48 protein-coding genes and 1 pseudogene (1 of these 49 only partly in view) are annotated in these 57,671 nt (G+C 72.4%); 28 read left to right on the top strand and 21 right to left on the bottom strand.

Annotated elements, in window-relative coordinates:
* The first annotated feature begins 57 nt into the window (after positions 1–57).
* From ACFYZF_RS20340 to ACFYZF_RS20330, 3 genes are all read left to right on the top strand, one after another.
* The gene (locus tag ACFYZF_RS20340; RefSeq protein WP_387022961.1) at positions 58–840 is read left to right on the top strand and encodes a HipA family kinase; all 783 of its coding nucleotides are present in this window, start codon (positions 58–60) and stop codon (positions 838–840) included.
* On the top strand, positions 837–1,280 hold the full coding sequence (locus ACFYZF_RS20335) for a DUF3037 domain-containing protein (RefSeq protein ID WP_387022959.1): 444 nt from the start codon (positions 837–839) through the stop codon (positions 1,278–1,280). Before ACFYZF_RS20340 ends, ACFYZF_RS20335 begins: the two co-directional genes overlap by 4 nt.
* A gap of 205 nt (positions 1,281–1,485) precedes the next feature.
* Entirely contained in the window at positions 1,486–2,226 is a 741-nt protein-coding gene (locus tag ACFYZF_RS20330) for a DUF1275 family protein (protein WP_387022957.1), read from the top strand.
* Positions 2,227–2,283: 57 nt separating this feature from the next.
* Here ACFYZF_RS20330 and ACFYZF_RS20325 read toward each other — a convergent pair whose 3' ends face one another.
* From ACFYZF_RS20325 to ACFYZF_RS20285, 9 genes and pseudogenes are all read right to left on the bottom strand, one after another.
* A complete protein-coding gene (locus ACFYZF_RS20325) occupies positions 2,284–3,948 on the bottom strand; it encodes an ammonium transporter (protein ID WP_387022956.1) in 1,665 nt (554 codons plus the stop codon).
* A gap of 5 nt (positions 3,949–3,953) precedes the next feature.
* Positions 3,954–5,003: an urea transporter gene (gene yut, locus ACFYZF_RS20320; protein ID WP_387022954.1), complete on the bottom strand. Its 1,050-nt coding sequence runs from the start codon at positions 5,001–5,003 to the stop codon at positions 3,954–3,956.
* Between the two features lie 19 nt (positions 5,004–5,022).
* Positions 5,023–5,940, bottom strand: a complete 918-nt coding sequence (locus ACFYZF_RS20315) for an urease accessory protein UreD (RefSeq protein WP_387022952.1) — start codon at positions 5,938–5,940, stop codon at positions 5,023–5,025.
* A complete protein-coding gene (gene ureG / locus ACFYZF_RS20310; RefSeq protein ID WP_387022951.1) occupies positions 5,937–6,566 on the bottom strand; it encodes an urease accessory protein UreG in 630 nt (209 codons plus the stop codon). The genes ACFYZF_RS20315 and ureG overlap by 4 nt, the downstream gene beginning before the upstream one ends.
* Positions 6,567–6,669: 103 nt before the next feature.
* Positions 6,670–7,347 carry an urease accessory protein UreF gene (locus ACFYZF_RS20305; RefSeq protein ID WP_387022949.1) on the bottom strand — a complete coding sequence of 226 codons (678 nt, stop codon included), beginning with the start codon at positions 7,345–7,347 and terminating at the stop codon, positions 6,670–6,672.
* A gap of 21 nt (positions 7,348–7,368) precedes the next feature.
* Entirely contained in the window at positions 7,369–7,932 is a 564-nt protein-coding gene (ureE, locus tag ACFYZF_RS20300; RefSeq protein ID WP_387022947.1) for an urease accessory protein UreE, read from the bottom strand.
* A 62-nt stretch (positions 7,933–7,994) separates the two neighbouring features.
* Positions 7,995–9,713, bottom strand: coding sequence for an urease subunit alpha (locus ACFYZF_RS20295; RefSeq protein ID WP_387022945.1), 1,719 nt, complete (start codon positions 9,711–9,713; stop codon positions 7,995–7,997).
* Positions 9,714–9,887: 174 nt separating this feature from the next.
* A pseudogene (locus tag ACFYZF_RS20290) lies at positions 9,888–10,223 on the bottom strand (urease subunit beta); the annotation flags it as partial.
* Between the two features lie 42 nt (positions 10,224–10,265).
* A complete protein-coding gene (locus ACFYZF_RS20285) occupies positions 10,266–10,568 on the bottom strand; it encodes an urease subunit gamma (RefSeq protein WP_387022943.1) in 303 nt (100 codons plus the stop codon).
* A 347-nt stretch (positions 10,569–10,915) separates the two neighbouring features.
* Here ACFYZF_RS20285 and ACFYZF_RS20280 point away from each other — a divergent pair, with 347 nt between their 5' ends.
* Positions 10,916–11,461, top strand: coding sequence for a hypothetical protein (locus tag ACFYZF_RS20280; protein WP_387022941.1), 546 nt, complete (start codon positions 10,916–10,918; stop codon positions 11,459–11,461).
* A gap of 16 nt (positions 11,462–11,477) precedes the next feature.
* Positions 11,478–12,488, top strand: a complete 1,011-nt coding sequence (locus ACFYZF_RS20275; RefSeq protein WP_387022940.1) for a hypothetical protein — start codon at positions 11,478–11,480, stop codon at positions 12,486–12,488.
* Positions 12,489–12,552: 64 nt separating this feature from the next.
* On the opposite strand, the gene ACFYZF_RS20270 is transcribed toward ACFYZF_RS20275, so the two are convergent.
* A complete protein-coding gene (locus ACFYZF_RS20270; RefSeq protein WP_387022938.1) occupies positions 12,553–13,782 on the bottom strand; it encodes a S8 family serine peptidase in 1,230 nt (409 codons plus the stop codon).
* Between the two features lie 748 nt (positions 13,783–14,530).
* Here ACFYZF_RS20270 and ACFYZF_RS20265 point away from each other — a divergent pair.
* The 5 genes from ACFYZF_RS20265 (at position 14,531) to ACFYZF_RS20245 (ending at position 19,605) form a co-directional block, all read left to right on the top strand.
* Complete coding sequence (locus ACFYZF_RS20265) at positions 14,531–14,704, top strand: hypothetical protein (RefSeq protein ID WP_387022936.1); 174 nt, start codon at positions 14,531–14,533, stop codon at positions 14,702–14,704.
* Positions 14,701–15,714, top strand: a complete 1,014-nt coding sequence (locus ACFYZF_RS20260; protein WP_387022934.1) for a glycosyltransferase family 4 protein — start codon at positions 14,701–14,703, stop codon at positions 15,712–15,714. Before ACFYZF_RS20265 ends, ACFYZF_RS20260 begins: the two co-directional genes overlap by 4 nt.
* Positions 15,715–15,878: 164 nt before the next feature.
* Positions 15,879–17,015 carry a glycosyltransferase gene (locus ACFYZF_RS20255; RefSeq protein WP_387022932.1) on the top strand — a complete coding sequence of 379 codons (1,137 nt, stop codon included), beginning with the start codon at positions 15,879–15,881 and terminating at the stop codon, positions 17,013–17,015.
* Positions 17,012–18,076 (top strand): glycosyltransferase, encoded by a 1,065-nt coding sequence (locus tag ACFYZF_RS20250; protein ID WP_387022930.1) that lies wholly within the window; start codon positions 17,012–17,014, stop codon positions 18,074–18,076. The genes ACFYZF_RS20255 and ACFYZF_RS20250 overlap by 4 nt, the downstream gene beginning before the upstream one ends.
* Positions 18,073–19,605 carry a glycoside hydrolase family 130 protein gene (locus ACFYZF_RS20245; RefSeq protein WP_387022928.1) on the top strand — a complete coding sequence of 511 codons (1,533 nt, stop codon included), beginning with the start codon at positions 18,073–18,075 and terminating at the stop codon, positions 19,603–19,605. Before ACFYZF_RS20250 ends, ACFYZF_RS20245 begins: the two co-directional genes overlap by 4 nt.
* A gap of 25 nt (positions 19,606–19,630) precedes the next feature.
* Here the strand turns inward: ACFYZF_RS20245 and ACFYZF_RS20240 are convergent, their stop codons facing one another.
* The 8 genes from ACFYZF_RS20240 to ACFYZF_RS20205 all read right to left on the bottom strand — a co-directional run bounded on the left by ACFYZF_RS20240 (position 19,631) and on the right by ACFYZF_RS20205 (position 28,590).
* Positions 19,631–20,653, bottom strand: coding sequence for a fatty acid desaturase family protein (locus tag ACFYZF_RS20240; RefSeq protein WP_387022926.1), 1,023 nt, complete (start codon positions 20,651–20,653; stop codon positions 19,631–19,633).
* Positions 20,654–20,971: 318 nt separating this feature from the next.
* Positions 20,972–21,595 (bottom strand): bifunctional 4-hydroxy-2-oxoglutarate aldolase/2-dehydro-3-deoxy-phosphogluconate aldolase, encoded by a 624-nt coding sequence (gene eda, locus ACFYZF_RS20235; RefSeq protein WP_387022924.1) that lies wholly within the window; start codon positions 21,593–21,595, stop codon positions 20,972–20,974.
* The gene (locus ACFYZF_RS20230; protein ID WP_387022923.1) at positions 21,582–22,925 is read right to left on the bottom strand and encodes an L-fuculokinase; all 1,344 of its coding nucleotides are present in this window, start codon (positions 22,923–22,925) and stop codon (positions 21,582–21,584) included. Before ACFYZF_RS20230 ends, eda begins: the two co-directional genes overlap by 14 nt.
* Positions 22,922–23,905 carry a 1-phosphofructokinase family hexose kinase gene (locus tag ACFYZF_RS20225; protein ID WP_387022921.1) on the bottom strand — a complete coding sequence of 328 codons (984 nt, stop codon included), beginning with the start codon at positions 23,903–23,905 and terminating at the stop codon, positions 22,922–22,924. Before ACFYZF_RS20225 ends, ACFYZF_RS20230 begins: the two co-directional genes overlap by 4 nt.
* A 4-nt stretch (positions 23,906–23,909) precedes the next feature.
* Complete coding sequence (locus tag ACFYZF_RS20220) at positions 23,910–24,896, bottom strand: sugar phosphate isomerase/epimerase family protein (RefSeq protein WP_387022919.1); 987 nt, start codon at positions 24,894–24,896, stop codon at positions 23,910–23,912.
* A gap of 28 nt (positions 24,897–24,924) precedes the next feature.
* Positions 24,925–25,959: an ABC transporter permease gene (locus ACFYZF_RS20215; RefSeq protein WP_387022917.1), complete on the bottom strand. Its 1,035-nt coding sequence runs from the start codon at positions 25,957–25,959 to the stop codon at positions 24,925–24,927.
* Entirely contained in the window at positions 25,956–27,509 is a 1,554-nt protein-coding gene (locus ACFYZF_RS20210; protein ID WP_387022915.1) for a sugar ABC transporter ATP-binding protein, read from the bottom strand. The genes ACFYZF_RS20215 and ACFYZF_RS20210 overlap by 4 nt, the downstream gene beginning before the upstream one ends.
* Positions 27,510–27,528: 19 nt before the next feature.
* Entirely contained in the window at positions 27,529–28,590 is a 1,062-nt protein-coding gene (locus ACFYZF_RS20205; RefSeq protein WP_387022913.1) for a sugar ABC transporter substrate-binding protein, read from the bottom strand.
* Between the two features lie 441 nt (positions 28,591–29,031).
* On the opposite strand from ACFYZF_RS20205, the gene ACFYZF_RS20200 reads away from it, so the two are divergent.
* Genes ACFYZF_RS20200 through ACFYZF_RS20165 form a run of 8 tightly spaced genes read left to right on the top strand, consistent with a single transcriptional unit; the run spans position 29,032 to position 36,220 of the window.
* Positions 29,032–29,613 (top strand): glucose-6-phosphate isomerase family protein, encoded by a 582-nt coding sequence (locus ACFYZF_RS20200; protein WP_387022911.1) that lies wholly within the window; start codon positions 29,032–29,034, stop codon positions 29,611–29,613.
* A complete protein-coding gene (gene deoC / locus ACFYZF_RS20195; protein WP_387022908.1) occupies positions 29,600–30,292 on the top strand; it encodes a deoxyribose-phosphate aldolase in 693 nt (230 codons plus the stop codon). The genes ACFYZF_RS20200 and deoC overlap by 14 nt, the downstream gene beginning before the upstream one ends.
* The gene (locus ACFYZF_RS20190; RefSeq protein WP_387022906.1) at positions 30,289–31,227 is read left to right on the top strand and encodes a hypothetical protein; all 939 of its coding nucleotides are present in this window, start codon (positions 30,289–30,291) and stop codon (positions 31,225–31,227) included. Before deoC ends, ACFYZF_RS20190 begins: the two co-directional genes overlap by 4 nt.
* Positions 31,224–32,030, top strand: coding sequence for an MBL fold metallo-hydrolase (locus ACFYZF_RS20185; protein WP_387022904.1), 807 nt, complete (start codon positions 31,224–31,226; stop codon positions 32,028–32,030). The genes ACFYZF_RS20190 and ACFYZF_RS20185 overlap by 4 nt, the downstream gene beginning before the upstream one ends.
* Positions 32,027–32,914 carry a MurR/RpiR family transcriptional regulator gene (locus tag ACFYZF_RS20180; protein WP_387022902.1) on the top strand — a complete coding sequence of 296 codons (888 nt, stop codon included), beginning with the start codon at positions 32,027–32,029 and terminating at the stop codon, positions 32,912–32,914. Before ACFYZF_RS20185 ends, ACFYZF_RS20180 begins: the two co-directional genes overlap by 4 nt.
* Positions 32,911–34,425 carry an FGGY-family carbohydrate kinase gene (locus ACFYZF_RS20175; protein WP_387022900.1) on the top strand — a complete coding sequence of 505 codons (1,515 nt, stop codon included), beginning with the start codon at positions 32,911–32,913 and terminating at the stop codon, positions 34,423–34,425. The genes ACFYZF_RS20180 and ACFYZF_RS20175 overlap by 4 nt, the downstream gene beginning before the upstream one ends.
* 11 nt (positions 34,426–34,436) lie before the next feature.
* A complete protein-coding gene (locus tag ACFYZF_RS20170; RefSeq protein WP_387022898.1) occupies positions 34,437–35,291 on the top strand; it encodes a ketose-bisphosphate aldolase in 855 nt (284 codons plus the stop codon).
* Positions 35,288–36,220, top strand: coding sequence for an NAD(P)-dependent oxidoreductase (locus tag ACFYZF_RS20165; RefSeq protein ID WP_387022896.1), 933 nt, complete (start codon positions 35,288–35,290; stop codon positions 36,218–36,220). The genes ACFYZF_RS20170 and ACFYZF_RS20165 overlap by 4 nt, the downstream gene beginning before the upstream one ends.
* Before the next feature lie 21 nt (positions 36,221–36,241).
* Here the strand turns inward: ACFYZF_RS20165 and ACFYZF_RS20160 are convergent, their stop codons facing one another.
* Positions 36,242–37,054 carry an RNA polymerase sigma factor SigF gene (locus ACFYZF_RS20160; RefSeq protein WP_387022894.1) on the bottom strand — a complete coding sequence of 271 codons (813 nt, stop codon included), beginning with the start codon at positions 37,052–37,054 and terminating at the stop codon, positions 36,242–36,244.
* Positions 37,055–37,399: 345 nt separating this feature from the next.
* On the opposite strand from ACFYZF_RS20160, the gene ACFYZF_RS20155 reads away from it, so the two are divergent.
* Both ACFYZF_RS20155 and ACFYZF_RS20150 read left to right on the top strand, forming a co-directional pair.
* Positions 37,400–37,885, top strand: coding sequence for a hypothetical protein (locus ACFYZF_RS20155; RefSeq protein ID WP_387022893.1), 486 nt, complete (start codon positions 37,400–37,402; stop codon positions 37,883–37,885).
* A 243-nt stretch (positions 37,886–38,128) separates the two neighbouring features.
* Positions 38,129–39,487, top strand: a complete 1,359-nt coding sequence (locus tag ACFYZF_RS20150) for an FAD-dependent oxidoreductase (RefSeq protein ID WP_387022891.1) — start codon at positions 38,129–38,131, stop codon at positions 39,485–39,487.
* 71 nt (positions 39,488–39,558) lie between these two features.
* On the opposite strand, the gene ACFYZF_RS20145 is transcribed toward ACFYZF_RS20150, so the two are convergent.
* Complete coding sequence (locus ACFYZF_RS20145; RefSeq protein WP_387022889.1) at positions 39,559–40,770, bottom strand: MFS transporter; 1,212 nt, start codon at positions 40,768–40,770, stop codon at positions 39,559–39,561.
* A gap of 590 nt (positions 40,771–41,360) precedes the next feature.
* On the opposite strand from ACFYZF_RS20145, the gene ACFYZF_RS20140 reads away from it, so the two are divergent.
* The 8 genes from ACFYZF_RS20140 to ACFYZF_RS20105 all read left to right on the top strand — a co-directional run bounded on the left by ACFYZF_RS20140 (position 41,361) and on the right by ACFYZF_RS20105 (position 57,345).
* Positions 41,361–42,107, top strand: coding sequence for a LuxR C-terminal-related transcriptional regulator (locus ACFYZF_RS20140; RefSeq protein WP_387022888.1), 747 nt, complete (start codon positions 41,361–41,363; stop codon positions 42,105–42,107).
* Between the two features lie 5 nt (positions 42,108–42,112).
* Positions 42,113–42,952: an aminoglycoside phosphotransferase family protein gene (locus tag ACFYZF_RS20135; RefSeq protein WP_387022886.1), complete on the top strand. Its 840-nt coding sequence runs from the start codon at positions 42,113–42,115 to the stop codon at positions 42,950–42,952.
* Positions 42,953–43,170: 218 nt separating this feature from the next.
* Positions 43,171–46,398 carry an amino acid adenylation domain-containing protein gene (locus tag ACFYZF_RS20130; RefSeq protein WP_387022884.1) on the top strand — a complete coding sequence of 1,076 codons (3,228 nt, stop codon included), beginning with the start codon at positions 43,171–43,173 and terminating at the stop codon, positions 46,396–46,398.
* Positions 46,391–48,661: a beta-ketoacyl synthase N-terminal-like domain-containing protein gene (locus ACFYZF_RS20125; RefSeq protein ID WP_387022882.1), complete on the top strand. Its 2,271-nt coding sequence runs from the start codon at positions 46,391–46,393 to the stop codon at positions 48,659–48,661. The genes ACFYZF_RS20130 and ACFYZF_RS20125 overlap by 8 nt, the downstream gene beginning before the upstream one ends.
* Complete coding sequence (locus tag ACFYZF_RS20120; RefSeq protein WP_387022880.1) at positions 48,661–48,927, top strand: phosphopantetheine-binding protein; 267 nt, start codon at positions 48,661–48,663, stop codon at positions 48,925–48,927. Before ACFYZF_RS20125 ends, ACFYZF_RS20120 begins: the two co-directional genes overlap by 1 nt.
* Positions 48,927–52,409, top strand: coding sequence for an amino acid adenylation domain-containing protein (locus tag ACFYZF_RS20115; RefSeq protein ID WP_387022878.1), 3,483 nt, complete (start codon positions 48,927–48,929; stop codon positions 52,407–52,409). The genes ACFYZF_RS20120 and ACFYZF_RS20115 overlap by 1 nt, the downstream gene beginning before the upstream one ends.
* Positions 52,406–55,294, top strand: a complete 2,889-nt coding sequence (locus ACFYZF_RS20110) for a beta-ketoacyl synthase N-terminal-like domain-containing protein (RefSeq protein WP_387022876.1) — start codon at positions 52,406–52,408, stop codon at positions 55,292–55,294. Before ACFYZF_RS20115 ends, ACFYZF_RS20110 begins: the two co-directional genes overlap by 4 nt.
* Complete coding sequence (locus tag ACFYZF_RS20105) at positions 55,291–57,345, top strand: amino acid adenylation domain-containing protein (protein WP_387022874.1); 2,055 nt, start codon at positions 55,291–55,293, stop codon at positions 57,343–57,345. Before ACFYZF_RS20110 ends, ACFYZF_RS20105 begins: the two co-directional genes overlap by 4 nt.
* Positions 57,346–57,425: 80 nt before the next feature.
* On the opposite strand, the gene ACFYZF_RS20100 is transcribed toward ACFYZF_RS20105, so the two are convergent.
* Positions 57,426–57,671: the end of a GlxA family transcriptional regulator gene (locus tag ACFYZF_RS20100; protein WP_387022872.1), read on the bottom strand. It continues 738 nt past the right edge of the window; 246 of the gene's 984 nt are visible here — the last part of the coding sequence; its start codon lies off the right edge, out of view; its stop codon occupies positions 57,426–57,428.

Here is a 57,671-nt window from a genome sequence, read left to right as displayed (position 1 = left end):
GCATGTGAGTGCGGTAGGCCAGTAATCGACCGTCAGTGATCAGTAGGGTGGACTCTGTTGCAGAGAGTATTGGGGACGCAGTACCTGACTCCCTTACGGGAGGGCGGTTCCCTACCCGGGGTGGTGGAGGCGGACAACGACGGGACCTACGTCGTGAAGTTCCGCGGAGCGGGGCAGGGCAGCGCGGCCCTGGTGGCGGAGGTCGTCGTCGGTGAGCTCGGCCGCCGGCTCGGCATCCGGGTGCCCGAGCTCGCCGTCGTCGGCGTCGACCCGGAGGTGGCGCGCCGCGAGCCGGACCAGGAGGTTCAGGAGTTGTTGCGGGCCAGCGCCGGGGAGAACCTCGGCATGGACTTCCTGCCGGGATCGGTGGGCTACGACGGTGTCGGGTGGGAGCCGCCGCCCGAGGAGGCCGCCCGGATCTACTGGCTGGACGCGCTGACCGCCAACGTGGACCGCACCTGGTCGAACCCCAACCTGCTCATCTGGCATCGCCAGTTGTGGGCGATCGACCACGGTGCCGCGCTGCTGTTCCAGCATTCCTGGCCATCGGTCGCGGCCTGGGCCGACCGCCGGTACGACCTGTCCCAGCACGTGCTCGCGGATCTCGTGGCGAAGCTGGACCCTGCGGCCCTCGCGAAGCTGGACGCCGAGCTGGCGGCGCTCGTGACCGCCGAACTCCTGACGGAGGTCGTCGCACTGGTGCCCGACAGTTTCCTGGTGAGCCTGAGCTCCGTGAGGGAGGACGCCGACCCGGCGGAGCTGCGGCAGCGGTACGTCGAGTACCTGCTGGCCCGGCGGATGGGCGAGCGTGGCTGGTGGCCGACGGAGGCGATCGCGTGACCGCCGGCCCGATCCCCGCCCTGGGCTTCGACTACGCGTTGCTGCGGGCTGTCCCCCGGGTCGACCGTGGCGAGCAGGTGAATGTCGGGGCGCTGCTCTACTGCCCGGGCGCGGATTTCCTCGGCGCCGCCGTGCACGTGGATGTCGAGCGGCTGCGCATGCTGGATCCCGACGTCGACGTCGACATGGTCGCTGCGGCGCTCGACGCGATCCGCGTCGTCTGCGCGGGTGGGCCCGGTGCGGGCCGCATCGCCGCCGGTACCCGGCGGGCGCGGTTCGGCTGGCTCACCGCGCCGCGCAGCACGGTGATCCAGACCAGTCCGGTGCACGGTGGCCTCACCACGGATCCGGCCGCCGAGCTCGAGCGGCTGATGGTCCGGTCGGGCATCCGCCGGTACGCGCCCACCGCCGCGAACTCCGCCGCCAGTTCCCGGAAGTGACGAGCCGACCGGCGACGCCAGGGCCTGGGCGGCTGCCGCGACGAGGTCGCGTCCACAACCACCTGAGGGTTCCCCGGTTCGGCGTGGATCGGCCCGCAGCCACGCCCTTTGGGCGATTTATGTCCGAAATGCAGTAACATGGGGGAGGTTTGCGGTCCGGTCGAGGCGACGTCCCCGACGTGCGCGCCCGGAGGGGCCGAAGACGATGAGCAGCTCGCAACCCGCGCCGTCGCCACCGGACCACCCGGCCCGGCCGGGGCCGGAGGAGTCGTACCGCGAGTTCCGTCGCCCCATCGCGGTGCTGGCGCTCTGCACCGGCACCGCGGGCTTCCTGGACGCCTTCGCGTTCCTGCGCTACGGCACGTTCGTCGCCAACCAGTCCGGCAACCTCATCTTCCTCGGTATCGGTCCGGCCGGATGGCACCCGGCCTGGCCGGCCGCGGGCGCTTCGCTGGTCGCGTTCGCCGCTGCGGCCGGCGTGGTCTCCTGGATCCGTTCCCTGCCGGGCCGCTGGTCGCCAGCCCTGCGGGGCCTGGGCGCCACGACGCTCGGCCTGTTGCTCTGGACGTTCCTCAACGTCCTGCTCCACCACGGCCAGGACGGCCCGGTGTCGCGGGTCGTCCTGGCCGCTGCCGGCGGACTCGCCACGGGCGCCTTCACGACGCTGTTCGTCCGCACGGCGGGGGTGACGACCACCATCACGTACCAGTCGGGCACGGTCGTCAAGACCGGTGGACACATCGTCCGGTGGATCGCCGACCCTGGCACCGACCGAAACCGGGCCAGGCAGGCGTCGCTGCTCGGACTGCTCACGCTCGCCTGCTACTCCATCGGTGGCGGCATCGGGGCCGTGGCTCAGCAGCGACCCCACTGGGTGCCGGCCTGGGGGCTGCTCGCGCTGGTGCCGGTGGCGTTGCTGGTCCGCCGGGTCCGGGCCGGGACGTGAGAGCGGTGGACGCCGGCCCCACGGTGCCCCGGGTGCCGCCCTGTCGACCCGAACCGGTCAGTGCAGGTCCGTCGCGGGCCGGACGTCCTGCACGTAGCTCTCCGACCGGTCGGCGCCGTACCGACCGAGCACGTCCAGCACCGAGGCCGCGGCTTCCTGCCCCACCAGCACCTCGACCCGTACCCGGTCGAGGAGATCCTGCTCCTGCCAGTAACCCCGGGGCAGCGCGCGGGCGGCCGGCCTGGCGGTGGAGACCGTGGCGTCGGAGACCACGATCGAGCTGGCTCCCGCGCCGAGCAGGGTGTCTCGCAGCTCCCGGGTGTCGGGCAGCAGAACCGGATCCAGCATCGCGATGACCAGCCTGTCCCGCTGGGCCGCCCCCCGGGTGGGCCGATCGCCGGCCCGGCCCCGCCCGCGCCGGTTGCCGCGCTGGGTCGCCCCCGTTCCACTCAGTCCCGCGACGCTCCCGAGGTGGTACGCGTCGGTGTCCTGCTGGGTCCGGTCGAGGCTGTCCTGCGTGTCGGCCGGGGCGCGGAGCCCGACGGCCGCCTGCACGGCGGCGGCGATCGCCCAGCTGAGCACGAAGGAGAAGACCACCACGGTCACCACGCCGACGATCTGGTGCCAGAGCAGGGATCCACCGCCGCCGAAGAAGAGACCGTCCACGCCCAGCGGGTTGATGCCGTTGTCGCCGAAGAAGCCGAGCAGCAGTGAGCCGAGCATGCCGCCGACGAAGTGGACCGCGAGGACGTCCAGCGCGTCGTCGAGCCGGAGCAGGTACTTCAGCCGGAGCGCGGTGTGGCAGACGATGCCGGCGATGGCGCCGATGGCGATGGCGGAGAGCGTGTTGACGTAGCCGGCGGTGGGGGTGACCGTGGCCAGCCCCGCGACCGCACCGGTGACGCTGCCCACGACCGTGCAGTGGCCGTCCTTGAGCCGCTCCGCCAGCAGCCAGACGAGCATGCCGGCCGCGGCTGCGACGTGGGTGTTGATCAGTGCCTGGGCGGCCACCCCGTTGGCCTGGAGCCCGTCGCCGGCGTTGAACCCGAACCAGCCGAACCAGAGGATGCCCGCGCCGATGATGGTCAACGGAATCGAGTTGGGCGGGGCGGCGGTGTGTGGCCAGTTACGGCGGCGGCCGACGACCAGCAGCAGCCCCAGGACCGCGGCTCCCGCCGAGGAGTGGACCACCATCCCGCCGGCCCAGTCCTGGGTGCCGAACTTGGCCAACCAGCCCTCGGGGTGCCAGAGCCAGTGCGCGACGGGCGCGTAGACCACGATGGACCAGACCGCCAGGAACAACGCCCAGCCGGCGAGCCTCAGCCGGCCGGCCGTGGCCCCGGTGGCGAGCGCGGGAGTGATCACCGCGAACATCATCTGGAAGGCGATGAACGCCAGGGTCGGGATGGTCACCTGGCCGGCGGCCACGTGCAGGCTGGGCGCGGGCGGGACCTTGAGATCGGTCAGCCCGAGCAGCTCCAGGTTGCCGAAGAGGCCGGTGCCGGCGTCGTCGCCGAAGGCGATCGTGTACCCCACCAGCACCCAGGTCAGGCTGACGACCCCCAGCGCGATGATGTTCTGTTGCAGCATCGCGAGCACGTTGCGGGCGGGGACCATGCCACCGTAGAAGACGGCCAGCCCGGGTGTCATGAACAGCACCAGGCCGGCGCAGACCAGCACCCAGGCGGTGTCGCCCGGGTTCACCGCGTTCTGAGCGAGCACGGGACTCACCTCTCCTTGTGCAAGGGTTGGACGGCGCGTTTCGCGGCGGAGTCGATGGTCTCCTTGACGCTGTCGTGGTTGGGCGCCGGCCCGAAGTGCCGCTCGGGCAGCAACAGCAGCCAGGTGGCGATGTTGAACGGCCCGGTCAGCACGGGAATGGCCAGCGGGGTGAGCACCGTCGCGAGAGCCACCTGGACGAAGAGCGTCAACGCGATGCCGAAGAGGGTGTAGATCGTCACGAACACCCCGGGACGGTGTAGCACCGCGCCCACCGCGATCGCCGTCAACACCGCGTTGAAGCCGTACAGGCCCTTGTCGAGCGAGAGCCCGTCGGCCCCGAACCAGAGCGCCAGCAGGGTCGCGCCGGCGCTGCCGACGACTGCGAAGAGCGCCGACCAGCGAGAGTTGATCAGCAGGGCGATCAGGATGATCAGCCCGCTGACCCAGCTGTTGGCCAGGTACACCTGGGAGATCCCACGGAACAGGGTCGGGATGAGGTCCCAGTCGAAACGGCCGCCGGCCGCCAGCGGCCCCTCGCCGGGGAACTTCGGCTTCATGTTGGTCAGGACGGTGAACCGGTTGAACTGGTAGGCGCCCATCAACAGCACCCAGGTGGTCAGCACGAACGGAAAGGTGAACGCGGTCAGCCCCCAGGTCTTGAAGACCCTGTTCAGGGCCAGGGTGGCCACGGTGGTGGCCGCGGCGCCGAGCACCAGGTAGAGCCACATCAACGGCCGGTCGTCGAGGAACGTCGGGACGGCGATCCCGGTCAGCAGCGGGCTGAACCCGAACAGTCCCTTCCGCAACGAGGGCCGGTCCACCTTGAGCACGACGGCGGTGGCCGTGCCCACGACGAGACCGAGGACCGCCCCGCCGATGATCCGAGGCTGTCCGTTCTCGATCGCACCCCAGGCGATCGCGACGAGGATGAGCAGGCCGGAGAGCGGATTGTTCTGGAAGACGACCTGCGCGGCGCCGCGCAGGCACGCGTCGACGAACTCGATCAGCGGATTGCGGTCGCTCAGACCGTTCCAGCCCCGCACGACCTGGGTCATGTCCCTCTCCTCCGCCTCGTCATCGCCAGCTGAATGCCGGCGGGAAGGTCCGGCCCGTCACCTCTTCGCGGGCGGCCACGCAGAAGGCGCGTACCGCGGCGCGAACCGGCTCCGTCTCCTGCCCGAGGACCTTGAAGATGAGCCCGGCGTCGTTCGGCAGCCGGCTGACCGCGCTGGCCAGCGGCGTCTCGGTGTCCCAGACCGGTGTCGAGGTCCGGTCGAAGACCCGTGCGGCCCGCTCGGGGCCGGTGAGCAGCACGACGTTGCCGAAGATGTGGAAGTGGTCCATGACCCCGGTCCGGGCCACCTCGAACCGTCCGGGGCTGACCACGAACTTCTCGACGAACAACTGCCGACCGTCGGGCCGCTCCGCGCGCAGCGTGGAGGAGAAGAGGTCGTAGGCGAAGAGTTCTCCGTCGCGGTAGTACTTCCGGCCCGGTTGCAGCACCTCGGCGTAGAGCATGGTGGCGCTCTCGGGGAGCCGCACCCGGCTGTCGGTGACGAACCGGCTGCCCCGATAGGGGATCACGGGCTCCGGAAGGAATTCGAGGTACGCGTCGTCGGCGAGGGTGAAGGTCTGGACCTGGGTGCCGTAGTTCGCGTCCATTTCCTGGATCTTGGTGGCGGCCTGGGTGACCAGGTGGGCCTGGCTGCCCGGCGCCATGCCGACGTCCATCCGCAGGCGGTCGCCCTGGAGCACGCCCCCGGAGGTGGTGAGGATCATGACGCAGGGGAGCCCCGGCATCTCCTCGTCCCAGTAGAGCGCCCGCTGTACCAGCAGCGGCGACTGCCGATAGAGGTCGTCCAGGATCGTCCGGTCGCCGCGTCGCTCGAAACCCATCCGCAGCACGCCGACCTTGCCGTTGGACGCGGCGGGCAACTGGGCGGGTTGGTCCTGGTACGGCTCCAGTTCCCGGACGGCGTCCAGTGAGATCATGCGACCACTTCGGCGTCGAACAGCGCGTTGCGGCGGACCAGTGAGACCAGTTCGTCGATGCCGTCACCCGTCTTGCAGTTGGTGAAGACGACCGGCTTTCCGCTGCGCATCAGCTCCGCGTCGCGCGCCATGACGTCGAGGTCGGCGTCCACGTACGGTGCGAGGTCGGTCTTGTTGATCACGAGGATGTCGGACTTGGAGATCCCCGGGCCGTTCTTACGCGGGATCTTGTCGCCGGCGGCGACGTCGATCACGTAGATGAAGTAGTCCACCAGGGCGGGGCTGAAGGTGAGCGTGAGATTGTCCCCGCCGCTCTCGATCAGCACCACGTCGCTGTCCGGGAAGCGGGCCTCCATGTCCTCCACGGCGGCCAGGTTCATGCTGGGGTCCTCGCGCACGGCGGTGTGCGGGCACGCCCCGGTCTCCACCCCGATGATCCGCTCCTCGACCAGGATCCCGGTCAGCGCACGTCGCACGTGCTTCGCGTCCTCCGTGGTCACCACGTCGTTGGTGATGACCAGTACCCGCAGTCCGTTCTCCACGAGGCGGGGCACGACGGCTTCGATGACCGCGGTCTTGCCGCTGCCCACCGGGCCGCCCACTCCGATACGACTTGCCGACTTCATGACGTGACCTCTGCTTCTGGAAGGTTTCACCAAATTCGGGAGCTGCTGATGTCGGAATCTCTCCGGGGCGGTCCGGAGGCCCGGCGGGTGGGGCCAGGGACGCTCAACTCATGAACATCCGTACGTGCGCGTGCTGGTGCGCGGCAGCCAGAACGTCGATGTGGGGAGCGAAGTTCTGCATGTCGTCGAGGTTCGCCGTGCGCACCTCGCGGTAGTCGTCGGGGACCTTCTCGTTGACCGCGTACAGGATCGACTGCGCGTCGAGGTGGTCGACCCGCATCAGCCGGAGCGCCGCGCCGAGCACCATCGAGGCCGCGCCGTACTGGTGGGCTGCGAAGGCGTCCTCCTCGCTCACCCCGAGTTCGGCGAAGAGCACGCCGAGCGCGACCGGGTAGGTCACCGGCACCCCGTTGGCCGACTCGCTGATCCGCTTCTTGAGCAGCGACTCCCCGACGATCCGGGTCGAGGCCTCGGCGAGCTTCCGTCCCATGCGTACGGACATGGTCCGCATCTCTTCATTGATCTTGCGCAGACAGACGGCCTCGTCGGCGTGCCGGATCCGGTCGAGGTCGCCGGAGGCGGCACCGCGATGCCCGGCGAGCAACGCGACGCCGTCCCCCGTGGCGGCGAGCCGGGTGACCGTCCGGACGAAGTCCTGCAGGGTCGTCCGGTCGCGGACGACGCCGTGCTGGACGGCCATCTCCAGCCCGTTGGAGAAGGAGAAGGCGCCGACCGGGAAGACCGAGTCGCCGAACTGCAACAGTTTCAGTGTCTCGACCATCGCGCGCACCGGCCGGCCCCCTCAGTTGAGGTTGGTGGGGAGGTGGGTGTGCGGAGTGGAGTCCGCGCCGCCGAACAGCCGCCGCGACTCGTGCGGCGCGAGGTAGGCGATGACCTCGGTGCCGGGGACGAACTCGTGGGTGATCCCGGTGAAGGCATGGGTCCGCATCACGGAGTCCATGACCTTGCGGTCCACGGTGAGCGGGACGTACATTTTCGCGCCCTTGACCACGGCCGGCCAGTGCTGGTTGCCGATCGCGTGGCCGAGTTCGACGGCCGAGCGGATCACCAGGTCCGGCGATTCCCCGTGCAGCCCGTCGAGGTGCACGACCATCACGTCGCCGAGCCTGACCCGGGCCACCACCGCCGTGGCGGTCAGATCGTCCCAGGCCAGGATGTCCCCGTCGCGCAGCCGGACGCCACGGTTGAGCGAGACCGCCAGCTCGGCGCCGGAACTGGTCATCTTGCGCAGGCGGCTCTTCTGTGCATCCCACTGGTCGAGCACGAGATCGTCGATCCGTGCCTCCTTCAGCCGGGCGATCCAGTTCGGCTCGCTCACATTGCCCAGCACCGTTTCGATGAGCACTGGTTTCTCCTTTCACGCGGGGGTGCCGGAACCCGACACGACCGCGAAGACGTCCTGTGGGGTCAGCTGAAGAAGTAGAGCTGGCTCATCGGGAGATTCCGGGCCGCCGGCACGGTCGCGTGCACGCCGTCCATCTTCACCGCGAAGGTCTCCGGATCGACCTCCAGTTTCGGCGTCCTGTCGTTGCGGACCATGTCCCGCTTCGTCAGGCCACGCGTCCGGTAGACCGGGAGGACCTGCCGTTGCAGGCCGAGCTCCTCGCCGATCCCGTTCTCGTGGGCGGCGCGGGACACGAAGGTCACGCAGCTCTTGGCGAGCTGGCTGCCGAAGGCGCCGAACATCGGGCGGTAGTAGACGGGCTGCGGCGTCGGCAGCGAGGCGTTCGGGTCGCCCATGATCGACCAGGCGATCAGCCCGCCCTTGAGGACCAACTTCGGCTTCGTGCCGAAGAAGGCCGGCTCCCAGAGCACCAGGTCGGCCATCTTGCCCGGGGTCACCGACCCGAGCATGTGCGAGATGCCCTGGGTGATGGCCGGGTTGATGGTCATCTTGGCCACGTAGCGCAGCACCCGGAAGTTGTCGTTGGCGGCCGAGTCCTCGGCGAGCTTGCCTCGGGCGATCTTCATCTGCCCGGCGAGCTGGATGGTCCGCAGCCAGGTCTCGCCGACCCGTCCCATGGCCTGCGAGTCGCTCTGCATCATCGAGATGACGCCCTCGTCCAGCAGCACGTCCTCGGCCGCGATGGTCTCCGTGCGGATCCGGCTCTCCACGAAGGCGACGTCCGAGGGGACCGACGGGTTGAAGTTGTGACAGACCATGATCATGTCGTAGAGCTCGGACTGGCTGTTGATCCCGTAGGGGACCGTCGGCGTGGTCGAGCTCGGCAACACGTTCATCTCGCCGGCGATCTTGATGATGTCCGGCGCGTGCCCACCACCGGCACCCTCGGTGTGGAAGGTGTGGATGGTCCGGCCCTCGAACGCGGCGATGGTGTCCTCGATGTAGCCGCTCTCGTTGAGGGTGTCGGTGTGGATGCTGACCTGCACGTCGTACTCGTCGGCGACGGCCAGGCAGGATCGGATCACCGCGGGCGGCGCACCCCAGTCCTCGTGGATCTTGAAGCTGGGCGCGCCCGCCATGATCTGCTCCACGAGGGGCGCGCGGCCGCTGCTGTTGCCCTTGGCCATGATGCCGATGTTGATCGGGATGTTCTCGAAGGACCGCATCATCGCGTGGATGTTCCACGGGCCGGGGGTGATGGTCACCCCGTTGGTGCTGTCGCTGGGCCCGGTGCCGCCGCCCCACAGCGTCGTCACGCCGTTGCTGAGCGCCGCGTACGCCTGTTGCGGCGCCACCAGGTGCACGTGCGCGTCGATGCCACCCGCGGTCAGGATGAGGTGCTCGCCGGAGATGGCGTCGGTGCCCGGCCCGACCACCAGTTCGGGGGTGACCCCCTGCATCACGCGCGGGTTGCCCGCCTTGCCGATGCCGGCGATCTTGCCGTCCTTGACGCCGACGTCCGCCTTGACCACTCCGAGCGTCGCGTCGACGATGGTCACGTTCGTGATGACGAGGTCGAGGGCGCCGGCGGCATTGGTGTACTGATTGTCGACGCCCATGCCGTCGCGCAGTGTCTTGCCGCCGCCGTACATGACCTCGTCGCCGAGGACGCGGAGATCCTTCTCGATCTCGATGTGGAGGTCGGTGTCCCCCAGCCTGATCTGGTCGCCCGTCGTGGGGCCGTACATTCCGGCATATTCTTTGCGTGAAATCTGGCTCATCGAAGTCTCTCCCGTGCCCGAGGTCGGGCAGCCCGCGAAATAGTGGAACTACTGTTTCTTGCTCTTGGTGTCTTCCGGCTTCTCCGGGCTGGCCTTGAAACCCCGGGTCTTGGCGCCGTGGATCGCCCTGATCCGGTCCGGCCGGTAGCCGGGGACGGGCCCGTCGCCGGTCCAGCCCTGGACCAGCCCGTTGAACCCGTAGACCCTCTGGGTGCCGGCGAAGGGGATGAGCTCCACTGTCTTCTTGTCGCCCGGCTCGAAGCGGATGGACGTCGTCGCCGGAATGTTCAGCCGCTTGCCGAAGGCCGCTTCGCGGTCGAACGCCAGCATGCGGTTGGCCTCGAAGAAGTGGAAGTGCGAGCCGACCTGGATCGGTCGGTCGCCGGTGTTTTGCACGACCAGCTCAGTGACCGGTCGACCCGCGTTGAGCTCCAGCGGCTGGTCGCTGAGCAGGTAGCCGCCGATGGGTCGAAGATGCTTCGAATTAGGGCCGGGATGTTGCTTGGCCATGTCGCCCCCGCTTTCCTGGAGACCGCGTCTCCGCTTGTACCCCTATCGGATGGGTGAGTGGACGGTGACCAGCCGCGAGCCGTCGGTGAAAACCGCCTCCACCTGAATCATGGGCAGCATGTCCCCCACGCCCGGCATCACGTCGTCCGCACTGAGGACGCTGCGCGCCTCGTTCATGACCTCTTCGACGGTCTTGCCGTCTCGGGCCCCCTCCATTGCGGCGGCGCAGATCACCGCGACGGCCTCGGGGTGGTTCAGCTTCACTCCTCTGGCCCGTCGGGCATTGGCCACCACGGCCATCGAGAGAATCGTGAGCTTGTCGAATTCCTTCGGTGTCAGATGCACTGTCCTGATCCTTCGCGACGACGAAGTCGTTGTTGTAGCCGAACTGCTTCGCCTGCTTGGCGGCGGTCTGTCGATCGAGAGAGCCGCCAGTCAGTCCGGGTGGGCGCGGCGGCTGGCCTGGTGCGGCGGCGGGCACCTCGGGCGAGACTGGGTTATTCACCCCGTTACGCCTGGTTTGCCCCGATCACTCCCCGGAGGTTACCAGTCACTCTGGGCGTCGGGGGTCGGAAGCCGAAACCTCGCAGCAACCTTCGAACCCTGGACTCAGGGGCGGGTTTCGCGCCGATAGCGGCAGGTAGCAGCTAGTATCCCGACTTGTTCCTTTTTAATCCATTGGTGGAGGTTTCATGAGATCCAAGCTCTTCGCGGCCGGCCTGGCCGGCACGGCGCTCGTCCTCGGGTTCGCCTCGCCGGCCACGGCGGACACTGCGGACACCATCGTGACGCTGACCGTGACGGCCGAGGACGGTCTTTCGATCAGCGCTCCGGCGACGGCGAACATCGGCAGCGGCAACCCGGGCGACACGGTGTCCGGACAGATCGGGCCGGTTGCCGTGACCGACGAGCGCGCCGCCCTGAACGCCAACTGGAACGCCACGGCCATCGCCACCGACTTCACCACCGGTGGGGCGACCGGGCCGGAGACCATCCCCAACATCAACGTCCTCTACTGGTCCGGCGGGGCGACCGCGACCACCGGCAGCGGCACCTTCACCCCTGGCCAGGGGGGTGCGGGGGACGCGGTGATCATCAACGTGCCACGCGACGCGTTCACCCATACCGGAGGCAGCGGCGACAACTCCGCCACCTGGAACCCGACCCTCGTGGTCAACGTCCCCGAGGGCGTCGTCGCCGGGGTCTACACGGGCACGGTGACCCACACTGTCCTGTGACCGCCTGCGCCGGCTGGTGATGCTGGCATCGGCCGCCGTCCTGGCGTGCCTGGTGCCCGCAGCGCCGGCCGGCGCCGGGGCAGCGCGTGAGCCGGCCGGGGACGACGCGAGGATCGGCATCCGGCTCGTGGACATTCCGGTCGCGCGGCTGACGGACCCGCGCGCCCGGAACTACATCATCGACCATCTCAAGCCCGGCGCCACGATCGACCGCCGGGTCGAGGTGCACAACGCCTCACCCGAATCACAGCACGTCGAGTTCTACCCCGTCGGCGCCACCGTCGAGAACAACACCTTCACTGCCCTCGACGGCCGCGGCGGCAACGAGCTGAGCGGCTGGGTGAGCGCGGCGGTGAACAGCATCGACCTGCCGCCAGGCGCCAAGAAGGTGGTAAAGGTCAAGATCGCCGTGCCGGAAACCGCCTCCGCGGGCGAGCGGTACGCCGCCGTCCTCGCCCAGGTCGCCCGCCCACCGACCGACCGTGGCAACGTCGGCCAGGTCCACCGCGTCGGTGTGCGCATCTACCTGAACATCGGCCCGGGCGGGGAACCGCCCACCGACTTCAGCATCGGGGACATCGCGGTGGGCCCCGGCCCCGGGCAGTGGCCGGTCGTCACCGCGCAGGTCCGCAACACGGGCCGACGGGCGATCGACATGAGCGGAAACCTGTCCCTGTCCCGCGAGTCCGGCTCGTCCAAGGCCGGGCCCTTCAGAATCGCCGCCGGCGTCACGGTCCTGCCCGGCCAGGTCGGCCAGGTCAGCACCGAACTGAACGAGCCACTGTCCGTCGGCAGGTGGCATGTCCAGCTCGAACTGACCAGCGGGACGGTGCGACGCACAGCGGAAGGCACGATCACCCTTCCCGTGCCGGTCAAGGCGGTGGTGGCCAGGAGCGCCGGGGGCACCCGGATAGCGGTCCCTGTCGTTGCCGGCACGGCACTCGTGGGCGTTCTCCTCGCCTTCCTCGCCTACCGCCGCCATCGGCGGAGCGGCCACTACCGCCGCTCCGGTCGAGCCTTGTCATGATCGGGACTGTGGTCCAACGGACGGTTCCACGCAGCGCCTGTGGCACCCGGTGGGCGTCTCGGAGTCACGGGCCGCAGTAGAGCAGGCGGTTCGGGGTGCCGGCGACGACGCCGGTGACGACTCCGGCGGTCGACCGGCTGGTCAGATAGCTGGCGACCTGGGCCGGGGTCCAGCCCGGGTTGGCCGACAGGGCCAGCGCGGCGCAGCCGGCCACGTGGGCCGAGGCCGCCGAGCCGCCGCTGATCGTGGCGGTCGCGGCGTCGCCGGTGTGCCACGTGGACGGGATGTTCGCCCCCGGGGCGAACAGGTCGATGCAGGCGCCGTAGTTGCCGTTCGGCATCCGTGCGTCGGTGGACGAGGTGCCGACCACGGTCAGCGCGCCCGGCACCCGGCCGGGCGAGTTGTTGCAGGCGTTCCCGCCCGAGCTGCCCCCGGCGGTGACGTAGGTGATCCCCCGATTGATCGAGTTGGTCACCGCCGTGTCCAGGGCGGAGGATGCCGGCCCGCCGATGGCCAGCTCCACCACCGCCGGCCGGAGGGCGTTCGCGCTGATCCAGTCGATCCCGGCGATCACCGTGGCGGTGGTGCCGCTGCCGGTGCAGTTGAGCACCCGGACCGGGTGGATCTGGACCTCCTTGGCCACCCCGTAGCGGGTGCCGCCGATCGTGCCGGCCAGGTGGGTGCCGTGGCCGTTGCAGTCGTCCGCGGGGAGGGCGCCGTCGACGAGGTCGATCCCGCCGCTGACCCGGCCGGCGAAGTCCGTGTGGGTGGCCCGGACGCCGGTGTCGGCGACGTACACGTGCACGTTGTGCGCGGTGTTCGGGTAGGCGTACCGGCCGTCGAGCGGAAGGTTCCGCTGATCGATCCGGTCCAGTCCCCACGACGGCGGGTTGGTCTGCACGCCGGGGCCGATCAGCGGCGTGACCCGGTTCTGCTCGACGTACGACACCGCCGGGTCGGCGGCGAGGTGGCGAGCGGCCCGTTCCGTGAGTCGTACCTCGAATCCGGCCACGGCGCTGCCGTAGACGTGGCCGACGGTGCCCCCGTAGCGGGCCCGCAGCCGTTCGGCCGCTCCGCTGACCTCAGCGGCGGCGGCGCCCACCGACGTCCGGACCGGGGCCTCCCGGAGCACGACGAGGTAGCTGCCAGGTACGGCGTCGGCGGTCCCGGCGTAGCGGATGGTTCCCTCGGCGGCGCTCCCGGCGGCTGCCTGTCCACTCGGGAGCAGCGCGGCGCTCAGTGCGGTCGCCAGGGCGAAGGCGAGCACCCGACCCCGCACGCGTGAACCGGTCATCGCTTCTCCTCACCGGATGGGACCGGCCCCAGGGCGGGACCGCCTCGGAGCCGGTGGAACGACGGTGCTGATCAGAGGGGGGAGCCAGGTGCGGCAGGTGCGTCGGCGAACCCGTTCCCGGGCTGGTGATCATGCCGGTCGTGGCCCGGCTGACCAGACACGAGTGTACTGATCGAAATGAATCGATGGTAGGCGTTGAGTGGCCGGACGGCGGCGGCCAGCACGGTGGCGAGCAGTGCGAGCTGCCCACGACCGGTCTCGATGACGTGCTCGCGGCGGGCGGTCGTGGAGGCAGCCGGCATTCGGCGACTGGCCTGAAGTCGGGTAAGCTGCACGTATGGCCGGTCCTGATCATCAAAACGCGGCCGAGTGGTACCACCAGGTGCTCCTTGAGGGCTTACGCCCTGCCGCTCCCCGCTGAGGGACGTCGACGAACGCTGAAGGAAACGGACCACAGGCTGCCCTCATGCCGGATGAGGCGTACGGTTGCCATGTCGCCCGGATCCCCGGTGGCCCCGCCAGTTCCGCCGCCGCCAACCCCTACGGGCAGTGAGCAACGCTCAGCTCCGTCGCGACAGCGACGGCACCCTGACTGCCGGCCCATCGGTCAACCTGGAGATTCGCGGGCCCGCACAGCCGGGGCCCAGCACCTGCACACCGCTACCTCCTCCGAGCCGGGAGGAGGCCACACCCGTACCCGCGGTTCAGCCACACCCGTACCCACGGTTCAACAGAGGGAGCGCAGACAATGAGGATCGCACGGCACCGGATTGTCGACGCCCTTCGCGGGCGGGACCAGCACGCCAGAGCTGACTGGGTCGAGCGTGAGCTGCCGGAGTGGGTGGACCCCGCCAAGCACACCGGGCTGCTCTCGACACTGAATCTTGATCCGGCCGACCTCGCCGAGGCGTTATCCCCGTGAGGGTGGCTCTGCTCGGACCGGTGGCGTGGCGGACACCGCCGCACCACTACGGCCCTTGGGAGCAGGTGACGGGCCTGCTGGCCGAAGGGCTGACCACCCGTGGGGTGGACGTGACGCTCTTCGCGACGTTGGACTCGGTCACCTCCGCCGCCCTCGACGGCGTGTGCCCGCGGGGGTACGCCGACGAGCCGTCGATGGACGGGCGGGTGTGGGAGGCGATACACGTCTCGCACGCGTTCGCCCGCTCGGCGGAGTTCGACCTGGTGCACAACCACCTCGACTGGCTGCCGCTGGCCTTCGCCGAGCACTGCCGCGCCCCGTTGCTCACCACCGTCCACGGCTTCTCCGGTGCCGGCATCCTGCCCGCGTACGCCAGGGCCCGGTCGTCGTACGTGTCGATCTCCGACGCCGACCGGGTCGCCGGGCTCGACTACGTCGCCACGGTGCACCACGGCGTGGACATGACCGGGCTGCCGTTCACCCCGGAGGCCGGCCCCGGCCTGGTCGCCTTCGGGCGGATCCATCCCGACAAGGGCACCCACACCGCCATCGAGATCGCCCGGCTCGCCGGTCGGCCCCTGACGATCTGCGGAATCGTGCAGGACGAGCGGTACTTCACCGAGATGGTGGCGCCGCACATCGACGGCGAACGGGTCATCTTCCTCGGCTCGGTGGGCCCCCGACGGCGCGCGGAAATCCTGGGCGCCAGCGCCGCCCTGTTGCACCCGATCGCCTTCGACGAGCCGTTCGGCCTGTCGGTGGTGGAGTCGATGGCGTGCGGCACGCCGGTCGTCGCGTACGCACGCGGATCCATGTCGGAAGTCGTCGACGAGGGGGTGACCGGCCTGCTCGTGAACACCGTCGAACAGGCCGTCGACGCAGTCGCCGCGGTCGCGAAGATCGACCGGGCCGGGTGCCGGGAGCGGGCGCGGCAGCGCTTCGACGCGGACCGGATGGTCGACGACTACCTCGCGGTCTACGACGACCTCATCGGCCGTCCACACCGCTGAACCCGCCGAACGACCGACGACCCCTGACGAACCGGACCCCGCACCCGCGGCGGCCGGACCCGGGCCCCTTGCGCCGGCCACGACGCCATCCGCGTGCGCTGTCACCCGCGCGGGGCACGCCCCCTGTTCCTCGGGCGGCGGCCCACAACCGAAAGGCCCAAGCCATGCCCAGCTACGGTTTCCTCAGCACCCACCCACCGACCCGGTGCGGACTGGCCAGCTTCAACTCCCTCCTGGCCGAACACCTGACCGCCGGCGGTGCCCACGGGGGCGTCGTACGGCTCACCGACAGGGGCGACGACCAGCGTGCCCTGCCCGACGTCGTGCACACCTGGGCGGCGGACGCCCCGGCGGGCTGGCGGCAGGCCGCCGCCGCCCTGAACGCCTTCGACGTGGCGATCGTCCAGCACGAGTACGGGATCTACCCCGGCGCCGACGGCCGGGAGGTTCTGCCGCTGCTGCGCCAACTCACCGTGCCGAGCATCGTGGTCCTGCACACCGTGCTCAGCAACCCCACCGCCGGGCAGAAGTCCCTGCTGGAGCAGGTCGTCGCCGAGGCCGGGGCGGTCGTCACGATGACCGAAACGGCCCGCGACCGGCTTCTCGTCGGTTACCGCGTGGAACCGGCGAAGGTCACGGTCATCCCGCACGGCGCCGACGACCACGCCGGCCTCTCCGCCCCACGCCGTACCCGTCCGCACCTGCTCACCTGGGGGCTGCTCGGCCCCGGCAAGGGCATCGAGTGGTCGCTGCGGGCCCTCGCCCGGTTGCAGGACCTCGACCCGACCCCCACCTTCACCGTCGCCGGCCGGACCCACCCGAAGGTGATCGAGCACCACGGGGAGGCGTACCGGGCGGGACTGCACCAGCTCGGCGCGCAGCTGGGTGTCGCCCACACCGTGGACTACCAGTCGGAGTACCACGACCCGGCCGCGCTCGGCGCGCTGATCCGCTCCGCCGACGTGGTCCTGCTGCCGTACGACTCCCGTGAGCAGGTCACCTCCGGGGTCCTCGTCGAAGCGGTGGCCGCCGGGGTTCCCGTCGTGGCCACGCCGTTCCCGCACGCCGTCGAGTTGCTCACCCAGGGGCCCGGCCTGCTCGTACCCCATGGCAATCCGGTGGCGCTGGCCAAGGCGATCCGGCGGATCCTGACCGAGCCCGGCCTGGCCGCCCGGCTGGCCGGCCGCGTCCGGCCGGCGGCCGCGGAGCTGCGCTGGCCGGCCGTGGCGGCCCGGTACGACGCCCTCGGGGAACGGCTCACCACCGCCCGCCCGCCGGTGGTCAGCGCGGCGGCGGCGTGACCCTGACCGGAGGCCGTCCCGCCACGAGGGCCGGCAGCCCGCCGCCCGACCGCCGGCTGAGCGCGCCCGCGCCGAGCTTCGCTCATCTGGCCCGGTTGAGCGACGACACCGGCCTGTTCGAACACGCCCGGCACGCCATCGTCCGCCGGGAACACGGCTACTGCACCGACGACGTCGCCCGGGGTCTGCTCGTCACGAGCCGGGAGCCGGAGCCGACCGGCGCGGTGCTCCGGCTCGCGGAGTGCTACCTCGCCTTCCTGACCCACGCGCAGGACGCCCGCGGCGCCTTCCACAACCGGCTCGGTCACGACCGGCGCTGGGCCGACCGGCCCGGGCTCGGCGACTGGTGGGGACGGGCCCTGTGGGGCCTGGGTACCGCCGCCGCCCGCAGCCCCGCGGCCTGGATCCGGGAGGAGGCGCTCGTCGCCTTCAGCGCGGGTGCCGTGCGGCGCAGCCCCGCCCCGCACGCGATGGCCTTCGCCGGGCTCGGCGCCGTCGAGGTGCTGCGCCGTCACCCCACCCATGCCGCCGCGGCAGCGTTGCTGGCCGATGCGGCAGCCGCGATCGGCACCCCGTCGGCGGAGCCGGGATGGCCCTGGCCCCAGCCGCGCCTGACCTACGCCAGCGCGGCCCTCGCGGAGGTCGTCATCGCCGCCAGCCAACTGCGCCACGACGGCCCCCTGCTCGACGGCGGCCTGCGGATGCTGGCCTGGCTGCGCGACGTCCAACTGCGCGACGGGCGGCTGTCGGTCGTACCGGCCGCAGGTTGGGAGCGGGGTGCGGAGCGGCTCCGCCACGACCAGCAGCCGATCGAGGTGGCCGCCTTCGCCGATGCCTGCGCCACGGCCGGCACGGTCACCGGCGACCCGGTCTGGGACGTCGGGGTGCGGCAGGCCGTGGGCTGGTTCCTCGGCGACAACGACGTCGGCACGCCGATGTGGGATCCGGCCACCGGTGGCGGCTACGACGGGTTGACCCCGCACGGACCCAACCTCAACCAGGGTGCCGAGTCCACCCTCGCGCTGATCTCCACCCTGCAGCACGCACGGCGGTGGTCGTGACCCGGGACCTGGCCGTCCGGCAGAACCTCACCCTGAGTCCGGACCCCGGCCGGGTCGTCGTCAAGCTCTTCGTGCCCGGCGAGGACGCCGCCGTGGCCCGCACCCGCGCGCAGGCGCTCATCGACCGCGTCGCCCGGCTCGACGACGAGGAGACCGGCCGGCTGCTGCGGGACACCCTCGACCGATTCGGTGGCCGGCACCGGGACCTGTCCGGCACGTTCCACCACCACTACGACCTCGTCCGGCACCGGGCGCCCCGGGCCCGGGACCTTTCCCCCACCACCCGTCTCCTGGTCGGTGCCTACTTCAGCCACGAGTACGCGGTCGAGTCCGCCGCGCTGTGCAACCCGTCGATGGTGGTCCACCCAGATCAGGACGGCCTGGAACCGGGACAGCTGCGGGTCGCGATCAGTCTGCGCCAGATCGGCGAGGGACACCTGTCCTCGATCGGGTTCGCCAGCGCCGTGCTCGGACCCGGCGACCGTCTCGCCGTCGCCGGTCGCCCCGGCCCGCTCGTCGTCGGGCAGCAGATCGCCGTACGGCACCGCCGGGACCTGCTCGCCGCCGGACTGGCCGAGGACGACTGCGACAACGAGGTCTCCGCCACCGTGCTGGACTCCCTGCCCGAACGCTACGACGAGGCCACCTTCGAGCGGACCCTCGCCAGCCTCCCGCCCGACCTGCTCTCCCGAGGCAGCGCGCCCCACACCGTCGAACAGGTGCGACGCACCAACGCCGCCAGCTACGCCGTGGCCTTCCCCGCCGACACCAGCCTGCATCAACGGGTGCTCTGGCCGGCAACCCCGGCGGAGAGCAACGGTATGGAGGACGCCCGGTTCGTCAGGTTCACCGACGAGTCCGGGCCGGTGTACCGGGCCACCTACACCGCGTACGACGGCCGGCGTATCGCCACCCGGGCGCTGGCCAGCCCCGACCTGCGGCGCTTCGAGATCACCCCGATGCGCGGCCCGGGCGCCCGCAACAAGGGCGTCGCGCTGTTCCCCCGTACCGTCGGCGGTCGCCACCTCGCACTGTGCCGCGCCGACGGCGAGACCATCGGGCTGACCTGCCTGGACGGCGACAACCGGTGGCAGGCGCCGGTGCAGCTGCACGCCCCCGGCCGTAGCTGGGAACTGATCCAGGTCGGCAACTGCGGGTCACCCATCGAAACCGACGCCGGGTGGCTCGTACTCACCCACGGTGTCGGCCCGATGCGCCGGTACGCCATCGGCGCCCTCCTGCTCGACCTGAACCGACCGGAACGGGTCCTCGCCGAGCTCCCCGGCGCGCTCCTGGCGCCGGACGAGGCCGAACGCGACGGGTATGTGCCCAACGTCGTCTACTCCTGTGGAGGGCTCGTCCACTCCGGCCTGCTGTGGCTGCCGTACGGGGCCAGCGACGCCCGGGTCGGTTTCGCCACCGTGCCGGTGGACGCGCTCATCGCGGCGATGGTCGAACTCCCGCCACCGCCCGACGGACGGCGGGGGAGTTCCGCTCAGCAGCCGCCCGGGGGCGGTGCCCACGCGTAGTGGCCGCAGTGGCCGCGACGTGCGTCTACGGGGTACGCGAGCCGACGTCGCGCAGGTGGCGCAGCGCCTCCGCCCAGGAGCGGCCCAGGGTCGTCTCGTGGTAGGCGATGTCGTGTTCGGCGCAGAACCGCATGATCAACGGCCGGGCGCGGCGCAGGTTGGGGCACGGCATGCTCGGGAACAGGTGATGCTCGATCTGGTAGTTCAGGCCGCCGAGCAGGGTGTCGAGGAACGCCCCGCCGCGGACGTTGCGGGAGGTGAGGACCTGCCGCCGCAGGTAGTCGAGGTCGTCCTCGGCGCTCAGGATCGGCATGCCCTTGTGGTTCGGGGCGAAGGAGCAGCCGAGGTAGAGGCCGAGCACGCCCTGGTTGACGAGGACGAAGGCGACCGCCTGTGCCGGGGTCAGGACCACGAAGACGGCGGCGAGGTAGCCGACGAGGTGCAGGGCCAGCAGCCCGGCTTCGGCGGGTCGACGCGCGGTGCGGCGCTGGCCGAAGACCGCCCGGACGCTGGCGGCGTGCAGGTGCAGGCCTTCCAGCAGCAGCAGCGGGAAGAACAGGTACGCCTGGTGACGGACGAGCAGTGCGCCGAGGCCGCGCCGTCGCCGGGCCTGGCCGGTGGTGAAGGACAACACCGCCATGCTGATGTCGGGATCTCTGCCTTCGGTGTTCGGGTGGGCGTGGTGCCGGTTGTGCTTGTCCACCCACCAGCCGTAGCTGATCCCGGTCAGGAGGTTGCCGTGCACGATGCCGATCAGGTCGTTCATCCGGCGTGAGCCGGCTATCTGCCGGTGTCCGGCGTCGTGGCCGATGAAACCGGCCTGCGCGAAGACCACCGCGAGGGCCACCGCGACGCCCAGTTGCCACCACGATTCACCCAACCAGCCGAACAGGGCCCACAGCCCGGCGAAGCAACCGATGACGAGCCCGATGCGTGCCGCGTAGTAGCCCCGCCGCCGGCCGAGTAGACCCTCCGCGCGAACCTGTCGGGACAGGTCGGCGTAGTCGCTGCCCCGCTGACGGTCGGTGCCGAGGCTGGTGTCGCTCATGATGGCTGCTCCCGCTGGTCCCTGTCCGCCGGCCGGCTCAGCGGCGTCGGCCCGACCAACCGGTCAGGCGGGCCACCAACTGTTGGAGCTTCTGCTGAGTGCCGGGTTTGGCCGCCTGCTGGCGGCCACGCCGCATCAAATCACGCCCTCTGGGGCTGTTGAGCAGATCCTTGATCCGTCGGCTCATCGATCCCGATGTCACGGTGTGCTCCCTCCCGGCCCTTCACCAGCCGATTCTCGTGCCTCTGCACCTCCAGTCTCGTCCGATCGGTGAGCCGGCCAGGGCGGTTTGGGCTTTGTTGCTGAAACGGGACGGGTTCAGCGCGCGACGGCCGCCACGCTGGCGGCCACCAGGTCCGCGACGCGGTCGAACTCGCCGGCTGCGATCGCCGCACGGGGCACCATCCAGCTACCGCCCACGGCGAGGACCGACGGCAGCGCGAGGTAGTCGGCGGCCGAGTCGGCGTCGATGCCGCCGGTCGGCACGAAGGAGACCTGACGGAACGGCGCGGACAGGGCGGACACCGCCGCGGCCCCGCCGGAGCTGCCGGCGGGGAAGAACTTGAGCACCGTGACCCCCGCTTCGAGGGCCGTCATGACCTCCGTCGCGGTGCTCGCGCCCGGCAGCACGAAGATCCCGTGCTCCTGGCACCGGCGGACGACGGCCGCGCTGAACCCGGGCGACACGACGAACTGCGCACCGGCCCGCACCGCCGCGTCCACCTGGTCGGGGGTGGTGACCGTGCCGGCGCCGACCGTGACGCCGCCATGGGCGGCCATCCTGGCGATCGCCTCGGCCGCCGCCGGGGTGCGGAAGGTGACCTCGGCGATCGGCAGGCCCCCGGTCGCCAGCGCGTCGGCCAGCGGTTCGGCCGACGCGGCGTCGTCGAGGACGACGACCGGAACCAGGCGGTGCGTTCGCAGCAACTCAGGCGTGTTCATGGTTTCCTCCGGGGGGTTCGGCGGTGGTCAGGTGCACCGGGACGTCGGCCCGGCCGGTGACACCGAACTGGGCGAGAACGGCGACGCCGAGAACGGTCGCCTCGGGCTCGTCCACGAATCTCAGTCGACGGCGGGTGGCCTCCTGGCGCAACCGGCGCCACGTCTGCCAGCCGGCGGCCACCCCTCCGACGGTGACGTCGGTGATCTCGACGGCGCCGAGACGGCCCAGCCGCGCGGTCGTCGCCTCGGCCTCCACCGCGAGTCCCTTCAACAGGCTGGCCATCACGTGAGCGCGGGTGACGTCCACCGGCATGGCGGCCAGTCGGGCGCGGCGCGCGTCGGCCTCGACCACCGCCGGGTCGACCTGGTCGACGACGCGGGCCAGTTCCTCCCACATCGTCGCGTCGGGGACGCCGGGGTAGAGCATGTCGTGCCAGGCCTGGTAGTACCGGCCGGACGGGGTGGCGCGGTGCACGAAACGCAGGCCGCCCGCCACGAAGATCCCCGTGTCGAGGCCCGGTCCGACCATGTCGGGCAGTTCGTCGACCAGCAGCACCTGCGCCTCCGAGGTGCCGACCGACACGTAGACGTCGCCGGCGGTGCGGACGCCGGTGCCGAAGGCGCCGCACATGTGGTCGTGGCCGCCGGCGACCACGGGGACACCCGCCGGCAGCACGCCGTCGCCCGACGTACGGCCCACCACGGTGGCGCTGTCGACCAGGTCGGGCAGCGTCGGCGTGGCCACACCGAGGTCCGGCAGCACGTCCGTACGCAGCAGGCCCGCGCGGATGTCGAGCAGCCCGGTACGCGAGGCGTGCGAGACGTTGAGGAACACCGGGGCCGTCCGGTCGGCGAGCAGGTCCCGGGCGACGAAGTCGGCGAGCGAGGTGAAGGTGCGCGCTGCCGCCAGCTCGTCGGGCAGGTGCTCCGCCAGCCAGCGCAGCTTGAACACCGAGAAGGTCTCGTCCGTGCCGGCCCAGCCGCTGTCGCCGCCCAGGGCCACCTTGGCCTGCTGGCCGTGCCCGGCGAACCAGGCGAGCACCGGCGCGGTGACGGTGCCGTCGGCGGAGAGCAGGACGACCTCCTCCCCGACCGACCCGACGCTGATCCCGGCGAGGTGGTCGGGCCGTACCGCCGGGTCGGCCAGCAGCTCCGCCAGCAGGTCGCCGACCGCCGCCGCGAGTCGCGTGGCGTCCCGCCGGCCGCCCCACGGGTCGGGGTCGACGACGGTGGGCGCGTGCCGGAGCGCGACGAGCCGCCCCGCGTCGGTGTCGTAGCAACCGACCTTCGTCCGCGTGGTGCCGATGTCGACGCCGATGAACTGGCTCATCCGTGGGCCGCCCGTCCGTCCGTCCCCCTGGTCACCGTCACACTCTCCCGCAGCCGCGCGACCAGCGCCGGGTCGACGTCGGGTGCGAGCGAGGCGGCGTTCGCGGCCCCCATCGCCGAGGCCAGGGTGAGGGCCGCCGCCGGGCTCTCGCCCCGGCCGAGGGCGACCGCGAGGCCGGCCAGGAACGAGTCACCGGAGCCGGTCGCGTTGACCGTCTCGACCGTCGGCGTGTCCACCGCCAGGTCCTCGGCGCCGTCGGTCCAGACCGCCCCGTCGGTGCCGAGGGTCACCACGAAGGTGGCGCCGGTCTGCGCGTGCAGCTCGCGTACGGCGGCCGTGGTGGCGGCCCGGTCCGGCAGCGGCCGGCCCAGCACGCCGGCCAGTTCCTCCGCGTTGGGTTTCACCACGAGCCGGCCCTCGGGCCGGGCGCCCCGGGCGTCGTCGACGACCCGGGCGAGGGGCTCGCCGTGCGCGTCGACGAGCGCTGTCGCCCCCCGGGCGAGCGCCAGCCGGGCGACCCGGGCGTGCAGGTCGGTGGCGCAGCCCGGCGGCAGACTGCCCGTGGAGACCACGACGTCCCCCGGGCGCACCGCCGCGTCGAGTCCGGCGAGCAGTTCTTCCTGTTCACCGGCGGTGACCTGCGGGCCGCGCTCGTTGAGCACCGTCGAGCGACCGGTGCTCCGGTCGATGACGACCGGCGTCACCCTGGTCTCCCCGGCGATCCCGACGTGCCGGTCGAGCACGCCGAGGTCGCCGCAGCCGGCACGGATCGCCTGGCCGACGGCGCCGCCGACGAAGCCGTACGCCACGACGCCTGCGCCGAGGCGACGGGCGCCCCGACAGACGATCAGGCCCTTCCCGCCGGCCATAGCGCGTACCTCGACCACCCGGTTGACCTCGAACGGCCGGAACCGTTCCACCACCTGGAGCCGGTCGAGGGCCGGGTTGGGACACACGACGTGCAGCGTGAACGCCGACATCGGACTACTCGGAGTCGATCTGGTAGAGGGCGTAGAGCTCCTCGTCGCTCGCGCCCAGCACCTCGTCCTCGCGCTCGCGGAACGTCCGCACGGTGTCGCGCACCAGCTCGTCGAGCCGCTCGGGCTGCGGCGGCAGGTTCATCGCGGCGTAGGGGTTGCCGCCGGCGCCGAGGGGCTCCGCCGAGCAGTAGTTGTCGCCCCGCTGGAAGCCGATGGCGTACAGCGCCATGAGCACCACGTCGAGGTCGAGCAGGCCGTGGCCGAGGGCCCGCCGGTTGGTGTCGGCCAGGTGCAGGTTGATCATGCGGTCGCCGTGGTCGAGGATCGTGGCGCCGATGTGCAGCTCGCCGCTGAGCATGTGGTACAGATCGCCGTTGACGTGCGCGATCGCCGGGTGGTCCACCAGGTCGAGCAGCCGCAGCGCCTGCGCGAAGGTGTGCACCACGCTGGTCTCCTCGGGCCGGATGGGTTCGACCGCGCCCCGGATGCCGGCGGCGGCGAAGTCGTCGGCGACGAGGCGCATGGTCCGGGCGGAACGCTCCAACTCGTAGGAGTCCAGCACCGTGGGCCGGCCGACCGAGCCTGCGCCGAAGAGCAGGTACGAGCCGCCGACCGCCTGGGCGAACGTCGCCTGGCGGCGGAAGTACTCGATGGCGCGGGCCCGCACGTGCGGCAGGTTGTGGGCGAACTCCTGGTCGGGAGTCACCATGCCGCAGACCCCGGAGACGGTGATGCCGTGCTCGCCGAGCACCCGCAGCGTCTCGTCGGGCCGGTACCCGAGGTCGGGGGAGTAGAGGTTGCCGTGCAGCTCGATGTACCGCACGTCGTTCTTCTCCAGCCGGGCCGCCGTCGCCGCCAGCTCCTCGGTGCCGAATCCCCAGTTGCTCCAGCCGAACTTCAGCCGAGGCTCCGTCGGGGTGTGGCCCCGACGGGCCTCGACGAACGCCCGGACGACCCGCTGGTCGTGGAGGCGGAAGGATTGAGGTTTCATGGTGCGGGTCCTTTCGGGGAGGCGCAGGTCAGGCCCTGCGGCGGACGAGCTGCTGGCGGAGGTTGCGCGGGTGCAGGTGCCCCAGGTTGCCCTGACGCCACTGGTCGAACACCGCCGCCAGGACGATCACCAGACCGATGCTGAGCTGCTGGAGGAACGGCGACAGGGCCAGCAGGATGAACGCGTTGCGCAGGACGCCCAGCAGGCAGGCGCCCAGGAAGGCGCCGATGATCGATCCTCGGCCGCCGGAGAGGCTGGCGCCGCCGATGACGGCCGCCGCGATGACGTCCAGTTCGTAGCCCATGCCGGCCTGGGCCTCGGCCACGCCGACCTGGGTGGAGAAGACGATCCCGGCGATGCCGGCGAGCGTGCCGATCAGGACGAAGGTGAGCACCCGGGTCCACGCCACCGGGATGCCGCCGGTGCGGGCGGCGGCGTCGTTGTCACCGATGGCGGTGACTCGCAGGCCGAAGACGGTGCGGGTGAGCAGGAGCTGACCGAGCAGGACCAGCACCAGGAAGATGATGACGCTCACCGGGATGCCGCCGAAGACCCGGCCCTGACCGATGAAGGACAGCTCGCTCGGCATCGCCTGCGGCAGGCCGCCGGTGATGAGCTGGGTCAGCCCACGCGCGATGGAGAGCATGCCGAGGGTCACGATGAACGAGCTGACCCGGCCGAGCACGACCACGGAGCCGACGGCGAAACCGCACAGCGCGCCGACGCCGATGCCCACGGCCGCGGCCACCCACGGGTTGGCCCCGCTGCCGTAGACCGAGCCGGCGGTCACCGCCGAGAGGGCCAGCACCGAGCCGACCGAGAGGTCGATCTCCTTGGAGATCAGGACGAACGTCTGCCCGACGGCGATGATGCCGACCACGACCACCGTCTGCAGGACGTTGTACAGGTTGTCCTTACGGAGGAAGTTCTCGTTCGCCACGCTGACGATCAGGGCCAGCACGATGATCACGCCAAGCAGCCCGGTCTCCTGGCGCTTGACGAGTGACAGGACGCCCTCCTTCCAGGAGCGCTCCTGCCTCTGGGGGGCGAGAGTGGCACTCATGTTGATCCTTCGGTCGCGCCCATGGCCGCGGCGACGATGGGCTGGGGTCCGGCGTTGTTCGGGGCATCGAGAGTCACGCGTCCACCACGGACGACGACCACGCGGTCGGCCAGCTCGACGACCTCCTCGAGTTCGGACGAGATGAACCACACCGCCAGGCCCTCGTCGTGGGCCAGTGCGCGCAGCGTCGCGTAGATCTCGGCCTTGGTGCCGACGTCGACGCCACGCGTCGGCTCGTCGAGGATCAGCACCTTCGGCCGGGCCGCGAGGGCCCGCGCGAGCAGCACCTTCTGCTGGTTGCCGCCGGACAGCGAGGTGATGGGCGCCTCGCTGGAGGCGGCCTTGACGCCGAAGCGCCTGGTCAGTTCGCGCGCCTTCGCGCTGGTCCGGCGGGGGGACACCCAGCCGAGCCGGCCCAGGGTCGACAGCACCCGGACGGTGAGGTTGTAGCCGACGCTCTGGGCGTGGAAGACCTCGGTGCGGCGTTCCTCCGCGACGTAGGCGAGGCCGAGCCGCTGGGCCGCGCCGGGCCCGCCGATCCGCACGGGCCGGCCGGCGACGCTGATGCCACCGCCGGTCAGGCGGCGCAGCCCGATCACGGCCTCGGCGATCTCGGAACGGCCCGCTCCGACCAGCCCGGACATCCCGACGATCTCACCGCGGCGCACCGCGAAGCTGACGTCGGTGAAGCCGTCGCCGGTCAGGCCGCGCAGTTCGAGTGCCACCTCGGCCTGTTCGATCGCCCCGCTCCGGTCGGCCATGACCTCCGCCACGACCGCCCGCTTGCGTTCGCCGGCCATCAGCGCGACGGCGCGCTGCTGGTGGAGGTCGCCGGGCGGGCCGGCGGCGATGAACGCGCCGTCGCGCAGCACGATCACGTTGTCGACGATCGAGTAGACCTCGGCCAGCCGGTGGCTGACGAGGACGACCGCCACGCCCTCGTCGCGCAGCCGGGCCATCACCGCGAAGAGCCGCTCGGACTCCTCGTGCGTCAGGCTGGAGTTGGGCTCGTCGAGGAAGAGGACCTTGGGCTGGCGGGAGAGCGCCCGGACGATGTCGACCATCTGCCGGGACGCCGCCGACAGGTTGCGGCACAGCGTCGACGGGTCGGGCAGGTAGTCGGCCATCTCCAGCCGGGCGAGCAGCTCGCGGGCCCGCTGGACGTTCGCCCCGCGCCGGGCCAGACCGAACCCGGAGCGCTCACCGAGGTCGTAGAGGAACAGGTTGTCGGCGATGGTCAGTTCGCCGATGAGCAGCGGCTCCTGGTTCACGACCACCACTCCGGCGGCGATCGCCTCCAGCGGGCTCGCGAAGGAGACGTACTCGCCGTTGAGGGTGAGCCGGCCGGCGTCGGGCTGCATCTGACCGGAGCACAGGCGGATGAGGGTGGACTTGCCGGCGCCGTTCTCCCCGAGCAGTCCGGTGACCTGACCGGCCGGGAACTCCAGCGACACGTCGCGCAGCGCCCTGACCGCGCCGAACGACTTTGTCAGACCGGCGGCCGCGAGGGCCGCCGGCCTGACGTCGTCCACATGGTTAGTCGGTTCCATGAGGTGGTGGCTTCTCCGATCAGGAGGCGCCCGGGGCGCCGAGCGGCTTCACCGAGGGGTCGTGCTCTGCCAGGTTGTCCTTCGTGACGAAGGGGGCGGTGGCCTCCTGCTTCACCTCGGCGGGCTGCTGGCCGGTCACGGCGGCGTTGAACAGTTCGACCGCGACGTTGTAGCCCTGACCGAACGCGTCCTGGCCGATCACGCCGTGCATCGAGCCGTCCTTGAGGGCCGCGATGTTCTCGGTGGTGATGTCGAAACCGATGACCTTGACGGTGTCCTGCTTCTTGGCGGCGGCGACGGCCTGGGCCGCGCCGAACGGGCCGCCGGCGGTGGCGTAGATGCCGACGAGGTCGGCGGTGGACTGCAGGTAGTTCTGCGCGGCCGCGAAGGTGTTGGACGCGGAGTCCTTGGCCTCGACGCCCTGGCTGACCGGGGTCAGCTTCGAGCCCTTGAGCCCGTCGACGAAGCCCTGTCGGCGCTGCTCCGAGCCGGGGGCGGTGAACTGGCTGACGATGATGCCGACCTTGCCGGACTTGTCGCCGGCGGCCTTGATCATCTCCTGGGCCGCGGTCTGACCGGCCTTGTACTGCTCCTGGGCGTAGTTGATGGTGCCGCCGGAGCTTCCGACGCAGTCGAAGAGCGTGTTGTAGACGCCCATCTTGATGCCCTTGGCGGACAGGCTCTTGATGTCGGCGCAGTTGCCCTCGCCGGCGATGAAGAAACCGACGCCCTTGTAGCCCTGGGCGTCAGCGGCGCGGATGGCGCTGGAGACCGTCTGCACGTCGATGTTCTCGCCCGCGACGATCCAGTCCACCTTGCCCTTGTTGGAGCCCAGCACCCGGTCGGCGTAGTCGGCGCCGGCCTTCACGGAGACCCAGTACGGGTTGTTGGCGAAGCCGATCATGGCGATCTTGACCTCGGAGTCCGGCGCCTGGTCGGTCGGCGTGGGACGTCCGGCGATCGGGTCGGCCGGCTCGCCGCCGCCTGAGTCGTCGGCACCGCAGGCCGTGGTGGCCAGGGTGACGGCCAGCAGTGCGGCGACGCCCCGGGCGAGTGTCTTGCCGCGTGTCCGGTTGGACATCTTTCCTCCAGGGTTGGTGGGGGTGGGACGTTCCCCGTGTGTTCTTCGAGGAGTCAGGGGCCCGCCAGAGGGGCGCCGCCCGGGTGGCCCGGGGACGCATCCCTTCGGCGTTCGCTGTGGTCTGCACGCGTGCCGTGTGCGCAGGCCCACACTTACGGAGCAACACTACATTTGACCGTCCGGATGTCAACGCTGTGTTTCCTGAACGTTAGCCGAGGGTTCCGCAAGTTGGTAGCTGCGCTACCGCTCTAAGTCCGATTTATCCGTGAAGTTCAGTTATGGCACCCCCAACCATTCCGCCAACTGAGTGAAATCAGGACGGTTTCACTACAAACAGCACCTCGGGGCCGTGCTGGTGGGTGACATCCTGATGTAACTTTGCTACAAAGTGAGCTGAGGGGCGCGCCGTACGGGTCCGCCGCCTGGAGCAGGAGGAGCACGGTGACCGCACCGCAACAGGGACCGGGCCTGGTCATCACCCCGAGGGGGATGACCGGACGCACCGGTCGCTACGAGAAGAGGCTGGCCGACCTCGGCGGGCTCTTTGCCGACGAGGCGGCGTTCACCGCGCGCCTGGCGACCGAGGCCGACCGGGTCATCTACCACGTCGACGAGTTCCGCCCGTCGACCGAGGCGGGCGACCTGATCACCGGGATCTCCACCCTGTCGCCCGGCCGGGTCGGCGCGGAGTTCCACATGACCCGCGGCCACATCCACGCCCAACAGGACCGCACCGAGATCTACCACTGCCTGGCCGGCCACGGGCTGATGCTGATGGAGACCCTCGACGGTCACACCGTCGTGACCGAGCTGCGCCCCGGCGTCGTCGCGTACGTGCCGCCGGCGCACATCCACCGCAGCGTCAACCTGGGCGACACCGACCTGGTCACGCTCTTCTGCTACCCGGCCGACGCCGGCCAGGACTACGGCATCATCGCCCGCTCCGGCGGCATGCGGCACCGGGCCGTCGCCGACGCAGACGGATGGCGCCTAGAGGAGAACCGCTCCTATGCCGCCCGTTGAGATCACCGGCCACGCGTTGGCCCGCATGGTCGACATCAGCGCCGTGCAGGCCCAGCACGGCCGGGTGGACGTCGAGGAGCTCGCCGGCCACGCCCTGGCCGGAGACTTCGTCGCCGCTCACGTGCTGCCCTCCTGGTTGCCCGTGCTGCGCCCGCTGCTCGACGGGTCGAACACCAACGCGGGCTCCCCGGTCGGCTTCCCGTCCGGCGGCACGGCCACCCCGGTCAAGGTGACCGAGGCGCGCTGGCTCCTCGACGCGGGAGTGCAGGAGATGGACGTCGTGATGAACGTCGGGCTGGTCCGCTCCGGCGAACTGGCCGCGGCCACCCGCGACGTCGCCGCCGTGCTGGAGGCCGTCGGCGGACGGGTACCCGTCAAGGTCATCCTTGAGGTCGGCCTGCTCGACGAGAGCCAGCTGCGCGACGCGGCACGGGCCGCGGTCGACGCCGGGGCCACGTCGCTGAAGACCGGCACCGGCTGGCAGTCCCGGCCGACCACGCCCGAGCACGTCCGGGTGATCCGTGAGATCGCCGGGGCGGGCCGGGAGATCAAGGCGTCCGGCGGCATCCGCTCGTTGGCCCAGCTCCACACCCTGCTCGACGCCGGGGCGACCCGGTTCGGCATCAACACCGCGTACGCCGTGCGGCTGGTCGCGCAGGCCGGGGAGGTGACGACGTGACCCCCGACGACCTGCGGCCGGCCACCCGGCCCACCATGTACTTCATCGGCGTCAGCACCGCGTCGTCGGCGATCCACCGCGTCTTCGCGGCGTGGCGCCCCCTCCTCGACCTGGACCGGGTCGACCTCGTCGGCATCGACGTGCCGGTCGGCGCGGAGCCCGCGGTCTACCGACGGGTCGTCGAGCACCTGCGCGACGACGAACTCTCCCGCGGCGCCCTGGTGACCACCCACAAGCTCGACCTCTACGCGTCCAGCCACGACCTGCTGCGACAGGTCAACGACGACGCCGCGCGGCTGCGCGAGACCAGCGCGCTGGTCGCCCGGGACGGCTGGATCGACGGCCTGGCCCTGGACACCGTCACGAGCCAGATGGCCCTGCGGTCCATCGTCGCGGACATGGCGGGCCGGGACGTGCTGGTCATGGGGGCCGGCGGAGCCGCCCTCGCCCTCTGCGACCACTTCGCCCACCGGGCCGGCGACGACGCACCCGGGCGGGTCGTCGTCACCGACGTCACCGACCAGCGACTCGCCGCCCTCACCGCCGACATCGCCACCGGCGACCCGGCGATCACCTGGCGGACCCATCGCCTCGACCGCGGCGAGGTGCACGACGAACTGCTGGCGGGCCTGGCCCCGGGCGCGCTCGTGGTCAACGCCACCGGCATGGGCAAGGACCGGCCCGGCTCCCCACTCAGCGACGACGCCACCTTCCCGCACGGCGGGTACGCCTGGGAGTTCAACTACCGCGGGGAACTCGGCTTCCTGCGCCAGGCGCGGGCTCGGGCCGAGGCCGACGCGCTCACCGTCGCCGACGGCTGGCGGTACTTCGTCCACGGCTGGACCCGGGCGATCGACGCCGTGTTCGACCTCGGGATCCCCACCAGCGGCCCGGACTTCGAGCGGCTGTACGACGCGGCCCAGGAGGTGCGATGACGGTACGCGCACGGTGGCTCGGACAGGCCGGCTTCTGGCTCACCACCGCAGGCCCCGACGGCGACGCGCACCTGCTCGTCGACCCGTACCTGTCGGACTCCCTGGCCCGCAAGTACGCCGGCACGACGTTCCCGCACCTCCGGATGCTCCCGCCGCCGGTGAGCGCGACCGGCCTGCCGCCGCTGCGCGCGGTGCTCTGCTCGCACGCGCACACCGACCACATGGACCCGGACACCCTCGTACCGCTGATGGCCGCCCAGCCGGAACTCCGGCTGGCCTGCCCCCGCGCGGTCCTCGGCGAGGCGCTGCGCCGCTCCCGCGCCCCCCGGTCCCGGCTGGACCCCCTCGCCGACGGAGACCGGGTCGACTACGGACCATTCACGGTCACGGCGCTGCCCGCCGCCCACGAGGAACGCCTCCTGGACAGCCACGGCGACGACCACTTCCTGGGCTACGTCGTCGAGGCCGCCGGCACCCGGATCTACCACTCCGGCGACTGCGTGCCGTGGGACGGGCAGGTCGAACGGCTCGGCGAGCTGGGGATCGACGTGGCGCTGCTACCGGTCAACGGACGCGACGCGCACCGGCTCGCCCACGGCGTACCCGGCAACTTCGACTTCGCCGAGGCCGTCGAGCTCTGCGCGGCTGCCGGCATCCCCACCCTGGTGCCACATCATTGGGGAATGTTTGACTTCAACACCGTCGATCCGGCCACCTTCGACCTCGACGCCGCCGCGCGCCGCGGCGTCACGGTGCGCGTACCCCACCATGGCGACACCCTCGACCTGGGGGCTGCCCGATGAACGCCGGGACCGTGCTGGAGCGCATCAACAAGAGCCTGGAGACACTGCGTCGTTCCGAGCGCAAGGTCGCCGACGTCGTCCTCGCCGATCCCCACGGGGTCGTCCGGATGACGCTGGCCGAACTCGCCGAGACGGTCGGGGTCAGCCAGCCGACCATCGTCCGGTTCGCCAACGCGATCGGCTGCGACGGGTTCCACGACTTCCGCATCCAGCTCGCGCAGAGCGTCGCGCTCGGCATCCCTGCGACGCAGTCGGTGATCGAGGCCGAGGACGGCACGGCCACCCTGGTCAGCAAGATCTTCGACTTCTCGATCACCTCGCTCGACCACGTACGACGCCACCTGGACCCCCAGGCCCTCGACCGGGCGGTGGGAGCGATCACCGCCGCCAGCCGGGTCGTCTTCATCGGGCTCGGCGCCTCGGGCATCGTGGCCATGGACGCGGAGCAGAAGTTCCCGCTGCTCGGGGTGCCGTGCTCGGCGCCGATCGACACGCACCAGCAGTTCCTCGCCGCGTCCACCAGCACACCGTCGACGGTCCTGGTGGCCATCTCGAACACCGGTCGCACCGCCTCCATCCTGGACACCGTACGCGTCGCCCGGGACCGGGGGGCGACCGTCGTCGGCATCACCGGTGGCCCGTCGCCGCTGACCGAGCTGAGCGACATCGCGCTGATCGTCGAGTCCCTCGACAACACCGACGTCTACACGCCGACCATCTCGCGGCTGGCCCAACTCGTCGTCATCGACACCATCGCCACCATGACCCTGCTGCGCCGGGGAGAGTCGGCGCTCGGCGACGTCCGCGAGATGAAGACCCGACTGGCGCAGATGCGTACCGGGTTGCCGTACCAGGGTGGCGCGGACCGGCGGGAGGAGACATGAGCGACGTCGCGCTCGCCTTCGACCTGGGCACCGGCGGCTGCAAGGCGGCCCTCGTCGACCTGGCCGCACAGGTCGTCGGCACCGCGTTCGCCCCCTACCCCACGGCCTATCCGGCACCGGGACGGCACGAACAGCGCCCGACGGACTGGTGGGCGGCGGTCGTCGGCTCGTCGCGGGAGCTGCTGGCCGCCGACACCGGCCGGCACCGCGTCGTCGCGGTGGGGCTGTCCGGCCACAGTCTGGCGATGGTGCCGGTCGACGCGGACGGCACGCCCCTGCTGGACTCGGTGCCGATCTGGTCCGACACCCGCGGTGAGGACGCGGCGGCGGCGTACTTCGCCGACGTCGACGAGACCGACTGGTACGCGCGCACCGGCAACGGCTTCCCGCGCGGCATGTACACCGTGTTCAAGGCCGCGTGGCTGCGCTCCACGCACCCGGACGTCGCCGCCCGCACGACGCGGATCCTCGGCAGCAAGGACTGGGTCAACGCCCGGCTCACCGGTGTCCAGCGCACCGACCCGAGCTACGCCTCGGGCAGCGGCGCCTACGACCTCGGTACCCGCCGGATGCTGCCCGACGTGCTGGCCGCCCTCGGACTGCCGGCCGACTGGTGGCCGCCCATCGTGCCGTCCACCGAGGTCGTCGGCCGGCTCACCGCGGCTGCCGCGGCGGCCACCGGCCTACCGGTCGGGATACCCGTGGTGGCCGGCGGGGTCGACAACTCGTGCATGGCGCTCGGGGCGGGCCTCGACCACGCCGGTGAGGCGTACGTGTCGCTGGGATCCTCCAACTGGGTCACGGTGGCAGCGGCCGACCCGGTGCTCGACCCGGTCGGCCGGCCGTTCGTGTTCGACCACGTCCTGCCGGACCTGTACATCTCGGCCCTGTCGACCTTCGGCGGCGGCAGCAGCCTGAGCTGGCTGGCCGCCGTGCTCGGCCGAGGCGACGACCTCGACGCCCTGCTCGACGAGGCCGCCACCGTGCCGGTCGGCGCGGACGGGCTGACCTGCGTGCCGACCCTCGCCGGCGGCACCGTCGCCGAGGGCGGCGTGGGCGTGCGCGGCGCGTATCTGGGGCTGGACCTCGGGCACACGCACGGTCACCTGGCCCGCGCCCTGGTCGAAGGCATCGGCTTCAGCCTGGCCGACGCCGCGCGCCCGATGCTCGCCGCCGTACCCGCCGCCCCGGAGATCACCGCGACCGGCGGCGGCGCCAGCGGCCGGCTGATGCTCCAGGTCCTCGCCGACCTCGTCGGCCGGCCGATCAGCCGCCCGGACGCCGCGCGGCACGGTGCCGCGCTCGGCGCCGCGACCCTCGCGCTGCTCGGCACGGGCGCCTGGACGGACACCGCGATCCTGCGGGCGGCCCGGCGCGCGGCGCTGCGCGTCGAACCGCGACCGGACCTCGCCGCCTACGCGCTGCCCCGCGCCCGATTCGACGCCGCCCGCGTGGCGACCCGCGCCCACGCCGCCGCGACGGCGACCGACCACCACCGCACCACGACATAGGAGAAGCCGCCATGCCGATCGCCGATCCACGCCCCCTCCTCGCCGCCGCCCGCAGCGCGCGGCACGGCGTCGGGGCGTTCAACGCCACCCTGCTGGAGCACGCCGAGGCGCTGGTCACCGGCGCCGAGGCCGCCCGCGCGCCGCTGGTGTTGCAGATCAGCGAGAACGCGGTCCGCTACCACGGTGGCCTGCGCCCCCTCGCGCTGGCCGCGCGCGCGCTCGCCGAGGCGGCGACCGTCCCCGTCGTGCTGCACCTCGACCACGCCGAGGAGGTCGACCTCGTGCACCAGGCGGTGGATCTCGGCTTCACCTCCGTCATGTTCGACGGCTCCCGGCTGCCCGACGAGGAGAACCGGGCCACCACCCGCCGGATCGTCGCGCACTGCCACGCCCACGACGTCGCGGTCGAGGCGGAACTCGGTGAGGTCGGCGGCAAGGACGGCGTGCACGCCCCGGGGGTGCGGACCGACCCCGCCCAGGCCCGCCGGTTCTGCGAGGAGACCGGCGTCGACTCGCTCGCCGTCGCGGTCGGCACCTCCCACGCGATGGCGTCCCGCGACGCGGTGGTCGACCTGGAACTGGTCGCCGCGATCTCCGAGCTGGTGCCGGTGCCCCTGGTGCTGCACGGTTCCTCCGGCGTCGACGACGCGACCCTGCGGGCCGTGGTGACCAGGGGGATGACGAAGGTCAACATCGCCACCCATCTCAACAAGGTCTTCACCCGGGTGGTGCGCGAGCGGCTCGACGCGGACCCCAGGCTGCTGGACGCGCGCAAGTACGTCGCACCGGCACGCGACGCCATGGCGGCCGAGGTCGAGCGCCTGATCACGCTGCTCGGCCCGCAGACACCGCAGGTGCTGTCATGACCGCGCCCCGGATCCTCGTCACCCCCCGGTCGATGTCGGCACCGGGCTCGGCAGCCGTCGACCGGCTCCGGGCCGCCGGCTTCACCGTCGTCGCACCCGCCCCGGGGCGGCAGCCCACCGGCGCGGAACTCGCCGCCGCGCTGCCCGGCGTCGTCGGCTGGATCGCCGGCGTCGAGACGATCGACGCGGGCATCCTGGCCCACGCCGACGCCCTGCGGGTGATCAGCCGTAACGGCGCCGGCCGCGACGCGATCGACGGTACGGCCGCCGACGCGGCCGACGTCCAGGTGCTCACCGCCCGGGGCGCCAACGCCCAGGGCGTCGCCGAACTCGCCCTCGCGCTCGCCCTCATGGGCCTGCGCGGCCTGCCCGAGGCCAGCGCCGCCCTGCGCGCCGGCCACTGGCGGCGGGGCACCGGGCGGGAGGCCGCCGGACGTACCCTCGGCGTGGTCGGTCTCGGCGCGATCGGGCGCCGCCTCGCCCACCTGGCGCACGGCCTCGGCATGCGGGTCGTGGCGCACGATCCGTTCGTCACCGACGGCGGCGACGTGGCGCTGCTGCCGCTGGAGGCTCTGCTGCGCACCAGCGAGGTCGTGTCGCTGCACGTCCCGCCGTCACCGGCCGGGCCGCTGCTCGGGTCCGCCGAACTCGCCCTGCTCCGCGACGACGCCGTTCTGCTCAACACCGCGCGGTCGACCCTGGTCGACGAGGCGGCCCTGCTGGCGGAGCTGGAGTCCGGCCGGATCGCGCTGTACTCGGTCGACGCCTTCGACCGCGAACCGCCGGAGCCGTCGGCCCTGCTCGCCCATCCCCGGGTGGTGCCGACCCCACACCTCGGCGCCTCGACGACCGAGAGCGTCCGCCGGGCGTCGGACGCCGCGGTGGACAACCTGCTCGCCGCCCTCGGCGTCGAGGGCGGGGGTCGCTGAACCGCCGCACGGACCGGAGGTTCAGGCGTAGTCCTCGGAGAGCTGGCCGCGCAGCTTGGCGAGCGCTCGGGTGATGAGCCGGGAGACGTGCATCTGGGAGACGCCGATCCGGCCGGCGATCTGGGCCTGGGTCAGGTTGCCGTGGAAACGCATGCTCAGGATCCTGCGTTCGCGCTCCGGCAGCGTGGCGAGCGCCGGGCCGAGGGCGACGCGAATCTCGGCCAGCTCCAGGCCGTGGTCGTTGGCGCCCAGGGTGTCGCCGAGTTCCCTGCTGCCGTCGGCTCCGATCGGGGTGGACAGCGAGGTGGCCCGGTAGGCCCGGGCCCCTTCCAGTCCTTCCAGGACCGCCTCCTCGGTCAGGTCGAGGTAGGTCGCGATGTCGGCCACGGTCGGCGAGCGCCCCAACGTCTGGGTGAGGGTGCTGTTCGCCTCGCTGATCGTCAGGCGTAGTTCCTGCAGGCGGCGGGGCACCCGCACGGCCCAGGTGCGGTCACGGAAGTACCGCTTGATCTCGCCGATGATGGTGGGGATGGCGTATCCGGTGAAGTCGACGCCCCGGGTGGGGTCGAAGTTGTCGACGGCCTTGATGAGCCCGACCGCGGCGGTCTGGGCCAGGTCCTCGTCGTGTGCGCCGCGTCCGGCGTAGCGGCGTGCCAGGTGGCGGGCGAGTGGCAACCACGCCTCGATGGCGCGTTCCCGCAGTGCCGGTCGGCGGGGGTCGTCGGCCGGGGTGGCGGCCATCGCGGCCAGGAGGTTGTCGGCGCTGTCGGCGTTCCGCGCGCTGCTTCGTCCGCCGAGGCGGGTGCTGGTCGCCGGTTCGAGGGTGGTGGCCATGGGGTGGTCCTTCCGCACGTGCCCGTGGAGCGGATCGACCGGAAGAATCTCCGAACCGGCTGTCGCCGGAGCACACGTACGGGCGGGTGCGCTGTCGCAAGGCCACGATCACGGGCCTCGCCACCGCGTCATGTCGTCCAGATGATGCCGCGAACACTACCCGAAGGATCGGCTCATTACTACCCGAACGGACGATGCGGAATGATGCGTCTTTCACCCTGCCCTGCATCGGACCTCCGGGCGCGACAGTTGGCGGGGCCGGCGCCGGCTCGGCCGCCGATCGGTGCCCGCCTCGTGACCACCGGCGGTCCTGCCGGGTTGTGCGGGCCGTGCCAGGATGTGGCGGTGTCGTACCCTCCTCATCCGTCGTACCCACCCATGCCCGGCGCCGTCACGCCGCTGATGGCCTACCCCCACCCGATTTCGCCGCCCCCGGGCCACGCGGTGCTGGCCGTCTCGGTCAACCGCGGGCCGTACATTGTGCCCGCCCCGACCACCAGCAGGTTCAAGGTCGACCGCCAGGCGGTGCCGATCCCCGGCGAGGGCACCTGGTACGTGGCCGTCCCGGCAGGACCGCACGACGTCCGCTACACCGACTTCATGGGCATCCCCGTCATGACCACCGGGCTCGTCGCCCACCCCGGGGCCCTGCACGCCCTGTCGTTCCGCTTCGGCGGCTGGCGCAACCGCGTCCACGACGGGAACGGCACCGACGTGACGAAGTTCGGCCTGTGGTCGAACTACAGCATCCTGCTCGTCACGCTGCTCGTGTTCGGGCTGCTCTGCTGCGGCGGCGTCGGGTTCATCTCCACGCTCTCCACCTCGCCCTGACCACTTCGCCCTGACCACCTCGGCCGCCGGCCACTGGGGACAGCCTCCGTCCGACCCGGGCGACGTCCTCAGTGGCCGGCCCGGATCGCCTGCCGTCGTAGTGCGCGTTCACGATCGTGACGTGGTCGTCGGCGGATCGGCCTCGGGCGGGACACCGACCACCGGTGCGGGAGCCCAGGCCGTCGTGCCGGTTGCGCAATCTCGAAGAGGACCGGCACGCCTCGGTCGCCTACCGTCTCGTCCATGGTCCGCGTAGGCAACGCCGTGGTACTGGGCGCCAGCATGGGCGGGCTGATCGCCGCCCGGGTGCTCAGCGACGCGTACGACACCGTCACGATCGTCGACCGCGACATCCTGCCCGAGGCGGCGGCGCCGCGGCGCGGGGTGCCCCAGTCCCGTCAACTGCACGTTCTGCTGGCCCGCGGGCGGCAAGCGCTCGACGAGCTGTTCGACGGTCTCAGCGACGAGCTGCACGGGGCCGGCGCACCCCTCGTCGACCTCAACGGGCAGGTGCACTGGTGCAACGACGGCTACCCGATGCGCCGCTCCCCGTCCCAGCTCATCGGCGTGGGGGTCAGCCGCCCCCTGCTGGAGCGCACGGTGCGGGCCCGGGTGGAGGAGCTGGGGAACGTCCGTTTCCAGCCGCCCGCGGAGGCGACCGGTCTGCTGAGCACCGACGACCGTCGCCGGATCACCGGTGTCCTGGTGACGCCGCGCGACGGGGCGGCCTACCGACTCGACGCCGATCTGGTGGTCGACGCCTGCGGCCGGGCGTCGCGTACCCCGGGGTGGCTGACCGCGCTCGGCTGTCCGGCCCCGGCTGAGCAGCGGGTCGCAGTCGACGTCACCTATGTCACCCGCTACTACGAGCGCGACCCCCGCCACCTCGACGGCCTCCTCGGCGCGCTGACCAACGCCGTTCCGGGGCGTCCGCGCACCGGCATCGTCGCAGCCCAGGAGGACGGCCGCTTCGGGGTGGCCCTCGCCGGGGTGCTCGGCGAGCAGCCGCCGCTGGACGATGAGGGCTACGCGCGGTTCGCCGAGTCACTGGGTCTGCCGCTGATCAGCCGGTTGGTACGCGAGGCCACCCCCGTCGGCGAACCGGCCCTGATGCGGTATCCGGCGAGCGTCCGGCGGCGCTACGAGCGGCTGCGCCGCTTTCCGCTCGGCTACCTGGTGTTCGGGGACGCCCTGTGCAGCTTCAACCCCGTCTACGGTCAGGGCATGACGGTCGCGGCCACCGAGGGCCTGCTGCTGCGGACCCTGCTGGCGGGCGACCGGGACCGGCTGTGGCGGCGGTTCTTCCGCGGGGCCAGCAAGCTGATCGACGGACCGTGGTCCATCGCGGTCGGCACGGACCTGCGTTTCCCCGAGGTGGACGGGCGTCGGACGGCGCGGGTGCGGCTCGTCAACGCGTACGTGCACCGGCTCCATGCCGCCGCCCGCACCGACGAGGTGCTCGGCACCGCCTTCCTGCGGGTCCTCAACCTTGTCGACCCGCCGCACCGGCTGCTGCGTCCGGCGATCGTGCGTCGGGTGCTGCGGGGCGGGGCCTCGCGGTCCGCGCCGGGTGCCCGGCCCGGAGCCGCCCCGGGCACCTGATCCGGCCGCGACCGTCCGTGTGGGGTGCCCGGCCCGTCGGCCGGGATGACCCCGGCCGGCGGTGTGGGGCCCTACGAGCTGGTCGCGGAGGCCGCCGTCCGGGCGAGCGTGACCTCGCCGCGGCGCGCGACCGGGACGATCAGCGCCGACGCGACCAGCGCAGCCACCGCGATGCCGAGCCAGCCCCAGAAACCGAAGGCGATGACCAGGCCGGACAGCATGGCCGGGCCGATGATGTTCTGCGTGATCACGTGTAGGTCGAACGCGCCGAGGTACTCGCCCTGGGCGTGCTCCGGGGCGAGGCCGAAGGCGAGGCCCCACCCCGAGGCGGCCTGCATCACCTCGGCCACCGACAGGATCAGCACCGCGGCGACGATCGCGACGGACACCAGCACGACGTCGTCGTTGAGGGCGGTAACCGCTATGACGGCGCAGCCGCCGGCCAGCCAGTAGCCGGAGCGCCGGGCGAGCCTGCCGGCACCGTCCACGGTGTCCGCGCCACGGCTGGCCCGCACCTGGAACAGGATGACGAACACCGTGTTGAAGATGAGCAGCAGCGGGATCAGGAAGTGCGGCAGCGAGGTGCGGTTGAGCGCCCACAGCGGCATCGTGACCAGGATGACGGTGACGTGGGAGGCGAGCACCGTCGAAACGCCGACGACCGAGAGGAAGCGCGGGTCGCGTACGGCGGCGAAGCGCTTGAAGCCCACCGGAACGGGACGCGACGGCGTGTCGGGCAGGCGGGTGACCAGCAGCGCGGCGCTGGCCATCAGCGCGGCGGTGGTGAGCGGGATCAGCACCAGCAGCCGCTGGCTGAGCGCGGCGACGGCAGCCACGCCGATGCCGATGCTGAAACCGATGTTGAACACCGACCGCATCATGGCTTTGAGCTTGACCCGTTCCTCGGCGGGCACGAGGTTGCCGACGAGAGCCCCGTTGGTCGGGCCGGTGCCGTACTCGATGAAGCCGACGGCGACCACCAGGGCGAAGAAGTGGGTCGCGTTGTCCACCAGGGCGTAGAGCCCGAATCCCACCGCCAGCGCGGCGAACAGCATGACGAGCAGCCGGCGCGCGCCCACCCGGTCGGCGATCACGCCGAACAGGACCGACGAGATGAAGGCGGACATGCCCGCCGCGGACAGGCCCAGGCCGACCTGCTTGGGGTCGAGTCCGACGCGGAGCGTGAAGTAGACGACGCTGCCGCTGAGAAAGACTCCCTTGCCGATCGATTCGGCCAGTCGGATCGCGATCAGTTTCCTGCGTAGCGGATCGGTCGGTACCAAACGGGTTCCGGAATCAATCAATCGCGAAAAGGGCATATTCGCACATCCTGGTGTGGGGGAGCGGTCGGCGTCAATCATCGCGGTGGCGGCGCCGGGTGGGACAGGGCGTTCGGTGGGCCGGGGGTGGGACGAATTCCTGGGTCGACCGGGACGGTTGCCCGTGGACGCCCGGAGCGCGGTGGGCTAGTCGTGTGGCCCGACCAGGGCGGGCGTCCCGGGTCGGGCGCGGCGTTGAGCAGGCGGTCCGTGGGTTTCGCCTCGGCCGTCCGGTCCGATGTGGGCCGTTTCGTCGTCGAGAAGCTCCCTTCGATCGTTCATATTAATTTGATCACTGCAATTGCGTCAGAAGATGGACATGGATACCGTACGGCTAAGTACGCATGTTCTTCTGTTGGTGGTCATCAGATGTTCACGCCGATGCGGAGTCGGCGATTCCGCGACGCCTCCACGGATGGGAGGCGTCGCGGGCCAGTTAGGACGGGTGAGGTGTTGTGATGGTCAGCGTGGGCTCGACCACCGAATCGGCTCTTACGATGAGGCGGGAGCCAGGAGGTGCCGGGTACGAGGCAGGATCCCGTGTCGTGACAGTTGTGCTGGCCGACGCCCAGCCGGTGGTGCGCAAGGGCCTGCGTGCCCTGCTGTCCTCCTCGGCCGAGGTCACCGTGGTCGCCGAGGTGGGTACCGCGCGGGAGGCGATGAAAGGGGCGGCGTCGCTGCGCCCCGACGTGCTCGTGCTCGACATCGAGCTGCCGGACTTCCAGGCGGGGGTGACGCTGCAGGAGATCGCCCGGATCTCGCCCTCGACCGCGGTGCTGGTCTTCACCGCGGTCGAGGACGAGGGGTCGGTCTTCGCGGCCATGCGCGCCGGTGCGCGGGGCTACGTGCTCAAGAGCTGTCCGGGCGACGGCATCGTGCGGACGATCCGGGGGATCGCGACGGGCGAGGTGATCCTTGGACCCAGGGTGGCCGATCAACTCATCGCGAAGCTCGGCCGGGAGCCACGCAACCAGCAGCTCTTTCCGGAGCTGACGGCGCGCGAGCGGCAGGTGCTGGAGCTGATCGCATCGGGCATGCGCAACGGGGCGATCGCCACGCAGCTGCACCTGTCGCCCAAGACGGTCAGCAACCACATCTCGACCATCTTCAACAAGTTGAACGTGTCGGACCGGTACGAGGCGATCGAGGTCGCCCGAAAGGCCAGGCTGGAGCGCCCCGCGCCGAGTCCCGACCGGGTGCCCGGTGGCAGCGTCCCGCTGGCCCACAGGTGGGGCGCCACACCCTTGCCGAAGGTGGGCGAATCCGCCGCATACGCCGACGCGCGATCGACGAAGAGGTGAGTGGGATGGTCCTTGATCTGGAAGCGATCACGATTCGGCTGGAGCCGAGGTTCGGCAAGGCGGCGCACCGCTGGGTCGGCACGTTGACCCAGCGGCTGGACGAACTCGTCGAGCAGTGGGGGCTCGACCTCGGCGACCAGCTCAAGTCCGGCAACTCCTCGGTGGTGTTCCGGTGCCGGGGCCCGCAGGGCGACGCGGTGCTGAAGCTGTCACCCGACAGCTACGCCGTGCGGGAGGAGGTCGACATGCTGCGCCAGTTCGCGGCCAGCGGGCGGGTGCCGGCGGTGCTGGCGGTGGCCAAGGGCGCGGTGCTGCTCGAATCGATCCACCCGGGCACGTTGGTGGAGAAGATGCCGCAGCCGCCCTCGCCGGCGGAGTACGCGGCGTTCCTCAACGACCTGCACGGCGTCGGGGACCCGGCGGCTGCGCCGCGGCGGCTGGAGGACTGGATCGACGTGCTGTTCAACTCGGCGGTGCGGCGTGGCGCCGACCTCGCCGGGTCGAAGCGGCTGCGCGACGACCTGTTCGCGGCGCCCACCGACACCGTGCTGCTGCACGGCGACCTGCACCTGGGCAACGTGCTCAGCGGTGGTGTGAAGGGCCTGGTGGCCATCGACCCGATGGCCTGCGCCGGTGACCCCTGCTTCGACGCGGTCGACTACGTGCTGGAGGGCCTGGACCGTGCGGAGATGTTGCGCCGGCGTGACGAGTTGGCAGCGGCGGCCGGCATCGACGTCAAGCGGCTCGACATGTGGTGCCGGGTGACCGCCCCGATCGGGGCGACGTACGTCAGCAACCCGGGGCACTCCGCGGAACTGGCCGCCTTCGGCCGCGGCGAGTACTAGCGACGTTCCCCGGCGGTGCGCGCATCCCGACCGGCCCCCGGTCCGACGGCTGACCCCGTCGGGCCGGGGGCCGGTTCGCGTCCGGCGGAGGCATCCTCCGGGTCGCCGTCCGCCAAGGGCCGATGGACGGTGCCGGGAACGCGACCCGGGAGGATTTCCCCGGGGAGCGGGGAACGATGCTCTGTCGGGTGGGAGGTCCGGCGGACGACGCTCGATCCATGGTTCGTACCGGTCCTGCTTCCTTCGCTCAGGAACGACTCTATTTCCTCAACCAGCTCCAGCCCGGCAACCCGGCGTACGTGGTGGCCTTCGCGGTCCACCTGCACGGCGCGCTGCGACCCGAGGTGCTGCGCGGGGCGCTGACCCGGGTCGTCGCCCGGCACGACGCGCTGCGCACCACGTTCGCGCTGGTCGACGGTGTGCTCACCCAGCGGGTGTCGCCCACCCCGCACGCGGACATCGACATCGAGGTGGGCGGGTGGGCCGACCGGGACACCCAGGAGACCTTCCTGCACACCCTGGTCGCCGAGCAGGCCCGGCGTCCCTTCGGGCTCGGCGACGGGCCGGTGCTGCGCGCCTTCCTGCGTTCCTGGGGCCCGGACGAGCACACGCTCGCGGTGTTGGTGCACCACATCGCCTGCGACGGCTGGTCGGTGGGCCTGCTGCTGCGGGACCTCGCCGCCGAGTACAACGCCGCGCTGTCCGGATCCGGTGCCGCCACGTACGCCGAACCGCCGCAGTCCCACCTGACGTACGCGCGGCTGCAGCGCGAGTCCTGGGAGCGCGACAGCTCCGGGCTGGACTTCTGGCGAGCCCGGCTGCGTGACGTCCCGCAGCTCGCGCTGCCCACCGACTTCCCCCGGCCGAGCGTGCTCAGCGCCGACGGCGCGGTGCTCCGCCGCCCCGTCGAGCCCGCGCTGGTCGAGCGGCTCACCGGCTGGGCCAGGGCGCGGGGCGCAACGCTGTTCGCGGTGACGCTGGCCGCGTACGCCTCGGTGCTGTCGCGGTACGCGCGCCAGGACGAGGTGGTGATCGGCGTGCCGGTGGCCAACCGGATGGACGAGACCGAGGAGCGCGTCGTCGGCTGCCTGGTCAACACGCTGCCGATCCGCCTCGACGTGTCGGGCCGGCCGAGCTTCGCCGAACTGGTCGACCGGGCCCGCGGGGCCAGCATGGCCGCGTTCGCCAACCAGGACGTGCCGTTCGAGCAGATCGTGCGGGCCACCGTGGGGGAGCGGCAGCTCAGCCACGCCCCGCTGTTCCAGACCTCCCTGACGGTGCAGAACTTCCCGTTCGAGTTCCCCGAGTTCGACGGGGTGAAGCTGACCGAGGTCGACGTCGAGATCGACGTCACCAAGTTCGACCTGGGCCTGACCCTCGACGTCTCCACCGCCACGCCGTTCCTGCGTGCCGAGTACAGCACCGAACTGTTCACCCCGGCGACCGTCGAGACGCTGCTCAACCACTACCTGACCTTCCTGAGGTCGGTCGTCGACGAGCCGGACGACGAGCCGGCCATGGTGGCGGAGGCCGAGCGGCTGCTGCTGACCGAGGGGGTGAATCCGCCCGTCCCGCAGCGGCCGGTCGAGCACCCGTCGGTGCTGCGCCGGTTCGCCGAGCACGTGGCACGCACCCCGGACGCGGTGGCGGTGCGCCACCGGGACGTGGAGGTCACCTACGCCGAGCTGGACCGGTGGGCCGGGCGGATCGCGGCGGGCCTGGCCGATCGGGGCGTACGGCGCGGCGACCGGGTCGGGCTGCTGCTGCGCCGCTCGCCCGCGATCGTCGCGGCGATCCTGGGCGTGTGGAAGCTCGGCGGCGTCTACGTGCCACTGGACCCCGAGTACCCGCAGCAGCGCCTCGAACTGATCACGGCCAGCGCCGCGATGCCGTTCATGCTGGTGGAGGCCAGCACCGCCGACGCCGCCGGGGCCCTGGCGCAGGACCGCGACATCCGGCTGGCCGACGCGCACACCCTCAACGGGACGTCCGTGGTCGCGGAGACGTTCCCCGGGCCGGATGACCAGGCGTACATCATCTACACCTCGGGCTCCACCGGTGTGCCCAAGGGCGTCATGGTCGGACACGGCGGCCTGGACGCCCTGAACAGCCCGACCCCGGCCGGCCTCGACGTCACCGCCGCCGACGTGTGGCTGGCGGCGAGCTCGTTCTCGTTCGACGCCTCGGTGTGGGAGATGTGGGGCGCGCTGACCACCGGCGGCCGGCTGGTCGTCGCCGACCAGGCCGATCTGGTGGACCGGCAGCGGCTGGCCGCGCTGGTCCGCCGCGAGGCCGTCACGGTGGTCTTCCAGACCCCGGGCGCGCTCTACCGGCTGCTGCCCCCCTACCTGCGGCTGCTGGGCGCGCACGAGGTCTCCAGCATCCGCTACGTCATCCTGGGCGGCGAGGCGCTGAGCTGGTCGCGGGTCGCGTCGCTGGTCGCCGGCACGCCGGGCATGCGCGCGGTGTTCGTCAACATGTACGGCATCACCGAGGGCACCATCCACGTCACGATCTTCGCGGTGCCCGCCGCGGACCTGGCCCGGGTCGGGGAGGGCAACGTCGGTGTGCCGTTGCCGTCGGGGCGCTGCTACGTCCTCGACGACGACCTGCGGCCGACCGGTCTCAACGTGCCCGGCGAGCTGTACTGCGGCGGCGTGCTCGTCGCGCACGGCTACGTGGACAACCCGGAGCTGACCGAGGCGCGCTTCCTGCCCGACCCGTACGGCAGGGGCGTGATGTACCGGACCGGCGACGTGGTCAAGTGGGGCGTCGACGGGAACCTGGTGTACCTCGGCCGCAACGACACCCAGGTGCAGCTGCGCGGCTACCGCGTCGAGCTGGCCGAGGTCGAGGGCGCGTTCCTGACCCACCCGGCGGTGCGTTCGTGCGCCGTGGCGGCGGAGAACGACGAGCTGGCCGCCTTCGTCGTCGGCGAGTTCGGCCCGGACGCCGAACGCGAGCTGCGGGCCTACGTGCGGGGGACGCTGCCGGCGTACATGGTGCCGTCGCGGATCCTGACCGTCGCGGCGATTCCGCTGACCGCGCACGGCAAGGTGGACACCGCGCGGCTGCTGGCCGACAGCCGCGCCGCGCGCACGGCCGCCGCCCCCGTGGCGCGGCGCGACCGCACCGCCGGCACCGGGCTGGAGGAGCGCATCCGGGCCTGCTGGGCCGAGGTGCTGGACCGGGTCGACATCGGGCTGCACGACAACTTCTTCGACCTGGGCGGGCACAGCTTCACGCTGATCGCGCTGCAACAGCGGCTCTCCGAGGAGGGCCTGGACGTCTCCGTGACGGACCTGTTCCGCTCCGGCACGGTCGCCGGCTGCGCCGCGCACCTGCAACAGGAGGCCCCGGTGCTCGTCGACGCGAAGGCGGCGCAGCGCCGTCAGGGCCGGGCCCTGCTCGCCGACCGGCGCCGCACCGGAGGCGGCCGTGGCTGAGCTCGACGACAGCGCGGCGGTGGCGGTGGTCGGCATGGCCGTACGGGCCCCGGGCGCCGAAGGCGACCTGGACCTGTTCTGGCACCACGTGGTCAACGGAGTCGACGCGGTCACCTTCTTCACCCCCGAGCAGCTCGTCGGCTGGGGCGTGCCCAAGGACGTGGTGGAGCGGCCCGACTTCGTGCCCGCCCGGGCGGTGCTGCGCGGCGCGGACCGCTTCGACCACCGGCTGTTCAGCTACTCGCCGTCGGACAGCGCGCTGATGGACCCACAGCAGCGGATCCTGCTGGAGTGCGCCTGGACCGCGCTGGAGCACGCCGGCTACCCGCCCGTCGCCGCCGATGGCAACCGGATCGGCGTGTACGTCGGCACCGGCCTGAACGTCTACCTGCTCGACAACGTGTGGCCCAACGAACGCGCGGTCGAGGCGGCCGGCGGCCTGGGGCTGATCATCGGCAGCGACAAGGACTTCGCGGCCACCCGGATCGCGTACAAGCTCAACCTGCAGGGTCCGGCGCTGGCCGTGCAGACCGCCTGCTCGACGTCGCTGGTCGCGGTGCACCAGGCGGCGCAGGCGTTGCTGACCTACGACGCCGACGTGGCGCTGGCCGGGGGCGCCACGGTTGCCCCGCCGACGCGGCGCGGGCACCTGTACGAGCCCGGCGGGATCTTCTCCGCCGACGGCCGGTGCCGGGCCTTCGACGCCGCGGCCGACGGCACCGTGCCCGGCGACGGCGCGGGTGTGGTGGTGCTCAAGCGGCTCGGGGACGCGCTACGCGACGGCGACACCGTGCACGCCGTGATCCGCGGCACCGCGGTCAACAACGACGGCTCCCGCAAGGCGGGCTTCACCGCGCCCGGCCCCACCGGCCAGACCGGCGTGATCTCGGCGGCGCTGAGCGTGGCCGACGTCGACCCGGAGACCGTCGGCCTGATCGAGACCCACGGCACCGGCACCGCGCTCGGCGACCCGATCGAGGTGGCGGCGCTGCGGCAGGTCTTCGACAGCGTTCGGCCCGACCGGCCGCCCTGCGCGCTCGGCGCGGCCAAGTCGGTCGTCGGGCACCTGGACACCGCCGCCGGGGTGGTCGGCCTGATCAAGACGGTCCTGGCGCTGAAGCACCGGGTGATCCCGCCGATCGCCCACCTGCTCACGCCCAACCCGGCGGTCGAACTGGACGGTTCGGTGTTCGAGCTGCCGGGGACGGCCCGGCCCTGGGAGCCGATCGACGGCGTACGCCGGGCCGGGGTGAGCGCCTTCGGCATCGGCGGCACCAACGCCCACGTCGTGCTGGAGGAGGCCCCGGCCGTCCGGCCCCGGCCGCGCCGCCACGTCACCGAGCTGGTCCTGGTCTCCGCCAAGACCTCCGCCGTGGCGCAGGACAGCCTGGACCGCGTCGTCGCCCGCGTGGCCGGGACGACGCCCGGCGAACTGGCCGATTTCGCGTACACGCTGCGGACCGGCCGGGCCGAGCTGCCGTGGCGGGCCGCGTTCCTGACCGGAACACACGGCTCGCCGGCGAGGGTCCGGCAGGCCGACGCGAAGGCGCGGGCGCGCGGGGTGGCGCTGCACCTCACCGGGGCCGGCGAGCTGACCGGCAACCGGCCCAACTACGACGCCGACCCGGTGTACCGCCGGGTCGTCGACGAGGGCGTGGCGCTGCTCCGCGAACACGACCTCGACGAGGCCGTCCGGGAGCGCTGCGACCGGCTGCTGGCCTGCGTCGGCCTGGTGCGGTCGCTGCGCAGCCGGGGCCTGGCCCCGCGCGCCGTGGCCGGCGCCGGCATCGGCGCGGTGGCCGGCGCGGTCGTGGCCGGGATCATGTCCGTCGCGGACGCGCTGGGGCTGATCCGTGGCGCCGGCGTCGACGGCATCCGGCTCGGCCCGGCGGACCTGCCCGTCCACGGCTCGGACGGGCAGCCGCTGACCGGCTGCGGCGACCTCGCGTACTGGCGGGCGCGGGCGGCCGAACCGCCTGCGCCGGCGACGCTGCCCGTCGACCTCGACCCGGTGTTCTGGATCGAGGTCGGTACGAGCGTCACCCCGCACCTGGGCCCGGACCAGCCCGTGCTGCCCGCCGACCGGCACGCCCGGTTGCTGGCGACCGTCGGCGCGCTGTGGCAGCTGGGTGTCATCGGCGCCTGGGACGGCGTGCACGACACCGGACGGCGTCGGCTGCCCGCCCCCACCTATCCCTTCGCGGCCACCCGGCACTACCTGGACGCCCCCGCGACCCGCCTGGACACAGAGAGGCACCACTGATGCGCGACGTACACGACCGGACCTGGGTGGCCGAGTTCGAGGAGCTGTGGATGGAGGTGCTCGGCGTCGACACGGTCGACGACGACGACGACTTCTTCGACCTCGGCGGCCACTCGCTCAGCGCGCTGCGGCTGAGCACGCTGATCCGTCAGGAGCTCAACCTCGCGGTGATGTTCGGCCACGTCCTGGAGAACCCCCGCCTCGCCGACCTGCGTGCCGTCGCGAGCCAGGTGTCGCCGGACAGGCCCGTGGCGGAGAGCGTGTGATGGCCGCCCCCGACCTCACCACCTGGACGCCGCTCGCCGCGCGGGTGCTCGGCTTCACGCCCGAGCACCTGCGCGACGCGGCCGGCACGGAGTCGTTCGTCGCCCTCGGCGGCACCTCGCTACAGGCCATCGCGTTGGTCTCGCTGGGTCAGCGTGAGCTGCGGGCGCACGTGGACAGCGCCCGGCTGCTGTCGGCGCTGCCGCTGGCGCGGGCGCTGGCCGGCGCGGTGGACTACGTGGACACCGCGCCGCCGGTGGCCGCGCGGCGGCCCGCCGAGCTGGAACTGCTGCCCGGCCAGCGGTCCATGCTGGCCGCGCACCTGCTCGACCAGGACGCGCCCTATCACCTGATGTTCACGCTGGAGGCGGACGGGCCGCTCGACGAGGCCCGGACCCGCTCGGCGCTGCGCGAGCTGGCGACCCGCCACGAGGCGCTGCGCACCCGGTTCGTCCGCGATCCGCGCCAGGCCAGGATCGTGCTGCCCGCGCCGTACGAGCCGAGGCTGCTGCACCAGACGCTGCCCGACGACGACGCGGTACGCGCCGTGCACGAGCTCTACGGCCGGTCGGCCGCGCGGTTGCTGCGCCCCTTCGAACAGCCGCCGGTCGTCTTCGTGCTGACCCGCGCCGGGCAGCGCGACCTGCTGACCATGCTGGTGCACCACACGATCGCCGACGGCTGGAGCATCGGCGTGTTGTGGCGCGAGTTCGCCGAGTTCTATGCCGGTGCCGGTGCTGGTGCCGGTCCGGCGGGCGCGGCGCCGTCGCCCGACTGGGTCGGCTCGCGGCTGGCCGCGCAGGAGGCGTCCGGGGCGCTGGACGGCGCGCTGGCCCGGATCGCGGCCCGGCTGGAGGGCGCGCCGTGGACGGTGGCGCTGCCCACCGACCTGCCGCCGGTCGTCGAGGCTGACGGCCGGGGCGCACGCCTGCACTTCCACCTCGACGCGGCGGCGACGCGGGCCGCGACCGAGCTGGCCCGGCACTGCCGGGTGACGGTGACGTCGGTGGCCATGGCGGCGTGGGCACTGGCCGTGTCCCGCCGCGCGGGCCTGACCGACCTGGTGCTCGGGGTGCCGGCGGCGGGCCGGTTCGAGGCGGGCATGGCCGCCATCGTGGGCCTGTGCACCCGGGCCGTCCCGGTGCGCTGCGTCTCGGCCGACGACGTCGACGTGCGGGACTACGTACGCGGTGTGGCGGCGGCGCTGGCCGAGGCGGCCGCCGACGCTGACGTGCCGTTCGAGCGGGTCGTCTCCGGGCTCGGCGTCGACACCGACCCGGGCCGCAACCCGCTGGCGCAGTTCGGCTTCGCCGCCCACCACGAGCTGGTGCCCGACGAGCTGGCCGCCGGTGGCCGCACCTGGCGGGTGCACGAGGGCCACTGCCACGGCGCGGTGTTCGACGCGCTGCTCTACCTCCAGTCGTGGTCGGGCCGTCCCCGGTTCGCCCTGGAGTACGCGACGTCGGCGCTCACCGCCGCCGACGCCGGGGAACTGGCCGAGTCGTTCCGGGCGGCGCTGCTGGAGCTGGCCGCCGCGCCGGACCTGGCCCTGCGCGACGTCACGGCCCTGTCGGCGGGGCAGCACGCCCGGCTGCGGAAGCTGGGCGCGGGCGGGTCATACGACACCTCCGGCGACGTGTGGTGCCGGTTCGCGGCACACGCGGCGTCCGCGGGCGAGCGGATCGCGCTGGTCGACGCGCACGCCGGGCTCACGCTGACCTACCGCGAGCTGTACGACCACGCCGTCGAGCAGTCGCGGCTGCTGCACGCGCACGGTGTGCGCGCCGGTGACGCGGTGATCCTGGAGCTGCCGCGCTCGGCCGCCGAGGCCGTCGCGGTGCTGGGTGTGCTGCGGCTGGGCGCGTACTACGTCGCGGTCGACCAGCACGCCACCGGCGAGTGGCGGGCACACGTCGCCGCCGCCGTCGCGCCCCGGGCCCGACTCGGCGCGGACGCGCCCGACCCGGCGTGGTCGGGCGTCGCCGAATGCGCCCTGGCCTGCCCGGCGACGCCGCCGCGCGCCGGGGCCGGCTACGTCGCCCGCCCCGGCGACGGGCAGATCGAGGCGGCCCCGACCGACCCGGCGCGGACCGCGTACGTCTCCTTCACGTCGGGCTCCACCGGGGTGCCCAAGGGCGTGGTCGTGCCGCACCGGGCGGTGCTGCGGCTGGCCGACGATCCCCACCTGTTCGCCGACCCGGCGGGCATGCGGATCACGCGGCTGTCCCCGCTGGCGTTCGACGCGTCCACGTTGGAGCTGCTGGTGCCGCTGGCCAGCGGCGACACGGTGGTGGTGTTCCCGCCCGGGGAGCCGACGCCGAGCGGGCTGGCCGAGTTCCTGCGCACCGCCGGGATCACCCACGTCTGGCTCACCTCGGGCGTGTTCCACCTGGTCGCCGACCACCGCCCGGACGCGTTCGCGGGGCTGCGGCAGCTGTTCACCGGCGGCGGCGTGGTCTCACCGGCGCACGTACGCCGGGTGTTGCAGGCCTGCCCGGGGCTGCGCGTCACCAACGCCTACGGCCCCACCGAGAACACCACGTTCACCACGACGTACCCGGTCGACCACGCCGACGCGACGCCGGACCCGCTGCCGATCGGCACGCCGGTGCACGGCACCGACCTGTACGTCGTCGACCCGTCGGGGCGCCTCGTCGCGCCGGGTGCGGTCGGCGAGCTGTGCACGGCGGGCACCGGGCTCGCCGACGGCTACCTCAACGACCCCGTACGCACCGACGCGTCCTTCGTCCGGCACGGCGACCCCGGCGTGCGCCTGTACCGCACCGGGGATCTGGTGCGCTGGGGCGCGGACGGGCAGCTGCGCTTCCTGGGCCGCAACGACCGCCAGGTGAAGATCGCCGGGCACCGGGTGGAGCTGGTCGACGTCGAGCGCAGGCTGCGGGCGCGGCCCGGGGTGCGCGACGCGGTGGTGTTCACCACCGGCGACCCGGTGACGGGCATCCGCCTGTGCGCCGCGCTCAAGCCGGGGCCCGACGGCGTGGACGTGGCCGGCGTGCGCCGGGCGGTGGAGGCCGAACTGGCCCCCTACGCCCGGCCGCAGCAGTGGGTGACGGTGGCCGAGTTCCCGCTCGACCGCAACGGCAAGGTCGACCTGCGGGCCCTGGGCGCGCTGGCCGGCGTGCCGCAGCCGGCCGACACGACCCGGGCCGACCCGGCGGTGGCCGACCCGGCGGTGGGGCGACCGGCGTCGATCCCCGCCCGGGGCTCGGTGTCGCTGGCCGAGTTCGAGGAACTGGTGACGGTGGCCTGGGTGGAGGCGCTGGGCACCGACGACTTCGACGTCGACGAGGCGTTCTTCGACGTCGGCGGGGAGTCGCTGCGGCTGGCGATCGTGCGCCGGCTGCTGCAGGAGCGGCTGGCCGGGCGGGTGATCCCGCTGACCGACCTCTACCGCTTCCCGACCGTCCAGACGCTGGCCAGGCATCTGCACGCACAGACCGAAGGGGCAGGCGCATCCTCATGAACGGCGACATCGCGATCGTAGGCATGGCGGGCCGGTTCCCCGGCGCTGCCGACGTCTGGGAGTACTGGTCCAACGTGGTCGCCGGGACGATCACGATCAGCGAGCTGACCCGCGGCGAGCTGCTGGCCGCGGGCGTGTCCGCCGACCGGCTCGACGACCCGGCGTACGTGCCGGCGCGGGGCGTGCTGGCCGACCCGGACCTGTTCGACGCCGCCTTCTTCGGCATCACGCCACGGGAGGCGGAGACCATGGATCCGCAGCACCGGCTGCTGATGCAGACGGCGTGGGCCGCGTTGGAGTCCGCCGGGCTGGCCGGCCAGCAACCGTTCGGGCGGGTCGGCGTGTTCGCCGGGGCCGGCTTCAACTACTACGCGCTGCACCACGTGTTCACGCAGCCCGGCCTGGTCGAGACCCAGGGGCTGCTGTCGATCGTGCTGGGCAACGAGAAGGACCACCTGGCCGCCAAGATCGCGTACCGGCTGGACCTGGGCGGTCCGGCGGTCACCGTGCAGACCGCCTGCTCGACGTCGCTGGTGGCGGTGCACCTGGCGTGCCAGAGCCTGCGCGCCGGCGACTCGGATGTCGCGCTCGCCGGCGGAGTGTGTGTGGCCGTGCCGCAGCAGGCCGGCTACCTCTACGAGACGAAGGGCATCATGTCGCCCGACGGCACGTGCCGGCCCTTCGACGCCTCGGCCGACGGGACCGTCCCCGGCAACGGCGTCGCCATGGTGACGCTCAAACGCGCCGAGGACGCCCGCCGCGACGGGGACACCGTGTACGCCCTGATCAAGGGGTCGGCGGTGAACAACGACGGGGGCCTGAAGGTCGGCTACACCGCGCCCGGTGTCGCCGGGCAGATCGACGTCCTGACGCGCGCGTACGCCGCCGCCGGCGTCGACCCCGCGAGCGTCGGTTACCTTGAGGCGCACGGCACCGCCACCGAGGTCGGCGACGCGATCGAGCTGGCGGCGTTGACCGAGGTGTTCCGTCGGGGCGAGCGGCCGTGCTCGATCGGCTCGGTCAAGGCCAACGTCGGCCACCTCGACGCGGCGGCCGGTGTCGCGGGCCTCATCAAGGCCACGCTGGCGCTGCACTTCCGGCAGATCCCGCCGCTGGCCGGCCTCAAGCAGGCCCGGCCCGAGCTGCTCGACGGGTCGACCCCGTTCACCGTGGACAGCGTGGCCCGACAGTGGGACACCGCCGGCGGGCCGCGTCGGGCGGCGGTCAGCTCCTTCGGCCTGGGCGGCACCAACGCCCACGTGGTGCTGGAGGAGGCCGACGGGCCGGCCGTGCCCGGTTCCGCCACGGCCGACGGTGACGTCGAGCTGATCGTGCTGTCCGGGCGCAGCCCGGAGGCGGTCCGTGCGGGCGCCGAGCAGCTGAGCGAACACCTGCGGCAGCGCCCCGACCTGGCCGTCGGCGATGTCGCGCTGACGTCGCAGACGTACCGCAGGCACTTCCCGCACCGGCTCGCGGTCGCCGCGCGGGACGTTCCGGCGGCGCTGACCCGGCTGCGCAGGGCGCCGGTCCGCGAGGCGGCCCGCCGGCCCAGCGTGGTGTTCCTGTTCCCGGGCCAGGGCGCGGAGTTCCCCGCCATGTCGCGGGGCCTCTACGACCGTTACCCGTCCTTCCGCGCCGACCTCGACCACGGGGCGGGGCTGCTGGCCCCGGACCTGGGGCTGGACCTGCGCGACGTGCTGGTCGACGTCGACCCGCACGGCGTCGTGCACCGCACCGACGTCACCCAGCCCGCGCTGGCGCTGCACGAGCTCGCGCTCGGCCGGCTGCTGGTGTCGTGGGGGGTACGCCCGGCGGCGCTGATCGGCCACTCGATCGGCGAGTTCGCGGCTGCGGCGCTGGCCGGCGAGATGGCCGCCGAGGACATGCTGCGCCTGGTCGTGACCCGTGGCAGGCTGATGCAGGACGCGCCCGAGGGCGGCATGCTGGCCGTGCTCGCGCCGGTGCCCGCCCTTCAGGAGCACCTGGCGGGCCTGGACGACCTCGACGTGGCCGCGCGCAACGGTCCCGAGGTCACTGTGGTGGCCGGGCCGGTGGCGCAGCTCGCCACGTTCCGGGAGCGCCTGGAGGCGGCCGAGATCCGCTGCCGGACGTTGCCCGCGCAGCGCGCCTTCCACTCGCGGATGATGGCCGGGGCGGCTCGGCTGCTCGGCATCGAGGCGGATCGCATCGCCCAGCGACCCCGCACCATCCCGGTGGTCAGCAGCATCGACGGCGGGTTGCTCGGCAAGGGGCTGCCGCGCGCCGAGGGCTACTGGGCCGCGCAACTGCGCAGCCCGGTGCGCTACCACGACGCGCTGCTGACCGGGCTGGGCCTGCCCGATCCGGTCCTGGTCGAGGTCGGGCCGGGCACCGCGCTGACCGGCGCGGCCCGGGACACGCCGCAGGACGGGCGGCGGGTGCCCGGGTTCGCCCTACAGCCCCGGCAGACGCAGCGGGCCGACGCCGGTGACGTGCTCGCCGGACTCGGCGGGCTGTGGACCGCCGGAGTGGCCGTGGACTGGGCAGCGGTGCGTGGCGACAGCAGGGCGCGGCGGGTCGCGCTGCCCACGTACCCGTTCGCCCGTACCCGGCACTGGCTCGACGCCGCACCGGCGCGACCGGCCGAGGACCCACCGCAACCGGCGGCGGACCCCGCCGGTGCCGGCGGGGACGAGGTGCTGAAGGAGATCATTGAGCTGTGGGGCCGGATGCTCGGCTCTCCCGAGATCGGGCCGGACGCGAACTTCTTCACGCTCGGCGGTGAGTCGCTGCTGTTCATCCGCATGATCAGCCAGGTGCAGCGCAGGTTCGGGGTGCGCGTGCAGACGGAGGCGCTGTCCGCCGATCCCACGCCGCGCGTGCTGGCCGGGCTGGTGACGGCATGACCGGCCGCGCCGATCCGACCCTGGCCGCGGCGGTGGCGGCCGTGCTCTGCCACCGACTGTCGTCCGCGACCTCGGTCGCCGTGCACGGCCCGTGGGGCGACAGTCTGGTGCGGGTCCTTCCGGACAGCACCCTGACCCAGGTACGCGAGCAGACGCGCGGCCCGCAGCCGGGTTCCGCCGTCGTGGTCCCCGCGTCGGACGAGTCCTCGGCGTCCGTCGCGGTGGGCGTCGGGCCGGCGGCGCCCACGACGGGCGGCACCGGGGCGTCGGCGGTGCTGGGCGGAACACCGGTGTGGTTCGCCAGCGACCACGGCGATCCCGCACACCTACAGGAGCGCCTGGACACCCTGCACGCCTGGCTCGCCGCCCACCCGGACCGGCCGGTGCGGGAAGCCGCGCTTCTCGGCCCGGGGGAGCGCAGGACGTTGCTCGGCTTCAACGCCGCGCCGACCCCCGCGCCGCGGACGCCCGTGCACGAGACGATCTGCCGCCAGGCGCAGCTCACCCCCGACGCCGTCGCGCTGCGCGGCGGCGGACGCGACCGCACCTATCGCGAGTTCCTGGACGAGGCGGCGGCGCTGGCGGGGCGGCTGCGCGCCGAGGGCGTGGGGCCCGGGTCGGTGGTCGGCCTGTGCACCGAGCGAAGCCCCGAGATGGTGGTCGCGGTGCTCGGCGTCCTGCTGGCCGGCGGGGCGTACCTGCCGCTGGACCCGTCCCACCCGCGTCCCCGGCTGGACCTCATGCTCCGCACGGCCGACGCGGTGCTGGTGCTGGCCGACGACGAGGGGCGGGCCGCGCTGGGCTCCGGCGGGGAGCCGTCCGTGCCCGTACGGCCGCTGGCCGGCGGTGACCTGCCCGCCGCGCCGGTCGACTGGCGCGGCTACCGGGCGCCGGAGGAGGTGGTGCGGGGGCTGTCGTACGTCATCTTCACCTCCGGCTCCACGGGAGCGCCCAAGGGCGTGCAGATGACGCACCTGTCACTGGCCAACCGGCTGGTGTGGATGCGGGACGAGTACCGCATCGGCCCGGGCGACCGGGTGCTGCAGAAGACGCCGTACACCTTCGACGTGTCGGTGTGGGAGCTGTTGTGGGCGTTCATGACCGGCGCGACCCTGGTCACGGCCGAGGCACAGGCGCACCGTGACCCGCAGGAGATGGTCGAGGTCGTCGCCCGCGAGTCGGTGACCACGGTGCACTTCGTGCCGTCCATGCTCGCCCTGTTCGTCGAGGAGCGCGGGCTGGGCCGGTGCACCGGCCTGCGCCGGGTGATCTGCAGCGGGGAGGCGCTGCCGCCGAAGCTGGTCAACAAGCTCACCACCGCTCTGCCGCAGGTCGAGGTGCACAACCTGTACGGGCCGACCGAGGCGGCGATCGACGTCACCGCCTGGCCGTGCCGGCGGCCCGAACCGGGCGACACGGTCCCCATCGGCCGGCCGATCACGAACGTCGCCGCGTACGTCCTCGACGAGCGCGGCGAACTCGCGCCGCTGGGTGTGCCCGGGGAACTGGTCCTCGGCGGGGACTGCCTGGCCCGGGGGTACGCCGGGCGGCCCGACCTGACCGCGGAGCGGTTCGTCGAGGTCGACGTCGCCGGGTGGCCGCAGCGGGTGTACCGCACCGGCGACCTGGCCTGGTGGTCGCCGAGCGGGCACCTCAACTACGGCGGGCGCATCGACACGCAGGTGAAGATCCGCGGGCAGCGGGTGGAACTCGGCGAGATCGAGTCGGTGCTCAACCGGCACCCGCTCGTCGCCAACAGTGTCGTGCTGCTCCGCGACGACCTGGGCGTCGCGGCGACCCTGGTGGCGTACCTGGTGGCCGAGCGCGACGCCGACCCGCGGCGCCTGGCCGAACCCGCGCTGCGCGCCCTCATGGCGCAGCAGTTGCCCGACTACATGGTGCCCCTGCGGTACGTGGTCCTCCCGGAGCTGCCGGCGACCGCGAACGGCAAGGTCGACCGGGGCGCCCTGCCCGCCCCGCCGGCCCGGGTTCGCCGGCCGGTCGTGACCGCCGACGCCGCTGTCGGCCTGTCGGACGCAGGGCGTCGATGACCGGACTGTGCAGGCGGCGCGGCCCGCCGCCGCGCTGCCGCCCCCGTCGGGGCGGATGGCGGGCGGTGCCCGGAAGCCGATCAGCGCGGCGCACTCGTCGGCGTGGCACGGCTGGCGCGGAACGTGTGGCGGTAGGTCGTCGGCGACACGCCGATCGTGGCGGTCAGGTGCTGGCGTAGCGAGGCGGCGGTTCCGAACCCCGCCTCGCCGGCGACGCGGTCCACCGGGAGATCGGTCGACTCCAGCAGGCGGCGCGCGTGTGCGACGCGTTGCTGGGTCAACCACTGGCCGGGGGTCGTCCCGACCTCGTCGCGGAAGCGCCGGGA

This window comes from Micromonospora sp. NPDC001898, from assembly GCF_042891255.1.
Lineage (GTDB): Bacteria > Actinomycetota > Actinomycetes > Mycobacteriales > Micromonosporaceae > Micromonospora.
This window is presented reverse-complemented; position numbering and strand designations above follow the sequence as displayed.

Excerpts from the sequence above, each read along its gene's own strand:
- ACFYZF_RS20330 (WP_387022957.1), top strand. The coding sequence starts at position 1,486 with ATGAGCAGCTCGCAACCCGCGCCGTCGCCACCGGACCACCCGGCCCGG.
- yut (WP_387022954.1), bottom strand. The coding sequence starts at position 5,003 with ATGACCCAGGTCGTGCGGGGCTGGAACGGTCTGAGCGACCGCAATCCG.
- ACFYZF_RS20315 (WP_387022952.1), bottom strand. The coding sequence starts at position 5,940 with ATGATCTCACTGGACGCCGTCCGGGAACTGGAGCCGTACCAGGACCAA.
- ureG (WP_387022951.1), bottom strand. The coding sequence starts at position 6,566 with ATGAAGTCGGCAAGTCGTATCGGAGTGGGCGGCCCGGTGGGCAGCGGC.
- ACFYZF_RS20305 (WP_387022949.1), bottom strand. The coding sequence starts at position 7,347 with ATGGTCGAGACACTGAAACTGTTGCAGTTCGGCGACTCGGTCTTCCCG.
- ACFYZF_RS20295 (WP_387022945.1), bottom strand. The coding sequence starts at position 9,713 with ATGAGCCAGATTTCACGCAAAGAATATGCCGGAATGTACGGCCCCACG.
- ACFYZF_RS20280 (WP_387022941.1), top strand. The coding sequence starts at position 10,916 with ATGAGATCCAAGCTCTTCGCGGCCGGCCTGGCCGGCACGGCGCTCGTC.
- ACFYZF_RS20270 (WP_387022938.1), bottom strand. The coding sequence starts at position 13,782 with ATGACCGGTTCACGCGTGCGGGGTCGGGTGCTCGCCTTCGCCCTGGCG.
- ACFYZF_RS20265 (WP_387022936.1), top strand. The coding sequence starts at position 14,531 with ATGAGGATCGCACGGCACCGGATTGTCGACGCCCTTCGCGGGCGGGAC.
- ACFYZF_RS20255 (WP_387022932.1), top strand. The coding sequence starts at position 15,879 with ATGCCCAGCTACGGTTTCCTCAGCACCCACCCACCGACCCGGTGCGGA.
- ACFYZF_RS20240 (WP_387022926.1), bottom strand. The coding sequence starts at position 20,653 with ATGAGCGACACCAGCCTCGGCACCGACCGTCAGCGGGGCAGCGACTAC.
- eda (WP_387022924.1), bottom strand. The coding sequence starts at position 21,595 with ATGAACACGCCTGAGTTGCTGCGAACGCACCGCCTGGTTCCGGTCGTC.
- ACFYZF_RS20230 (WP_387022923.1), bottom strand. The coding sequence starts at position 22,925 with ATGAGCCAGTTCATCGGCGTCGACATCGGCACCACGCGGACGAAGGTC.
- ACFYZF_RS20225 (WP_387022921.1), bottom strand. The coding sequence starts at position 23,905 with ATGTCGGCGTTCACGCTGCACGTCGTGTGTCCCAACCCGGCCCTCGAC.
- ACFYZF_RS20220 (WP_387022919.1), bottom strand. The coding sequence starts at position 24,896 with ATGAAACCTCAATCCTTCCGCCTCCACGACCAGCGGGTCGTCCGGGCG.
- ACFYZF_RS20215 (WP_387022917.1), bottom strand. The coding sequence starts at position 25,959 with ATGAGTGCCACTCTCGCCCCCCAGAGGCAGGAGCGCTCCTGGAAGGAG.
- ACFYZF_RS20210 (WP_387022915.1), bottom strand. The coding sequence starts at position 27,509 with ATGGAACCGACTAACCATGTGGACGACGTCAGGCCGGCGGCCCTCGCG.
- ACFYZF_RS20205 (WP_387022913.1), bottom strand. The coding sequence starts at position 28,590 with ATGTCCAACCGGACACGCGGCAAGACACTCGCCCGGGGCGTCGCCGCA.
- deoC (WP_387022908.1), top strand. The coding sequence starts at position 29,600 with ATGCCGCCCGTTGAGATCACCGGCCACGCGTTGGCCCGCATGGTCGAC.
- ACFYZF_RS20185 (WP_387022904.1), top strand. The coding sequence starts at position 31,224 with ATGACGGTACGCGCACGGTGGCTCGGACAGGCCGGCTTCTGGCTCACC.
- ACFYZF_RS20180 (WP_387022902.1), top strand. The coding sequence starts at position 32,027 with ATGAACGCCGGGACCGTGCTGGAGCGCATCAACAAGAGCCTGGAGACA.
- ACFYZF_RS20175 (WP_387022900.1), top strand. The coding sequence starts at position 32,911 with ATGAGCGACGTCGCGCTCGCCTTCGACCTGGGCACCGGCGGCTGCAAG.
- ACFYZF_RS20170 (WP_387022898.1), top strand. The coding sequence starts at position 34,437 with ATGCCGATCGCCGATCCACGCCCCCTCCTCGCCGCCGCCCGCAGCGCG.
- ACFYZF_RS20165 (WP_387022896.1), top strand. The coding sequence starts at position 35,288 with ATGACCGCGCCCCGGATCCTCGTCACCCCCCGGTCGATGTCGGCACCG.
- ACFYZF_RS20160 (WP_387022894.1), bottom strand. The coding sequence starts at position 37,054 with ATGGCCACCACCCTCGAACCGGCGACCAGCACCCGCCTCGGCGGACGA.
- ACFYZF_RS20150 (WP_387022891.1), top strand. The coding sequence starts at position 38,129 with ATGGTCCGCGTAGGCAACGCCGTGGTACTGGGCGCCAGCATGGGCGGG.
- ACFYZF_RS20135 (WP_387022886.1), top strand. The coding sequence starts at position 42,113 with ATGGTCCTTGATCTGGAAGCGATCACGATTCGGCTGGAGCCGAGGTTC.
- ACFYZF_RS20130 (WP_387022884.1), top strand. The coding sequence starts at position 43,171 with ATGGTTCGTACCGGTCCTGCTTCCTTCGCTCAGGAACGACTCTATTTC.
- ACFYZF_RS20120 (WP_387022880.1), top strand. The coding sequence starts at position 48,661 with ATGCGCGACGTACACGACCGGACCTGGGTGGCCGAGTTCGAGGAGCTG.
- ACFYZF_RS20115 (WP_387022878.1), top strand. The coding sequence starts at position 48,927 with ATGGCCGCCCCCGACCTCACCACCTGGACGCCGCTCGCCGCGCGGGTG.
- ACFYZF_RS20110 (WP_387022876.1), top strand. The coding sequence starts at position 52,406 with ATGAACGGCGACATCGCGATCGTAGGCATGGCGGGCCGGTTCCCCGGC.
- ACFYZF_RS20105 (WP_387022874.1), top strand. The coding sequence starts at position 55,291 with ATGACCGGCCGCGCCGATCCGACCCTGGCCGCGGCGGTGGCGGCCGTG.